Source organism: Pseudoalteromonas byunsanensis, assembly GCF_001854475.1.
Classification (GTDB): Bacteria; Pseudomonadota; Gammaproteobacteria; order Enterobacterales; family Alteromonadaceae; genus Pseudoalteromonas; species Pseudoalteromonas byunsanensis.
The window spans coordinates 317,119-374,789 of sequence record NZ_MNAN01000031.1 but is presented as its reverse complement, the minus strand read 5'-3'; the positions used below and the strand labels follow the sequence as shown (position 1 = coordinate 374,789).

Genomic DNA, 57,671 nt, shown 5'->3' with positions numbered 1-57,671 from the left:
GTGCTAAGCAATATTTTGAAAGTGGTGAACTGGCAGTCGTGTCAGAAACCATATTTGCAACAGCTTCAAAAGGCAGCGATACAGAGTACTCATCAGTTGATATTAAGTCACTGACTTCGGGTTCTGAGTTGGCTGATGTTGCATTGGGATTGGCGTTATTGATTGCCAATAAAGCTAAGTTACCAGTCGCACAACTAGACATTGAACAATCGATTATCCATACCGGCTTGGACTCCATTACGCTTAATAGCTTCGTGGCAACGGTCAAGAATGTGTTTGGTGTCACCTTATCACTTGGTGAATTGCTGCAATCGAGTTCACTACTGGACATTGCACAAAACATTATTGAGCAAAGACAGACAGGGCCAAGTTCGTCATTGCCAGCGGTCAATTTGAATACTTACTCTCAACAAGATGCATTTGATCTTAGTGCAAACCAAATGCAGATGTGGTTATTACATCAAAAAGCGCCTACTAGCGCGGCGTACAATGTACCTATGTGTTTACAGGGCAAATTTGATACGGCGCAACTTAAGCGTGCTCTTAAGCAGATGCTCCAAGCAAATCCTATTTTGCGCACCCATATCTTGTTTAATACACAACAAGACAAGTGGCAGCAGCGCATTATGCCTATGCCAGAAGTCGCGTTGATTGAGCATGATGAAGAGCTAGTGTCAGTAGAACTTGCACGTAGCATTATTCTTAACGCGGCACAGCAACCTTTTGATTTAGAAAATAAACCTTGCTATCGCTTTGAGCTATTCAAGCTTGTTGATGGCAGCCAGTGTCTATTGTTGACCTTCCACCATATGGTGGTTGATTTGACCTCAATGTTGGGGTTAACCAACAGCTTGTTGGCTGAGTTAAATTCTCAGGATGTGACGCCATTAAACACAGGCGCAAACTACCAAGATTTCATCGCATGGCAGTGTGCACATGGTGAATCAGAAAAAGGTCAGAACGGGGCCCGTTATTGGCAAGAAAAACTCGCGGCTGATTTACCTGCATTACAATGGCCGATGCGTAACAGTCAGCCGGAAGTGACACCAGGGCAAGGTACATCGTTTGAATTTGCCAGCGACTTTACCTCGGCTGAACTCAACTTAGCATGCAAGCAGTTGGGGTGCACACAGAACAGCTTCATCTTTAGCGCCTATCAGTTGTTTTTGACTAAGTTATGTCATGAACGCCAATTTGCAGTAGGTATTTTGAATACGGGTCGTGTTGCCCCCGAGTTCATTGATAGCACAGGTTACTTTGTTGAACCTCAGGTATTTTTAGCCGATGTGGGCTTGAATACTTCATTTCCTGAGTTGGTTGCACACACGCAGCAACAGTTATTTACCATGATCGAACATGCGGGCAGCTCGCTACAAAGCATGTTGGCGCAAGAAAGCAAGCATGAACAATCGCTACAAACCTTGTTTACCTTCTATCCTCACCAAGAGCATGCCATTGCACCGTTTAATGCAGCTATGGAGCCTCGTGCTATTAGTGGCTGTGAAGCTTATCAACATATTCCTTTGCCTTCTCTAGGGGCGCAGTTCGATTTATCACTGATAGCAGCCGATGATGGTGAACAATTACAGTTCAGATTTGAATATCACACAGAGTTATTCAGTGAGCAGCATATTGCAAAGTTTGCTGAGTTCTTCAGCCATGTGATGCAATCTTTAGTGAAGCAACCACAGTTGCGTTCAGAGCAACTCGCACTGCAACCGGCGCAAAGCCATGATCATGCGTCTTTACAAGCCAGCTTCACAAGCAAGGAGTTTTCAGCACAGGGCCATGTTCATGAGCTGATAGCACAGCAAGCACAGCGTAACCCAGATGCTATTGCGTGTCGTTTTCAAAATGAATCATTGAGCTATAGCCAGCTTGAGGGAAAAGCCAATGGTTTAGCTAAGCTACTGATTGAAAAAACCGACCACCAGGCCCCCGTGGGCATTTATGCCGAGCGCTCTTTAGAGTTGGTGGTCGCCATAGTGGCTTGTTTAAAAGCGGGCTGCCCTTACGTACCAATCGACCCTACTCAGCCAGACGAACGTGTCGCGACAATCATAGAAACAGCTGCAATTGAGTTAGTGTTAACTAATCAGCCACAATTGCCCTGCGATGTTCAATCTATCTCACTGAGTATATCAGCGATGGAAGCGATTGATGGCCAAGCTGTGCCAGTGCGTCCAATTGCCCAAAACGACCTAGCCTACATCATCTTTACATCAGGTTCGACGGGGACGCCTAAAGGGGTGATGAACAATCACAGTGCAATTCGTAACCGTGTGCTTTGGATGCAAGATGAGTATCAGGTTACGCAAGATGATGTGATATTACAAAAAACCCCGTATACCTTTGATGTATCGGTTTGGGAGTTCTTATTGCCGCTGATAAGCGGTGCAACCTTGGTGTTGGCAAAACCACAAGGACACAAAGACAGTGATTACCTTAGCGATTTAATCGCGGCTGAAAACGTGACTTTGCTGCACTTTGTGCCTTCTATGTTAGAAGTGTATTTGGGAAATCCAAATACGCAGTTGGCGAGTGTTCGCGATGTGTTTTGTAGTGGTGAAGCTTTGTCAGTAGATTTGCAGAACCGCTTCTTCGCGCGCTTCGCTCACAGTCGACTACACAATCTATATGGCCCTACAGAAGCTGCGATTGATGTGACCTTCTGGCAATGCGACCCACACTCACACAGTGCCTTTGTGCCAATTGGTCGTGCCATAGATAATATTCAACTTTATGTATTGGACGCCGAATTACAGCCTGTGCCTGTGGGTTGTTTGGGTGAGCTTTATATTGCTGGAATTGGCTTAGCGAATGGTTATGTTAACCAACCTGAACTGACGGCGACAACATTTATAGATAATCCTTTCTCGGCACAAGCTGGTGCCAAGATGTACCGTACAGGTGACTTGGTACGCTACGATCACAACGGCGTTATTGAATACATTGGACGTACTGACTCACAGGTTAAAGTGCGTGGTTTTAGAATCGAGTTAGGCGACATTGATGCGCATCTTTTGGCTATTGAGCAAGTGCTTGAAGCCGCTACCATCGTGGTGGGGGAAGGCTCTGATAAGCACCTAGCTTCTTATGTGGTACTTAATAGCGAGCTAGATAGTGATGACATTAAGGGCCTGCTAAGGAGCACATTGCCACAATACATGGTGCCTACATACATCACTGTTATGGATGCCATGCCAATCAATGCCAATGGTAAGTTAGATAGAAAGGCATTACCTGCACCACAACTAACATTGAATGAAAGCGCCTATGTTGCGCCAGCGTCTGAAAATGAGCAATTACTGGCAAACATCTGGGCACAAGTGTTGAACCTTGATGTCAAGGTGATCAGTCGTACGCACAACTTCTTCGATTTAGGTGGCCACTCATTAGCTGCTGCGAAGGTTGCAACTCTGGCCAAGCTAACGATGCGTAATGTGTTCGATGCGCCGGTCTTAGCACAGCAAGTGCAGTATCTAGATAATCAGGTTGAGGATGCTCAAGCGCCCATCTCAAAAATTGAGAGAGATAGCGAGCGTTTTCCTCTGTCGCCTGCACAGTCACGCCTTTGGTTCTTAAATCAATTCCAGAACTTAGGTGGCGCATACAACATTCCTACAGTGTTGCAACTAACAGGTCAGTTAGATGTGAATGCCTTGCTGAACAGTATTGAACAGGTGGTAGCGCGACACGAAATACTTCGTACTTGTTATGCAAGTGAAGACAATGTGCCTTATCAATATGTTGTAAAGGATGCTGAGCTTGAGGTCGAGCAACTAGATTGGAGTGACATGAGTGATGTACAGCGTGATGAAGCCAGAGCACAGTTTATGGCGACGCATGCACAAAGTACCTTCGATTTAGCATGTGACTTACCTATTCGAGCAGCATTAGTTAAAGAGCAAGCGGATTGTTTTACCCTGTATCTTTGCTTGCATCACATTGCCGCGGATGGTGTATCTCTAGCTCTGTTACTAGAGCAAATAAGTGCACACTACACGCAGCAAGGTATTGATTTAGAAACACCACAGCTACAGTATTTAGACTACTGCCAATGGCAAGCCCAGCGCTTATCAGACAGCGATTTTACCACTCAACACCTGGAGTTTTGGACCAAGCAACTACAAGGTTTGAAACCACTGCTACCATTGCCAACTGATCACCCAAGACCAGCTCATCAAACGACTGCGGGCGAGTGTGTTGCATTACATTTAGATGCCAAGATGGTGGCGCAGCTACAGCGCATTGCTACACAACACAATGCTAGCCTATATATGGTGCTCCTGAGTGCGTACAAGCTTTTACTGTCAATTTACAGTACTGAGCAAGACATTGCTGTTGGTACGCCGGTACTAGGTCGCAGTCATGCACAACTTGATGATGTATTTGGTTTTTTTGCTAATACTGTGGTGCTGCGCAATGAGATTGATAGCTCAGCTACGTTTGAGCAGTTGCTTGCGCAAGTCAAAGAAACCACTTTGGCAGCCTTTGAGCATCAGGATTTACCGTTGGATATGCTCATTGAAGCACTACAAATACCGCGCAGCTCCAGCTATAGCCCCCTATTCCAAGTCATGTTTAGTTTAGAAAAACAGCAAGACGTTGCAGGGTTATTTGGGCAACAGCTAAATGTAGGCCGTATTTCTCGATTGCATCAAGTCGCCAAGTTTGATTTGTCTATGATGTTAGAGCAGCACGATGCAGGCGTGTCGGGTTACTTAGAGTTCAATACCGACTTGTTTGATAAGCACACTATCGTGCAATTTGCCAAGCATTTTACAACCTTGCTAAGCGCTATCACAACCAGCAATGAACTCAATAACGTCGCTCTGAAAGAGTTGAGCTATTTAGAGCGCCCGGAGCTTGAGTTGCTAGCGCAGATGAGCGAAGGGCCTGCGGCGGTATTCACCAGTGTCACAGAGCAATTTGATCAACAGGTCGCTAGTCATGCAGATAAGGTGGCTGTGTCATGTGGTGATACCTGCCTGACTTATCAACAACTGGCAGAGCGTGCCAATCAAGTGGCAAATGTACTGATAGAAAAGAATATCAGCGGTGCGATAGGGGTGAGTCTTAAGCCAAGTTGTGAAGCTGTTGTGGCTTTGCTTGCAGTGCTAAAGGCGGGCGCACACTATGTGCCATTAGACAGTCAGCTACCAGCACAGCGAATGGAGCACATCGTCAATGAAAGTGCGATGTCACACGTACTGGTGGATGATGCAACTGAGCACGCATTTACACAGTGCAATGTGATCAATGTGCATCAAGTGTCACCACAGGCACCAGTTGAGCTTAAGTGTAACAACACAGCTGATGACCTTGCTTATTTGATGTTTACTTCGGGTTCAACCGGTACGCCAAAAGGGATCACCATCCGTCATGGCAGCATCACACGCCTAGTCAAAGGCGCAAGTTATGTGACCTTAAATGAGCATACGGTCATGCTTCAAGCTGCTTCACTGTCTTTTGATGCGGCAACATTTGAAATTTGGGGTGCATTACTCAACGGAGGACGCTTAGTCATCCATAACGATGAAGTGGTTTCAACCGAGTCGTTACAGGCACTGGCAGAGGTGAACACTGCTTGGTTAACGGCTTCGCTTTTCCATCAGTTAGTTGATGAAAATCCTCATTGCCTGGCTGCACTGACGCAGTTGTTAGTAGGTGGAGATGTGGTATCTGCGGAGCATGTTGCTAAAGCTTATACCTGCAATCCAAACATCCAAATCATTAATGGTTATGGTCCAACTGAGTCAACAACATTTGCCGCTACACATCGCATTAATGCTGAAGCGATTGCTTGCTCACGAGGCAGTATTGCCATTGGTAAGCCGATTAATGGTACACAGCTGTACGTATTGGACGCCCACCAGCGCCCAGTGCCATTCAATGTTGCAGGTGAGCTGTACATCGGTGGTTTAGGTTTGGCCACGGGGTATATCAACCAACCACAATTAAATGCAGCGCAATTTGTTGAATGTGCACCACTTGGTGCCGAGGTGAAACGTTTGTATCGCTCAGGTGATTTAGTACGCCGTTTACCAAGTGGTGACATCGAGTTTATTGGCCGTGCCGATGAACAGGTGAAGTTACGTGGCTTCCGTATTGAGTTAGCTGAAATTGATGCTGTATTAGCCACTCAGGAGGGTGTTGATAACTGTGTCACTTTGCTGCTGGACGATATGCTCATCAGCTATGTGGTCGCTAAAGAGCACGGTGTTGAAACATTACGCGAACAACTGCAGCAAGTGCTACCAAGCTATATGGTACCGACTTTTATCATTGAGCTTGATAGCTTGCCATTGACCCATAACGGTAAGTTAGACCGCAGAGCACTGCCTGATTACAGAACGTTTATTCAGGATATGAGTGATGATGCGCCAGTGACCGAGCAAGAATCAGCCCTAGCCGCTTTGTGGGCACAGTTGCTGCCGCTAGGTGAGCAAGCGATAGGCCGCAACAGTGATTTCTTTGCCTTGGGCGGACACTCACTACTTGCAGCGAAACTGGTTGCCAAGTGTAGCAAAGTGCTGAACATGCAACTGAGTGTGCGAGACATATTTGACAACCCAACACTGGCTAGCATGGCAACTAAGTTGCAGCCATTAAATGTGGTAACGCCACTGCGCAAAGCTGATAGAAGTCAGTCTCACGATTTATCTTATGCGCAATCTCGCTTGTGGTTCTTATCTGCAATCGATAACGCCGCGGGCGCATACAATGTGCCGCTGACAATTAAACTCAGTGCCGATACCCAAGATGTGGATGTCTCGCGGTTACGTCAAGCAGTGCAAAAATTGGTTGCCCGTCATGAAGTGCTACGTACTCAGTACCGTGCTGAACATGGTGTACCAAAGCAGGTTGTCATGACAATCGAAGCGGCACTTGGACAGTTAGATATTCCGCTTTACCAAACGCAAATGCTTACTCAAAACGTTGAGCAATTTATTCAGACGTTTAATGGGGAGCTGTTTGACTTAGAAAGCGAGCTTCCGATTAGAGCCGCTATCATTCAAGAATCGAACGAAACGGTTTATCTAGCACTGTGTATTCATCACATCGCCACTGACGGAAGCTCTATGGCGTTGATTGGCCAGGAATTAGCAGAGCTATATCAAAAAGATAAATCTGAACTGGCTTATCAATACTTAGATTACAGCCAGTGGCAGCAAGCAACTTTAGAGCAAGGGCAGGCACAACAGCAATTAGCCTACTGGGAAGAGCAGCTTGCACACTTACCACCACGACTTGAGCTGCCTGCGGATTATGCACGTCCTGCTGAGCAATCTTATCAAGGCGCATGTTTAGAAGTCTCACTACCAGAGCAAGTGAGTGCATCATTAGAGCGAGTTGCCCAAACGCATGGCTGTAGTATGTATATGGTGATGTTGGCTGCATACCAGCTACTACTAGCGAAATATGCGGGTGAGGAGGATATCGCTGTCGGTACACCCATTGCAAACCGTCCACTTGCTGAGTTGGAGTCAATGGTGGGCTTCTTCGCAAACACCCTAGTGCTTCGTAACCAAGTCGGCGTTACTCAGACACTACCTCAGTTGCTTGACGCTACACGTAAAACTACGCTGTCGGCATACGCTAATCAAGACCTACCATTTGAATACTTGGTAGAGAAGTTACAGCCACAAAGAAGCTTAAGTTACAGCCCGTTGTTCCAAGTCATGTTTAGCTTAGCGCATGATGATCAAGGCTCACTACCATTTGCAGGACTTCGTGCTGATAAGCAGCAATACGCACATCAGGTGTCAAAGTTTGACCTGTCATTCATGTTGTCAAATAACAGTGGCGCTATTAGCGGTTACATTGAATATAGCACTGACCTGTATCGCGCCAGCACCATTGCTAGAATGTGGCGTCATTATGTGTGCATCTTAGAGCAGTTAGAGGTTGCATGTAATAGACAGCACACTGTGGGCAGCATCGTATTGGATTACCCCCATGAGTTGGATAGTCAATATGCGCAGCTCAATGAATTGGTGAGCGATAAAACATGCTCTGCTGCAACATTGGCTGAGTTATTTGCACAGCAATGTAAAGAAACACCTAACAAGGTGGCCGTGCAAAGTGGTGCAGAGCACTTGACCTACGCTGACTTAGCTTTGCAGGTCAATGTGGTTGCAAATCGTATTCTTGCCACTGGGGTTGAAGGGAATTGCCCTGTAGCGGTGTATTTACCTCGTAGTATTGACCTGTTAGTCACCTTGCTCGCCATTCAGCAAGCAGGCGCATTCTATGTACCATTAGACCCGAATTATCCGCCGCAACGAGTGGCTGATATTCTGGCCGATGCTCAGCCTGCACTGATTGTGACCCAGCATAACTTAGCGCAGCAGTTAGCGCATGTAGATACGAAGACACTGCACATAGATGAAGCCATGTATGTTGCCGACTTTACCGCTCGCACTGAGTTACCAGCACCCGCGGATACCGCCTATGCCATCTATACCTCGGGTTCAACGGGTAAGCCAAAGGGAATCGCGATTAGTCATCACAATGTGGCAGCGTTAATTGACTGGGCAACTCAACAGTACGACGCACAGCAGCTTAGCCAAGTACTGGCGGCAACCTCAATTTGTTTCGACCTATCGGTATTTGAAATGTTCGTACCGCTGTGTGTGGGTGGTTGCGTACACATCGTAGACGATGCGCTGGCGCTGGCTAATGGCCAAGACTATAGCGGTCTGAGCCTAATCAATACCGTGCCTTCGGCCATGACTGCGTTATTGAGCTTAAATAAACTACCATCGTCGGTTACCACCATTAACTTGGCGGGTGAACCTTTGGCAAGAGAGTTGGTGGATGCGTTGTATGAGCGTGCGCATGTGGAGCGAGTATACAACCTCTATGGTCCGTCAGAAGACACCACTTACAGTACCTATGCGTTAGTGCCAAAACACCAACAGGGCAAGCCTACCATTGGTCGTCCAATTAAAGGTACTCAGGCTTATGTGATGGACAGCGACTACAACCGTTTACCAATCGGTGTGACGGGGGAGCTATACCTTGCGGGCGATGGGGTAACTCAAGGTTACCTAAACAACCCTGCGCAAACACAAGCTGCGTATTTAGAAATTGATGGCACTCGGATGTACAAAACAGGCGATAAGGTACGTCTGTTAGATAGCTATGAACTGGATTATCTCGGGCGAATAGACCATCAAGTAAAACTTCGCGGTTTTAGAATTGAATTGGCAGAAATAGAGCATGTTACCCACGGCATAGATGCGGTGAAACAGTGTGTGGTGGTGGTAAACCAACATCAAGCACAGCAACCCCAGCTGGTGGCTTTTGTGACACTACACGATTCAACACTCGAAGCTACACAGGTGAGTGAACGCATTGCAACCCACATCGCAACACGCTTACCGGATTACATGCAACCTGCGCATATCGCAATTTTAAGCGAGTTGCCTATGTTGCCTAACGGCAAAATAGCTCGCGGACAGCTTGCCCAGCTGCAGGTAGATATTGCGAGTAAAAGTTCAGGCCAACGTCCAACTACTCCGTCAGGACTGCTGTTGGCTGCTCTATGGGCAGAGCTGATAGGCAGCGAAGACGTCTGTCTGTCGGACCACTTTTTTGAACTAGGCGGTCATTCTTTGCTTGCTGCGCAGTTGGTCAGCAGAGTTGAAGAGCAGTTTGCCGTACAACTAACCATAAAAGATGTTTTTCAACATCCAACATTACAAGCACAAATCGATCTTATCGCACTCCTCAAGGCCTCTATGGATGTTCATTCACAAGCATGTTTAGACGACGAGGTGGAACAACAGGAAGGTAGTATATGAGTATTAATCAGCTATTAAACGAGCTTTCGCAGCGCGGTATCAAGCTGTGGGTTGAAGGCGACAAACTGCGATTCAAGGGCCCATCGGAAGGTCTTGATGCAGAACTAAAAGAAAAATTGGTTGCGTTCAAACCTGAACTAATGAGTTTGTTGTCTAGACAAGCGCAATCAACACTATCAGAGAGTAACAATGAGTTAGTCATCGACAAAAGTGCACTATCGTTTACGCAGCAACGATTATTGTTCATGAATGACATGTTAGGTGCATCGGCATCTTATAACTTGCCAAGTGCTTATCGTCTAGAGGGTCAAATCGATGCTGCGCGACTCAAGCAAGCATGGCAGCAACTAACACAGCGCCATGAGGCACTGCGCACAGCGTTTATCAAACAAGATGGACAATATAAAGCACAGGTGCAAGATAGCATTGAAGCGCGCTTTATCGTCGAAGATTGTACCCAAGATGGGGGGCGTATTGAGCAAGTTAAACAGCAAGTAGTAAACCATGTGTTTGACTTGTCAGACGCTCCTTTGGCTATCATGACTTTGATCCACACAGGGCCAACTAGCCACATTTTGCTACTTAACATGCATCACATTGTGACCGATGGTTGGTCAAATGGTGTGTTATGGCGCGAGTTTTGGCAGCTATATCATGCTCAAGAAGGACTGGGCGCTGATCCCGTTCCTGCAAGCTATGCAGATTTTGTTGCTTGGCAAATGGATTGGCTACAAAGCCCACAGTTTGAGCAGCAACAGCAATTCTGGTTGCAGTATTTGCAAGATGCGAATACGTCGTTGGATTTACCGCTGGATTTTGCTCGTCCTGCAACCCCTGACTACTGCGGTAAAGTGGTGCCGTTTGAACTCAGCGCTGATACTGCTGATAAATTGGCGCGTTTTAATCAGCGTCATGGTTCATCGGCATTTATTACCTTGCTTTCATCGCTGTTTTTGTTGCTTGGTAAATATACAGGGCAAAAGGACATTTGCATTGGCACCTCGGTTGCAAACCGTAAAAAGACCGATTGGGAGTCAGTGATTGGCTTTTTCTCAAACGTGATTGTACTTAGAGGTCAGCTAGAAAATGAGCTAAGCCTGGCGCAGCTCACGGTTGCCGTTCGAGATAGCGTGCTCAATGCATTTGAACATCAGGATTTTCCGTTTGAGAAAATTGTAGAGAAGTTACATCCAGAGAGAAGCTTAAGTACCAACCCGCTATTTCAGGTGATGTTTAACTATGAGCAAGAAGAGGCGGGCGATAGCGCATCATCTCACGAATTAGCTGTTACGGGTGAGGCGCTGACACAAGAAGTTTCTAAGTTTGACCTGACGGTGACCGTTAAGCGTCAGGGTGACAAGTTATACGGTGGTATAGAGTACGCAACTGCACTATTCAAACACGATACCGTTGAGCGGTTGGCGCAACTGTATAGCCAAGTATTGTCACAGTTATTAGACAACGACACGCAGCGTTATGCCGATTTAAGTCCGCTTAGTGAAGATGCACAGCAGCACATTTTGTCAGATTTTAATGGCCCAGAGCTAGCATTTGACCGCCATACAACGATTGAACGTGTGATCACCGCAAAAGCACAGCAAATGGGTGACACTGTAGCACTACAAGATCACCTACAGACGCTCAGTTACAACGAGCTAATGCAGCGTGTGTCGGTGATGACACAAAGCCTGTTGTCTCATGGTGTTGACAAAGGACAGTTTGTCGGAATTGCACTGGATAGAAGTGTTTCTATGGTGGTTGCAATGCTTGCAGTGATGCGTTGTGGCGCGGCATACATACCAATTGACGTGAATTTCCCAGCCAATCGTAAACAGCAGATCTGTGATGATGCACAACCTGCCTGTGTGATCACGGCGCATAAAGACGAGGCTGACGTGTATTGGTCATGTCCAACATTAGCGCTTAGTGAGGTGGATTGGCATGCTGGCATAACATACAACGACGCGGCTTTACCTGAGGTAGACGGCGAAAGTCTTGCTTACATGATTTATACCTCGGGTTCGACGGGCAAGCCAAAAGGGGTCATGGTAAGCCATGCTAACGCCATCAACCTTTTCAGTGGCCTAGATAATTCATTGGCTAAGACCTTTGACAAAGTAGAAGGCCAACCAATTTTCCGTGCGTTAACCAGTATTTCATTTGATATATCGGTACTAGAGCTGTTTTGGACACTAGCAAATGGCTTTAAGGTCATCATAGAGCAAGACCATTTCACATCTTTAGCGCAGCAAAGCACGGCTAAACGTAAGACCACACAAGTGAATCAGGCGGCCAAAGCACTTGATTTCAGTATGTTCTACTTCGCCTCAGATCAAACTACGGAGCAAGGCAAATATCGTCTCTTAACTGAAGGGGCCAAGTTCGCTGATGACAGTGGTATGAGTGCGGTGTGGATCCCCGAGCGTCATTTCCATGAGTTTGGTGGACAGTTTGCGAATCCATCAGTTGCTGCTGCGGCTGTTAGTATGATCACCAACAATATCGAGATCCGCTCTGGTAGTTGCGTGTTACCGCTGCATGACCCAATTCGCGTTGCCGAAGAGTGGTCTATGGTTGATAACCTATCTAATGGTCGTGCTGCGATGGCTGTCGCATCGGGCTGGCACTTCAATGACTTTGTACTTCAGCCTGATAACTTTGCCGAGCGCCATCAAATCTTAAAAGATAGCATTGCAACCGTTAAACACCTTTGGCAGGGCGGAGAGATCACTCGTATCAATGGTAAAGGTACGGAATCAAAAGTAAAAATCCACCCGCAACCTATCCGTAAAGAACTGCCGATGTGGATCACCGCAGCAGCAAATCCAGAGACTTTCCGTTATGCCGGAGAGATAGGCGCTAACGTGCTAACGCACTTCTTGGGGCAAAGCCGCGAAGAATTAGCAGAAAAAATCGCCATCTATCGTCAAGCTCGTGAGCAGCATGGTTTTGATCCCAATGCCGGTAAGGTGACGCTGATGCTACATACCTTCTTATCGGATGATCATGACGCGGCCATGAAAGCCATCGAGACACCGTTTAAGAATTACCTAAGAACGTCATTGAACCTATTACTGCCGGTGGCGGAAAAAACCGGCTTGGATACCAAAGAAGATTTAGAGGCGGTAGTTGAAGCAGGATTCCAGCGTTATGCCAAGCACAGTGCCCTATTTGGCTCACCAGAGTCGAAGTTGGAGATGCTTAATGAGCTGGGCAACATTGGGGTCAATGAAATTGGTTGTCTTATCGACTTTGGTGTTAATGAAGATGAAGTCATCGACAGCTTCACTCACATTAAAGGCTTGATGAACATGCTGCGCAATAGCAGCAGTGATGCCGTTGCATTGGCGAGTGACAATGCCACCCATATTCAATGTACGCCTTCGTATGCTCAGCTGTTACTTGAATCAGAAGCAACCCGCGCAAGTTTGTCTAACATTCAGGGCTTTCTTGTTGGGGGAGAAGCGTTGACGGCAGACCTTGCACAGCAAATCCAGCAAGCGATCCCAGGCAAGCTTTTCAACATGTACGGACCGACAGAAACGACAGTTTGGTCAGCCGTCAGTGAAGTACAGGGTAAGGATGTGAGTATCGGCTTACCCATTGCTAACACGCAAATGTACGTGCTTGATAAGGAACTCAAGCCTGTGCCATTTGGCGTAGCTGGTGATTTATATATTGCCGGAGATGGGGTTACTAAAGGTTACTGGCGTCGTCCTGAGTTGACACAAGAGCAGTTTGTTTTTAACCCGTTCTCAGCCGCTGGTAAGCATGATTTGTATCGTACTGGTGATGTGGTACGCCGTAACCCCAATGGTACGTTGACCTTTGTTGGCCGAGCGGATAATCAGGTAAAAGTGCGCGGTTATCGTATCGAATTGGATGAGATAACGAAGCTGCTCAGTGAGCGCGCGGATGTTGCACAGGCTTTTGTTCGTGTACATCGTGCGCAAGGTCAAGAAGCCAAAATCTTAGCGTATGTACTACCGCAACTTGGCCAAACGGTAAATCGTGAAGTGCTAATGGGCGCACTCAGTACCAGTCTACCTGATTACATGGTGCCATCAGCATTGTTTGTCCTAGAGCAACTTCCTTACACCCCTAATGGCAAGGTGGATATTAAAGCCTTACCAACACAAATACAGACATCACCAGCGAAGTTGGTGCCCATTGCAAATGACACCGAATTCAAGGTGGCTGAGATTTGGAAAGCGCTGCTCAATCTAGAGCAAATAAGCACCAAAGAAAGCTTCTTTGAGTTGGGCGGCCACTCTTTGTTGCTTGGCAAAATGCAGCAGCAAATCAAAGCCGTCTTTGATGTCACGATAGAACTTGTTGATTTGTTTAAGTACCCAAGCATTTCAGCGTTGGCAGAGCGGATTTCAACAGAAAAAGGTGCAAGCCAACAACACTCGAAGCGGAGCGGTCGCAAGGTTAACCGTTCATCTATTAATCATTTCAGAAATAACATGAGACAGAGAAATCAACGTGGAAAATAACAACAATATAGCACCAAACCAAATCGCGATCGTTGGCATGGCAGGTCGATTCCCTTCTGCAACGAGCGTAGATGAATATTGGCAGAACTTAGTCGCAGGTAAGCAGTCATCAACGGAATTAACCGACGAGGAATTACGTAATTCAGGTGTACCAGAGGAGCTGATCGCAGATCCAAATTTTGTGAAGAAGTCATATATCGTCGATGCAGTCGACCAGTTTGACGCAAACTTCTTTGGCTTTACCGCCCGTGATGCGCAGATCACCGATCCGCAACAGCGCATGTTACTTGAGTGTAGTTACGAAGCGTTGGAGCACGCAGGCTACAGTAACGAGAAGTACGAAGGTTTAGTTGGCGTGTATGCGGGTGTTGGCCCAATGGCTTACTACATTCGTAATTTACTACCAAACAAAACACTACTGGACTCTGTGGGCACACTGCGTATGTCTATCGGAAATGAGAAAAGCTTTGCGGCAACAATGGTGTCGTACAAGCTTAATCTCAGAGGGCCAAGTATCAACGTAGATACCGCTTGTTCGACATCGCTGGTGGCAATTCACCAAGCGTGTCAGAGCTTGTTGTCATATGAGTGTGATATGGCTCTGGCTGGTGGTGTGTGTTTGGATACACCGCAAAAAATCGGTATGCATTACACCGAAGGCAGCATTATCTCTCCTGATGGTCGTTGTAAACCATTTGATGAAGATGCTAAGGGCACAGTAAAAGGTAATGGTGCCGGCTTACTGGTCCTGAAGCGATTAGAAGACGCGCTTGAAGATGGCGATACGGTTTATGCCGTTGTTAAAGGTTCAGCCGTTAACAACGATGGGGCATTCAAAGTTGGTTATACCGCTTCAAGTGTCGAAGGTCAGGTAGATGTAATCAGTGAAGCGCTTGCGCGTGCCGATATCGACCCAAGCAGTATGCGCTTTGTAGAAGCGCACGGAACAGGCACCATTTTGGGTGACCCCATCGAAGTGAAGGCGCTTAGCGAGGTTTACAGTAACTACACAGATACCAAGCAGTTTTGCGCTATCGGTTCTGTGAAAGCGAATGTTGGGCACCTAGATATTGCAGCGGGTGTTGCTGGGGTGATTAAGTCATCTATGGCTATTCACACCAAAACGCTACCGATGAATATTAACTTCACAGCACCGAACCCAAATATCGACTTTGCGAACAGTCCATTTTTTGTTAACACCGATAACCTATCACTGCAAAGCGACTCAGAAATCGTTGCAGCGGTAAGCTCATTCGGTATTGGCGGCTCTAACGCGCATCTTATTTTAGGTGAAGCGCCACAACTGGTAAGTGACGAAGCGAATCGTCCACAGCAGTTAATCGTAGCTTCTGCAAAAAATGCCACTTCACTAGATATGCAATTAAGCAAGATTGCTGAGCACTTAGCACACACACCGGATGTGAATCTGGCGGATTTTGCCTACACCTTACAAGTGGGTCGTAATGAGTACGAACACCGCGCGATTGTAGTAGGTAGCAGTGCAGAACAAGTCGCAGAGGCGATTTCACAAGGCTCAAGTCAGGTCATCACGGCACGCAATGAATGTGAAGATGCCAATGTCTACTTCATGTTCCCAGGTCAGGGCGCTCAGCACGTTGGTATGGCTAAATCACTGTACGAACAGGAAGCCTTGTTTAAGTCGGTAGTTGATGAGTGTGCAGGCTTATTTGAACAGCATTTAGGGTTTGATATTAGAAGTTATCTGTTTAGTGAGGATAACGATGCTAACTTGACATCAACCCTGCTATCACAAACAGCGCTATTCACCATTGAATATGCGATGGCGAAATTATGGCAAGCCAATGGCATTGAAGCGACAGCTACAATTGGTCATAGCTTGGGTGAATATGTAGCGGCATGTTTAGCGGGGGTATTTAGCCTAGAAGATGCGGTGAAGCTAGTCGCGGCACGTGCTTCTTTGATGAACAAAGTGGCACCAGGGTCGATGCTGATGATCCAGCAAGGCGAAGAGCAGGTTAGCGCTTACTTAAACGAGCAGATTTGCCTAGCGGCCGTCAATGGTGATGCTATCTCGGTGCTTTCAGGTGAAACCGATGCAATCAGTGCGTTACAGGCGCGATTGCAAGCACAGAATGTGGATTGTCGAATTCTACATACCTCACATGCATTTCACTCACACATGCTTGACCCAATCCTTGGTGAATTTAAAGACGTACTGGATGGTATTACCTTCAACGCACCAGTTAAGCCATTTATTTCAAATGTGACAGGCGATTGGATTGAAGTGTCGCAAGCGACATCGCCTAACTACTGGGTGAAGCACTTGCGTGGCACCGTCCAGTTTGCCAAGGGTCTGAATACCTTGTTACAAGACCCTAAAGCGGTATTGTTGGAAGTGGGTCCAGGTCAGGTGCTATCAACACTGGCTAAACGCAGCTTTAAAGTTAAAAACAGTATCGCCAGCGCACGTCATGCAAAAGATCAACGTTGCGATGTAGATACTTGGTTACGCGCATTCGGTGCTCTATGGCAGGCGGGTGTCGCTGTAGATTGGTCGTTGTTACATCAAGGTACTTTCCGTTGCAGAGTTGCCGCCCCTACTTATCAATTTGATAGGCAAAGTTATTGGATTGGCAATGATGCGCAAGCAACAGAAAATGTTGAAAATGTTGTATCGGCAGCGCCACAGCTTGCACAACCAAATAACACTGATGGTGGGATTGATACGGCTGTTGCGCGCATTTGGCAAGATGCTTTCGGCATCGACAAGGTTGATTTAAGCGAGAATTTCTTCCAGTTGGGCGGTGATTCTTTGCTGGCAACCCAGCTACTTTCTCGCATACGCCAAGAACTAGATGTACAAGTTACGCTCAGTGAACTATTTGAATCAACTGATTTAGCTGACTTTATTGCGATGGTACAAGGCCATGCAGGTGAAGACGAAGAAAGCAAAGCAAGCAACTTGAAGATCTCAGCGGTCGAACCTGACTTAGAGAATCGTTACAAGCCATTCCCACTTACTGATATCCAGCAAGCATATTGGGTTGGACGCAGCAGCGCGGTTGAGTTGGGTGATGTATCAACCACCATCTATTTAGAAGTTGAAATTAAAGCTGGCGAAGTCGCTAAGTTTGAGCACTCATGGAACCGATTAATTGAACAACATGAGATGCTCAGAGCTATTTTCTTAGACAGTGGCGAGCAACAGATTTTACCAGCGGTACCACACTATGAGTTTGACATCATTGACGTGTCTAACTGTGATGAAGAGTCTGCGCAAGCACAAGCTATGGCATTGCGTGAGAAAATGTCACATCAGGTTTTACCGTGTGACACTTGGCCGCTATTCGATATTAAAGCGATTCAGTACAGTGAAAAATCATTCCGCCTATGTATCAACATTGATGTACTTATTGTCGATGCATGGAGCATGAACATGATCATTGAGCAGTGGCTGCAACTGTACCACAAGCCTGACACACAATTACAAAGCCTAGACTTCTCGTTCCGTGACTATGTTGTTGCAGAGCATTCGCTAAGAGAAACAGAAGCCTATTACCGTAGCGAACAGTACTGGTTTGACCGCATCGACTCACTACCGAATGCACCTAAACTGCCAATGGTGACGTCACCTACGTCGGTCAAAGACGCCAAGTTCGAGCGTTTTAACTACGATATGGAAGCCACCCGTTGGCAGCGTTTGAAGCAGAAGGCGCTTGCAAATGGGGTAACGCCAAACAGTGTATTGATCAGCGCGTTCTCAGAAGTACTCTCTATGTGGTCTGAAAGTAGTCACTTTGCATTGTGTTTAACCAACTACAATAGACATCCATTCCACGCTCAAGTTGATGATATTACAGGTGATTTCACGTCATTGACCATCCTTGAGATAGACAACCAGCTAGAAACGCCGTTTATCGAGCGCATTGGTGCAACACAAACTCGTTTATGGAAAGACCTAGATAACCGTTTAGTGAGCGCAGTGCATGTGTTACGTGAGATGAGTAAACGTCGCAATGAGCGGGTGATGTTGCCTGTGGTATTCACCAGTACCTTGGGCGGTCGAGCGCTTGAACATGAACAGACTCAGGAAGATTTTGCACAGGAAGGTTATGGCCTGAGTCAGTCATCGCAAGTATGGCTGGATCACCAAGTACTTGAATGGCAAGGCATGTTGCGATTCAACTGGGACAGCGTGGCCTCGTTATTCCCACAAGGCATGATTAAGAGCATGTTTGATACTTACTGTGCGTTCTTAGAGCAGTTGGTTGATAACGATGATATCTGGAATGCCGTGACACCTATTCGTCAGGCAGAAATTGCTCCACCGATGGAGTGTAAGCAGTTTGAGGATCATATCTTACATCACGGTTTACAGCGATTAGCAAAAACCCATGGTGAGTCGTTCGCAATCGCTTCGGCTGGAGAGGAACTCAACTACGCACAGCTAGACAATGTGGCCGATCACATCGCTAGCCGAGTCCATGAGCTGGGTGTAGAAAAAGAAGAACTGGTTGCTGTCATTATGCCTAAAGGCTGGCAGCAAGTTGCTGCAACTCATGGGATTTTAAGAGCGGGTGGAGCGTACCTGCCAATTGATGCAGAGTGGCCAGAACAAAGACAACAAGACCTGATAGAGACCACCAAAGCGAAGGTCGTGATCACATTACCAGAGTATGAGCAGCACTTTAGTGAATGGCCTGTGTCGGTGATTGGCGTTGACTCACAGTGGCAGCACAGCAAACCTGCGCAGTTAGTGAGTGCGAATGTACAACCTGAAGATTTAGCTTATGTGATTTTCACATCAGGTTCTACAGGTAAACCAAAGGGTGTAATGATTGATCACCGTGGTGCCATGAACACCATTTCAGACATCAACGAGCGTTTCAATGTGAGCGCTAAAGACCGCATTTTTGGTTTGTCGGCTTTGAGCTTTGACCTGTCAGTATACGATAATTTTGCCCCTTACTTTGTCGGAGCAGGATTGGTTATCCCTGCGGGTGAGCAAATTAAAGACCCAAGTGGTTGGAATAGCTTGTTGGCGCAGTACGAAGTGAGCGTATGGAACACCGTACCGGCACTATTCCAAATTCTGGCTGAGTATCAAGAGCACGCAGGTGTGAACTTCCCAGCCTTACGTTTGGCGATGCTCAGTGGTGACTGGATCCCACTGAATCTGCCGACGGATGCCCGACAAAAGCTTAATAACACGCTAGAGGTTATTAGCTTAGGCGGTGCAACCGAGTGTTCTATCTGGTCAGTATTTTACCCGATTGATGAAGTGAAGCCGCAGTGGAAGAGTATTCCTTACGGTGTGGGCTTAACCAATCAACGTCTGTATGTGCTCAACAAGCAACTAGACGAATGTCCGGTTGGCGTGACGGGGGATATTTATATTGCGGGTGTAGGTCTTGCGCTTGGTTACTACAAAGATGAAGAAAAAACCAATGCTCACTTCATCGTTCATCCAACCACAGGTGAAAGGCTTTATCGAACAGGTGACTGTGGCAAATACTTCACCGATGGCTGTATTGAGTTCTTAGGCCGTAACGACAATCAGGTGAAAGTAAACGGCTATCGTATCGAGTTGGGTGAAATAGAATCTGCGATTCGTGACTGTGGCTTGTTTGAAGATGTCGTGGTCGTGGCACAAGGTAGCAACAAACCGGGCGCACACACCAATACGCGTCTTATCGCTTACTTATTGACGAACTCAGACAGTGCTTCGTCAGGGGGCAACGCAGAAGCACAACTGGTATCGCAGCTGGCTGACAAAATCCCAAGTTACATGATCCCAAATGCTTACGTCACACTGGACAAACTACCGCTCACGGCGAACGGCAAGGTGGATAGAAAAGCGTTAGTGAGTCAGGAAATTAAGGTGACTTATACCCGCGAAAAGATAGTCGCAAAGAATGACACTGAGCGCCGTATTGCAGGTATTTGGGCAAGTGTTCTTGGCTTTGATGACTTCAGTACCGACGACAACTTCTTCGAAATTGGTGGTGATTCAGTGTCGATTTTAAAAGTACACCAGCAGTTGGTTAAGGAATTCGGTTCAGGTCTGACGGTGGTAGAAATGTTTAAACATCCCAAGATTGTCGCCTTAGCGCAATTTATCGACACCCTTGCACCAGTAGCACGTTCTAAAGATGACCTAAAAGCAAAGGCAAATAGACAAAAAGCCGCCCTCGGCAAAAAGCGCAGCGCGTCAAAAAGGAGAGTGAACTCATGAGTCAATACAAATTAAATACAACTCAAAATGATGAACAAGCATTGCCTGAAGAGGTGGCGGTAGCGGTTATTGGTATGGCAGGGCAGTTTCCTGGCGCCGAGAATGTGGGCGAGTTTTGGGACAATCTGTCAAAAGGGGTTGAGTCTATTGCCCGTTTATCGGACGAAGATTTACGCCGATGTGGGATAAGTGACGAACTGCTGAATAATAAGTCGTATGTTAAAGCGGGGGCTTATTTAAAAAATTCAGACATGTTCGACCCTGAGTTTTTTGATATGACACCCAAAGAAGCAGAGATCACCGACCCACAGCATCGTGTATTACTTGAGTGTGCTCATGATGCAATGAGTGATGCCGGTTATGTTGCAGAGCAATATGACGGTGCTGTTTCTGTGTATGCCGGGATTGGTGTAGACACGTATTTGTTGGGCAACATCATGCCCAACCCACAAATTCTCAACGACATGGGCATGTATCAGTTAGTACTGGGCAACGACAAGTGCTACGCGGTATCACGTATTTCTTACAAGTTGAACTTGACGGGGGCTTCTTTGTTGGTCGATACCTCTTGTTCAACTAGTTTGGTATCTATCGTGATGGCGTATAAGAGCTTACTGAGCTACGACTGCGATATGGCGCTAGCGGGTGGTGCAAAAGTAAATGCTTCCGAGGTTGGATACTTGTATGAGCCGGGTAGCGTGAACTCACCAGATGGTCATTGCCGTGCATTCGATGCTCAAGCATCAGGTACAGTGTTTGGTAACGGCGTAGGTCTGTTATTGATGAAACGCCTTGAAGATGCCATTGAAGATAAAGACAACATCATAGGCATTATTCGTGGTGGTGCAATCAACAACGATGGCTCTGATAAAGTAGGCTTCACGGCCCCAAGCGTTGCTAAACAGCGTGATGTGATTGAACAGGCATTAGAATTTTCAGAAGTGCCTGCACAGTCTATCTCTTATGTTGAAGCACATGGTACCGGTACTCGTTTAGGTGACCCAGTTGAGATTGGTGCACTAAACGAAGCCTTTGCCGATTGCCCAGCACAAAGTTGTTACATAGGCTCTGTCAAAACTAATGTGGGCCACTTGGAAACCGCAGCAGGGGTGACTGGCGTCATTAAAACACTGTTATCAATGAAAAATGACACACTACCTGCCACATTGAATTATGAAACGCCGAACCCTGCTATCAACATAGAGCAAACGCCATTTAAAGTTGTGGCTCAGAACACACCGTGGGCACGTACAGACAGCCCTAGACGCGCTTGTGTTAGTTCATTTGGCATTGGTGGAACCAACGCCCACATAATTTTGGAAGAGTCACCAGAGCGTGAGTATCCAACAGAGCCTGGCAGTGAATTGTTATTGTTATCAGCTAAATGTGCTAAAGCGCTGAAGCAATCACAGCACAACCTCAGTGCTGCGCTGCCACAAGTTAAATCGCTACAAGATGCGGCTTATACCTTAGCGGTTGGGCGCAAGGCGTATGCTCATCGCAGCTATGCAGCGGTGAATGATAAAGGTGCGGTGACGTTCGCACCTGCCAATGAGCTGACAAAATCGGTCAGTAAAGTGGCTTGGGTGGTACCTGGACAGGGCACCCAGTATGTCGGTATGTCACGCGATTTACACCAGCGTTTTGATGTGTTTAGAAGCACGTTTGAGCAATGTTGTGAGTTAATCGTACGCCAAGGTGGTCAAGATATTCGCAACCTACTGCTGGGTGAGACCGCTGAACCGTCAATGCAAGAGCTGATCATGCAAACCGATTACGCTCAGCCTGCCATCTTTGTACATGCTTACGCCATGGCAAAACAGCTACAGGCGATGGGTGTTGAACCAGAGCTTATGCTAGGTCATAGCTTAGGTGAGTATGTAGTGGCTTGTTTAGCAGGTGTAATGAGCCTTGAAGATGCCATCAAACTGGTACTCACGCGAGCACAGCTGATGAACAAAGTAACGCGTGGCGCAATGCTGTCAATTAGTGCTTCATTGGATGTGGTTCAAAGTGTACTTGCTCAGGTAAGTAGCCATGAGATTGATATTTGCGCCATCAATAGTTCGAAATCTGTTGTGGTGGGTGGCACATACGAAGCCATTGATAGTCTGTCAACGCTGTTACAAGACAAGCAGATAGATAACCGTAAGTTGGTAACATCTCATGCGTTTCACAGTCATATGCTTGAGCCGGTGCTTGGCGAGTTTGAAGCGGCGGTTCGTGGTATTACCTTCCACGCTCCACAGATGGGTTATGTGTCTAGTTTGAATGGCCAATTGGTTAATGCTCAGATGGTATGTGAGCCTCAGTACTGGGTGCAGCACTTACGCCACACGGTCCAGTTTGGTAACGCGGTTGATACTTTGATCAGCGAAGGTGTGGATTGTGTGTTTGACCTAGGTCCTTCAAATACTGCAGCTATGCTAGTGCGAGACAACGTAACCAGTGCTTGTTCTATTGTCCACTGCGCGCCAAATGTAAAACAAAAAACAGCAGGTGATTTAGTCCTGCTAGAAGCCATTGGTAAGTATTGGAGCTTAGGGGGCAACATTGATTGGCAAGACTTTTACGCCAATCGCGATTGCTACCGCACCTCTTTACCAGGTTACCCATACCAAAAGCGTCGTTGCTGGATTGACCCCATTTTCAGCGAAGCGGCACCTCAGGTCGCACAGCAGCAGACACCTGTACAAACAGAGCCAGCCAAAGAGCCAGACGTTAGCGATGAACAAGGCGCACCACGCAATGCGACCGAAGCCATGATTGTAAAAATCTGGCAGCAATTACTTGGGGTGGAGTCTATCGCTATCACCGATAACTTTTTCGACTTAGGTGGACAGTCACTACTGGCCTCTCGAGTGATCAGTTGTATCTATGAAGAGACTGGTCTAGAGGTCGATGTGAGCGCCATATTTGAATCACCAACCGTAGAGGCATTGGCCTCAGTAATCGTTGAGCAACAACTCAGCTCAACAGACAGCGAAGAACTAGAACGTTTGTTACTTGAACTAGAAGAGTAAACACCATGACTACAGCAAATTTAAAAGCTCGGTTGGCGAAGCTATCACCCGAGCAGCGGGAGCTTTTGCTTAAAAAGCTCCAAAATAGCAAAAAAACGACTAAAAAAGAAACAGTTGCACCGGTTACACGGGAGTTCGGTTTATCCAATGCACAGCAAAGAATGTGGTTATTTGAGCAGTTAAACCACGGCGATAATGCATACAATATTGTGTCAGCATTACGCTTTGTAGGAGACTTTAACCCAGACGCATTTCGTTGGTCTATCCAGCAGTTAGTCAACCGTAATGAAATGTTCAGAACCTACTACAAAGAGGGGGATACCCCACTACAAGTGGTAGAACCTGAGTATCAAGTAGAAGTGAACATGTTAGCCCCACTGGCGCTGGATTTTGTTAAAGATGCAGAGCAGGTAGAAGCATTTGTTGCCAAACAAAGTGATGTTGCCTTTGCGCTAGACAAGCTGCCATTGTTCAGTGTGGACTGTGTGCCTCTAGCTGATGGGTCACACATCATCATGTTTGTGATCCACCACATCCTAGCGGACGGTTGGTCACTGGGTTTGATTGAGGAGCAATTAAACGAGAACTATTTTGCCTACTTGGGCGGGCAGCGCGACGATGTTAAGGCCAATGAATGTCAATTTAGAGATTTTGTTGCTTGGGAAAAGGATTGGCTAGAGAGCAGTAGCGCCGATCAGCAGCGTCTTTACTGGAAAAAACAGCTACATGGTGCACCAGAGCATTTACCAATGCCAACAACTGTACCGCGCAGTTCACAGTTAACACTGAACTCTCAGTCACACCTGTTCCAATTGAGCGAGCAGCAAATTGAGGGCTTAAAACAGCTCGCCAACGAGCATCAAGCCAGTTTCTTTATGGTATTGGTTGCCACCTTTAAATTGGCACTGAGCTACTTCAGTGGTGTTGAAGATTTAACCGTGGGGACACCGGTGGCTAACCGTAAACGCGCGCAGTTTGATGGCGTTATCGGCATGATGTCAAATACCGTGGCATTGCGTAGTCAGCCTAAACGTAGCTGCACGTTTGTCGAGTATTTAGACCAAGTTAAAGCAATGTCTTTACAGGCATTTGCGAACCAAAACGTACCATTTGAAGAAGTAGTTGATAGTTTGCAGCTAGAGCGTAGCGCGCACTACTCGCCGCTATTCCAAGTGTTGTTTGCATTACATGCATCGGATAAAGAAGAGCTGCAACTGGATGATATTCAAGTGGAGCCAGTCCACCTTGCTCGTAAGACCATTGAATTTGATATGATTTTTGAGTTCTTCACCAGCAATTTCAATGATCATCAGGTGGTATTTTCTTATAAAGAAGACTTATTTTCAGCATCGATGATTGAAGCCTTAACGGCGACTTTTAACGCTATCGTTGATTATGTGACAACCAGTGCGGTATCAGACTTACCGTTGGCAGAGTTATTCACCCCCCTAAATCAGGCTGCAGGTGTAGTTGCCCCAGTCGCAAATTATGAAGTCACTACAGAGCAGGTGACAGCGTGCATCAGCGCACAGACAGACAACAAAGCGTTGCAACAGCAATGGCAGTCTTTAGATACAAAATTGAACTGGCAGCAGTCGGTCAATTTTATGCAGCAATATTTACCGCTAACAGCACAAGATACGGTGCTATTAGAAGCGCAGCTAAGCCCAGAATTATCATTACTGGTTAGCCTTTGGGCATCAGTGACAGGGGCACAATGTCACTTTATTAACAGCCTTGATGAGATACGCGAAAACGCTACTGTGTTAGTTGCCAATCCTGCAGCGGCACAATCACTGAGTCACATGCGCACAACACAGGCGTTGCGTGCTGTGCTGGTCAATGGAGCGCAACCTGATTTTGATCTCACTGCCTTGGCAGTACCCGCTTACTTTATTTGGTCAATGCCACATTGTTTACCTAGTGTGATAGCAAGTTCAGCAACGAATGATAAAGAGGTTGCTTACACTGGAGAAGTCAGCATTGTGAATAGTCTGGGTGAGGTGTTACCTGAGGGCGCAGTGGGTGAACTCAAGGTGGAGCAGCACTTAACAGGAATTGCGGCTTGTATTGAAAATGGCGAGATCTGTTTATTGCACTACATAGGCAACCGCCATAGTCAGTTACAGGCTTGGCACAATGGTCGCTGGGTTGAGTGCGCAGCTATAAGAGCACACCTACTTGCTCAGCAAGGTGTGCAAGATGCACTGGTTTATAACCGCAAAGATAGTGCGGGTATTTATCGTTTAGTGGCTTACATTGTTACCAATCGTCCATTATCGGGTGAGCGCTTATACGGTGAGTTAAGCGAGGCGCTGCCAGCACATCAAATTCCTCATGCACTTGCTTTTGTGTCGCAATTACCACGTAACACCCAAGGTGCAATTAACTTTACTAAGTTGGAAGAAATCGCGCTATTTGACCGTGAAAAATTGATTGGTGTGGAAGGTTATCTTGAAAATAACTTACGCACTCCTGAGCCTATTTCACTACAACAACTTGCGCGTCAGCAGCAAGACAGCGAGGCATCACAGAGCAATGACACGCCTGCGACAAGCTTAGGAGAGACGCTTGATTTTGACGCTCTACCGAACAACTTAGCGCAGCTTTTGTGTAATGCAGCACAAACCGAGCATGGTGTTACCTTTGTGCTCAATGAGCAAGGCGAGACGTTACGCATTGGCTATGCTGAATTATTAGAACAAGCCAAACGAGTGGCAAATGGTTTGCACTGTGCGGGTCTCAAAGCAGGGGATCGTGTGGTGTTGCAGCTTGCTAATAACGCCGATATCGTGCGTGCGTTTTGGGGATGTTTAGTCGCAGGGATGGTACCTATGCCGGTGGCGTGCCCTGACAACTATGATGCCGAAGATAAAGACTTTGAGAAAATCACCAGCAGTGTCAAAGATTTAAATATCAAGGCGGCTATTTGCGAACACACTAACCAGAGCGAACTGACAGAGCAAACAACACTTGAGCATGCCTTGTTATTAGAAGAGTTACTGGTTCAGCAGCCGGGCGAAGTGCATGGCGCAGACGCGGATGCGGTGACGTTATTATTATTGACCTCAGGTAGTACAGGTAAACCTAAAGCGGTACAGCAAACACATCGTGCTTTGATCAGCCGCTCGGCAGCCATGGCGAAAGTGGGGCAATTTGACCAAAACACCACGAGCTTCAACTGGATGCCACTTGATCACGTGGGCGGTATCGTGATGTATCACCTACTTGATGTTTACTTGGGCTCTAACCAATATCACTGTGCCACCGATGTGATTTTGAAACAGCCACTATTATGGCTTGACTGCCTAAGTCAGTTTAAGGTGAACAACACTTGGGCTCCTAACTTCGCATATGCACTACTTAACGAGCACATCGACCCAGAGGTTGATTATGGCTGGGACTTGAGTGCCTTGCATTTTGTACTCAATGGCGGTGAAGCGGTTGTTGAAAAAACAGCGAAGCGTTTCTTAGAAAATCTAGCCCCTTATCAGTTAAGTTCAAAGGCCATGCACCCAGCATGGGGCATGTCTGAAACCTGTTCAGGGGTTGCGGTAAATACCGACTTTGATCCGTTAAACAGCCCTGGCAATACACCTTATGTCACAGTAGGCGCAGCGGTGCCTGGCGTGCAAATGCGTATTGTTGATGGTGACGATACGGTACTTAAAGAATCTCAAGTCGGGCAGCTGCAAATCAAGGGTGCGCCTGTGACGATGGGGTATCTGAATAACGAAGAAGCCAACGGTGAAGCTTTCACAGATGATGGTTGGTTTATCACCGGAGATCTCGCGGTGATCAACCAAGGTCAAATGGCCATCACCGGTCGAGCCAAAGATCTGATCATTATCAATGGTAACAACTACCAAGGTCAGGAAATTGAACAAGTTGTTGAGTCGGTTGAAGGCGTATTGGTTGCGCATACAGCTGCATGTGCAGTGAGAAAGTCGGCAGATGATACGGATAAAGTGGCGATTTTCTTTACCACTGACAAGGTAGAAGAGGCTGAGCTTAGCGAGCTTAAGGCACGTATTCAGCAGGCTTGTTTACGCAAGTTGCAAGTGGCTTGTCAGTACTTTATTCCACTAGAGGCTGATGAATTCCCACGTACGTCAATTGGTAAAATTCAACGTAATAAACTGGCGAGTGCTTTTGCAGCGGGTGAGTTTGATCAGCGCATCATTGAGTTTGATATAGCGCAAGATGAGCAGTATCTACCAGCTTGGTTCTACCGTCCACACTGGCAACGCGCACAACGCGGAGCAGAACATCCTTGCAAGTTGGATACGTTAGTTATCGGTGCTGACAACTCACTGGCTCAGCAGCTGAGTGCAGAGATTTTAGACACATCAAATGTACAGTGTATTACGGAACTATCTCAGTTAGAGCAAGCGCTAGACTTGGGCGATACGTGGCGCGTTATTTACCATGCACACAGCACAGAGTCACTCGGTGACGTGCTGAACATTGTACAGCAAGCGCAGCACAAGCTAGCGAGATTAGATGTGATCACACAGCAGGCATTTAGTGTTGCTGGTGAAACAGTTAATACTCAACTAGGTGGTCTACACGGATTCTTGGCAACGTTACGCCAAGAGTATCCTGCACTTGCTTGCACACACATTGATGTTACAGAGACTTCGGCTCATTTAATTAACGAACTGCGAGCGGCTACACCAAGCTCTACGGTTGCTTTACGTGACAGTGCGCGTTACGAGTACAAGCTCGCTCAGGTTGATAAGTTCAATCATACACAACTATCAGAACCGTTTAGCTCAGACACCTTCACCTTAATCACAGGTGGTATGGGTGGCATAGCTCAAGTGATCACGCAGGCCATGACACAAAATGGCTCGGCAGATGTGTTATTGGTTGGGCGTAGTGAGCTCAATGAAGCGCAGCAGCTAAAGCTAGCTAGCTTAGAGAGTTCGGGCTGCAAAGTGGCTTATCAACGCTTAGATATTACAGACAGCGCAGCGCTAAAGCAGGTGATCAGCGACTATGAGCAACGCTGGAATAAGCCAATTGGTAGTGTGCTACATCTTGCTGGTCAATTGCGTACAGCGATGATTGCCGATGAAGATATCACAGCATTACAGGCGTCATTACAGGCAAAAGTACACGGTGCGATGGCCATAGGTGAAGCGTTGGCGGGGCGTCAGGATGTCAGACAAATCCACTTTGGCTCAGTGAATGGCTATTTTGGTGGTACACAATATGCGGCGTACGCGGTGGCAAACAGTCAGTTAGAAGCAATCTGTCACTCACTTAAAGCGCAAGGCTATCCTGCACAGTGCTTACATTGGAGTATGTGGCAGCAATTAGGTATGAGCGCTGAGCATGTAAACAATGAACAAACACGTGCTAAAGGTTATTACGTTCTGACTCCAGAGCAAGGGGTAGCAGCTCTGCGCTTAGCGTTAGCGACCGATCACAGCGCTTTACTTATCGGTATCGACCAAAGTAATTTATTTATCAGTCAGTATGTTGCGCAAGCGACCCATGCAACACAGGTTATTGCCTCAACCGCAGAAACTTTAAGTTTATTACCAAAAACCGATGATTTTGGACAGCGTATAGAAACACGCGTCACGGATGCGAATGAGGATGACAGTGCTCAAGCTTGTTATGTAGCGGGTCGTGATGAACCCAAAACAGTGCTGACACACTTAGCCCAGATTTTCTGTGATTTATTGTCGTTATCTCGCGTGCGTTATGACGATAACTTCTTTGCCATCGGTGGCGATTCAATCATTGCCATTCAGGTGGTGGCCCGTGCCAAAGGCGTAGGGATCGCAATCGAGCCTCGCCAATTATTCGAAACTCAATCTTTGACAGAGCTCAGTGCTAAAGCGGGTATTGAAGAGGTCACCGTTGATATTGATGAGTTCATCACTGGTGAAATTAAAACCGCGGCGATTGGGCGTTGGTTCCACTCTTTAGCGTTGAGTGATCCACATCACATGAACCTCTCTACTATGTTGAAGTTTAAGCAAAAGCCTGATTTAGCGCGTTTGCAAAAAGCAGTTAGAGCGCTCATGAAGCACCACGATTTACTACGTGCACGCTTTGATGTGAATCAGCCTGAACTACGTTGTGAAGTGAATGCTAACTATGACATTGAATTAGAGCGTATCACCCTCGAACAAGACGACACTGTGCCATTTGCAGAGCGTTTAGAGCGTGTTGCAACGGGACTGCAGAGCTCATTGAATATGGATGAAGGGGCGCTTGTTCGAGCCATTTATCTGGAAGACCCAGGTACGGGTAACGACCGCTTATTGCTGGTTGTGCACCACTTACTGATCGATGGTGTATCTTGGCGCATTTTGGTGGAAGACTTGATGTTTTACTATCAAGCTCCTGAGCAAAAAGCTCTCAAAACAGCAAGTTACAATACATGGATCAACGCATGGGAAGAGTACCTAGACAGTAATGATTGTGCCGAAGAAGCTCGTTGGTATCTAGAGCAGCATCAGCAGGGTGACGGGAATGATGAATTGGCGTTTGTAGATAATCGTTTTGAAAATACGCGCCAAGAAGAGCAATCCATCGAATTTAAGTTGGATAAATCGCTATCAGAAAAATTAGTTCGCCAACTACCAGCTAAGTGTAACTTGTCTATCAACGAGGTGTTGTTAACGAGTCTGCTGCTGGCATATGAGCAATGGGCCGACCAACCTAGCATGTATCTGATGATGGAAGGTCATGGTCGTGAGAATCTACCAGCAAACACACCGGATGTAAGCCGCACTGTGGGTTGGTTCACTTCACTATACCCTGTGCGTTTAAGTGGCGCGGCGTCAGGTGAATTGAGCGATACCTTCAGGCAGGTAAAACGCCATATGGCGGCTATTCCGAATCAGGGCGTGAGCTTTAACTGGCTGCGTTACCACACTGCGGATAATGCGCTGCGTAATATGCCTGTACCACACATGAGCTTTAACTACTTAGGCACATTTGATGTGGCAGATGAGCGCGACATCAGTTTTGCGCCTGAATCTTCAGGGGTACAAACTTCGCATAGACAGCAACGTTTGTACGAAATTGATTTTCTTGGTGCGATGCTGGATAAGCAAATCAACTTCTCCATCATCTTTAATCAGACCCGTATTAAGCGCGACAAAATTCAAGCATTGGTTGAGCTGTGGCAAAGCAAGATGGTATTTATCGCCGAGCAAGTTGAGGCTTTACCGCGCTTTAGCTCAGAGGCTCAAACTCAGCTGCAGTATTTTGCCAATGATGCCCATCATGCCAGTACACAGCGTATGTTGGCAGGCCTCGCGGACAATGACATCCATACGGCAATGCCAGCGACTTCTACACAAGTTGGATTGATGTATGAGAGCTTGGTCAGTGACACACAAGGGATGTATGTATCGCAGTTGGTAAACCAGCTACGTGGGGAGCTCAATGAAGCAGCTTTCAAGGCAGCCTGGCAAGCGATTGTGGAAAGACACAGCATTTATCGCACTGCATTTCATGTAAACGATGAGGGTGTGTTTGTTCAAGCGGTTAAAGAGTACGTGCAAGTACCTTGGCAATCTCACGATTGGACGCATTTGGACTCACAGCAGCAAGAGACGAAGTTTAATGCTTTAGTAGCGCAAGATGCCCAAACCAACTTTGACATTGCACAAGCGCCACTGATGCGTATCAACCTAGTGAAACTCTCTGATGATTGCTATCGCATGTTGCTCAGTGAGCACCATGGTATCTCTGATGGTTGGTCACGTGGTGTAGTGCTAAAAGAGCTAGCGCAGTTCTATTTAGCGTATCTAGATGGCAGTGACCTTGCGTTACCTCCAGCACACCCGTTTGCTGACTATGTCGGCTGGTTAAACCGACAAGACAACCAAGCAGCGAAGCAATTCTGGCAGCAAAGTTTAAGCAATGCACCGATGAGTAAGCCATTGGCAGGTCAAAACGAGGCGACTCATGTGGCGAGCATAGACAGATTTTCTTGTCACTTTAGTGCAGAGCTGTCTGAGCAAGTACAGAGCTTTGCTAAACAACACCGCATCACCGTCAATACCATAGCGCAGCTCGCATGGGCACTGACGCTATCTGTGTACAGCGACAGTAAAGATGTGGTGTTTGCAACTACCTTGTCAGGACGTCCTGCAGCTCTTGAGGGAGTGGAAGAAATCGTAGGGCCGTTTATCAACACGGTACCGGTGCGCATCAAACTAGATCAACAACAGAGCATATTGGGGTTATTGCAACAATGTCAGCAGTTACAACTGGGCATTGCTGAAAACGACTTCTTGCCATTGAGCGAAGTGCTCAAACAAGGTGGTTTAAGTTCGGTGAGTGACGTGATCAACAGTCTATTTGTGTATGAAAACTTCCCTCTGACGGCGCCAACCAAGCAGCCTGATAGCAGTCTGTGGGTTGAATGGGTAGATAGTCTGGATAAATCCGAATTTCCACTGTCATTGATGCTCGTACCTGAGCAGCAGCTCGAGTGGGTGGTGTATTACCACACGCCACATTTCGATGCCGCATTTATTAAAACAATGTCTGAAAACTATCAAGCAATTTTAGCGACATTAATGGACAGCAGCGCACAAAAACTCATGGATGTAGCGCTACTTCCAAGCACTGCCTACGCCAAGATACAGCAGCAACTCAAGCAGACCAAGGCGTTATCACAGCAGGCAGAAGATACTTCGATTGAAGTATTAGAATTTTAAAAATGACAAGAATAATAAAGAATTAGGAATAAGAAAATGACATTAACAGTATTAAAACAAGCACAAGCACAGGGCGTATTACTTTACCTAGACAACAACAAACTGAAAGCGCGAGCGGCTAAAGGTGCGATGACGGACGATTTAAAAAAGAGCATCGTAGAGCACAAAGAAGCGTTGGTGGCGCAGATGTCTGCGTTCAGTTTGTTGAATCTCAATGATGAATTGATTGAACAGCAACAGAGTTACTGGCTGAAGCAGTTGGCTGACTCTAGTGAGCAAGCATGGCAGGTACCACTAAGCAAACGTTCTGCCAATACCAAAGATGCGCAGTACAATGAGCATACCGAGGTGCTGGATGCTGGATTATTGGCTCAGTTGGATGCCTTTGCGATAGCACAACAAACGGATCGTTTTGCGGTGTTACATAGTGCGCTATGTGCCCAATTAAATCAGTATTCAGGCGTGAAAGATTGTGTGGTATCGCAGCATCTGCAAGGCGGTATGGGCTACTGTGCGGATAACTTTGATAACAGTGTTGCGCTGCGTATGAAAATGACAGACGATGCGTCATTTAAAGATTATCTAAACCACTATGAACAGCAGCGTATTGCAGCACTGAACAACGCAAGTTTGACCACTGGTTTATTGGCTGAAGCACTACAAAAAGATGAGCACTCTAGTGTGGCAGGTCAACCTCGTATATTTAGTGGTTATTATGAGCAAGCGCGCGCTGAACATGACTATGATCAGGGGTGTGATCTGAGTGTGTCGTTTGTGGCCAAATCGTCTTCACTGGAAGTGACTTGGCGCTACAACGTGGAGTGTGTATCAGACACATTCGTAAAGCGTTTTATAACGAACTTCCAAGCATTGATTGGTCGTGTGTTGAATGCTGATGTGCAACCTCTCAGCGCCTTGTCATTGTTATCTAAATTCGAGTATGAAGAATTACAGTATTTAGCGCAGGGTAGTAGCGATGAGCGACACCTACAATACGGCTCCGTATTAGAGCGCTTTAATACTTGGGTTGAGTCAACGCCTTCGGCAACTGCAGTGACGGATCAAGCGCAGTCATTGAGCTATGCACAACTAGATGACAAAGCCGCTCAGGTTGCATATCACCTGCTTGATAACGGTGTGAAGCCTGGCGATGTGGTAGCCGTGAGCATGGCTCGTTCTGTTGACTTTATGGTCGCGATTTTAGGGGTACTAAAATCAGGTGCAGCTTACTTACCGATTGACCCAAGCTACCCGACCGATCGTGTACAACATATGCTCAATGATAGCCAAGCGCGTATGCTACTCAATCATTCAGATAATGCAATTACAGCTGAATTCTCAGGCACTGTAATGAGCATTGACTCTTTACAAGGCATCAAGGCGCGAGCATTACCACAAAATCGGGCTGATGATTTAGCGTATGTGATTTATACCTCAGGCTCAACGGGGTTACCAAAAGGAGTAGCCTTGTCTCACAGTGGTGCATTGAACTTATTTTTCAACCAATTAGATTGCTTTAAAATGAGTGAGCAAAGTCGAGTATTGCAATTTGCTTCTATCAGTTTTGATGCCGCTACTTGGGAGTGGATGATGGCATTGCTGGCGGGCTCAAGCTTATATATCTGTCCTGAAGGCGCGCGTACCTCTACACAAGATTTGGCCGATTACCTAGTTGATAATGGCATTACTCATGCCACATTACCGCCCTCGTTGTTAACTCATATGGATATTGAGCGTGATTATCAGTTTGATGCGTTGATTGTGGCCGGTGAAGCGATTGAAACGGCACTTGCATGGCGCTGGGCTGACAAATTCCCACTTTACAATGGTTATGGACCGTCTGAAAGTACGGTATGTGCATCGGTTGACCGTATCCGTGCCAACGAAGTGGTCAGCATCGGCAGCGCATTGGCGAACTTAAGTCTGTACGTGGTGGCTCCGAATACACAGCAATTGGTTCCTCGTGGCGCGGCAGGCGAACTACTTATCGCTGGTGCATCATTAGCTAAAGGTTATTTACACAACGAAACATTGACCGCGCGCAGTTTTATAGAAAGCGATTTAGGCAATGGCAAAGTACAGCGTTTGTATCGCACTGGTGATTATGTTCGCCTGTTGGAAAACGGCAAACTGGAGTTTTTAGGCCGTATTGACAATCAAATTCAATTTAACGGTTTCCGTATCGAACTCGGTGAAATCGAACAGGTAATTCAAGCGCAAGCGGGTGTGAAATCAGCCCTAGTGATCCTAGACCCGCACTCACAGCTAAAACGTCTGGTCGCTTATGTGATCAAAGATGGAGATACTCTAGATAGTAATGCTGTGTTGAACGGCGTTAAAGACCATTTACCTGATTATATGGTGCCTTCGGTTATCGTGACGGTTGACAGTTATCCACTGACGCCTAACGGTAAGGTGGACACCTCTAAATTACCTGTTGCAGATTTAAGCGCTGGTAGAGAAAATGCTTACGTTGCCCCAGCAGACGAAGTACAAACCTTATTGTGTGAACAATGGCAACAACTATTGATGGTTGAACAAGTTGGTATTACTGACAGTTTTTTTGAACTGGGTGGAGACTCGATTCTGTCTATTCAAGCGGTGGCTAGAGCGAACCAAAAAGGTATCAACATCACCACCAAGGGGCTGTTAAAGTTACAAACGATTGAGAAGTTGACGGCTGATCTTAGCGAACAAGCACCGCAAGAAGTTAAAGCAACACAAGAAGCGTTGAGTGGTAATGCACCATTGTTGCCAATTCAGCAGTCATATTTAGACAACACGCAAGTTGATCATCATTACTTTAACCAAGCCGTGCTGTTGTCTGTACCCAGTGATCTGAATCAAGCGATGCTGACGCGCATTGTCAACGCCATGATAACTCGACACGATGCGATGCGTTTGGGCTTCAATCAAGATCAACAAGGCCAATGGAGTGCTCAGTACCAAACCTTCAGTGAGCAACAGATTAATGCCTGTGTTGTAGCATTGGATTTGCCAGAAGACTCTGCACAACAGGCTGAATTTATTGAACAAGTCGGTGAGCAATATCAAAGTAACTTTGCGCTAGTAGGCGACCCGTTGATCCGCGCGGTATTACTGAGTTCAAAAGACACGCAGTATGTATTATTTGTTGCACACCACTTAATTATTGATGGCATGTCTTGGCGTGTACTACTACAAGATTTAATGCAAGCTTATGGTCAATTGAACCAAGGCCATGAGATAGCATTAGGCGCAAAAACATCAAGTTATCAACAGTGGACTGAAGCGCTCGCAGATTACCAAGACCCAGCACAAGATATTTGGTCACTATCACAGCCAGTAGACCAGATTGTAAGCGACTTTGATGAAAAGGGTGACAATAGCCAAGCTTCAACACAAATGTGGCACTTCGAACTCAATGAAAAAGATACACAAGCGTTATTAAAAGAGTGTCCAAGCAGCTATAACACAACTATTAATGAATTATTGCTCTCTGCATTGGCGCAGGCATTACACCAGTGGCAAACGCTCGATACCGTCTCTGTGATGTTAGAAAGCCATGGTCGTGAGCCGCTATTTGATGACATTGATACAAGTCAAACGGTAGGTTGGTTTACCAGTATCTATCCGTTGGTTCTTAATTGTGCCGATGCTGAAATGGGTGCGACCATCAAAGACATAAAAGAGCGTTACCGTGCTATTGCAAATAATGGTATTGGTTTTGGTTATTGGGCGCAGCGCAATCCTGAGCTAGCAAGGCAATATAATCCTCAGATTTTGTTTAACTACTTAGGTCAGTTCGATCAGGCGGTTGATAATGAGAGTGGCTTCGCCTTTGCAGAAGGAAATTTAGGTAAAGCTGTGAGTGACAAGCACCAACGCGAATACTTGTTGGGTATTAACTCGCTAGTGAGTGAAGGACGTTTGTCAGTGGCACTGGATTACAGTGAAAACCGCTTTATGGCTGATAACATCAAGTCGTTTAGTAACTTGTTAGAGCAAGCACTAATCGAGCTTGTGGCACACTGCAAGGTTGTAAAACAACAATATACGCCATCGGATTTCCCTTTGGCATCCGTTACTCAAGAAGAGCTTGATGCGTTACAGCAACAGCACGATATTGCAAGACTATATCCTGCGACTTCAATGCAAAAAGGCATGATGTTCCAAAGCTTGGTAAAAAATGATGCCTATTTAACACAGAGTGACTTTGTCTTTACGGGGGAGATTAACCTCACGTACTTCCAACAGGCATGGCAATCAGTGATAGAGCGCTTTGATGTATTTAGAACGCTCTTTGTAGGCTCAGGTGAGTCACTTCATCAGTTGGTGGTCAAGCAAGCGACATTACCTTGGCGTGTTGAAGATTTGCGTGAGTTAGATGAGCCGCAGCAACAACAGCGCTTTAATGAATTTAGAACGCAAGACCGTCAACAGGGTTTTGATTTGGCAAATAGCGCCCCTATGATGCGAGTTGTGGTGTTCAAGCTTGCAGATGACAAGTACCGCTTATTATGGACTCACCACCACATTCTTCTAGATGGATGGAGCTTACCAATAGTGTACGGTGCTGTGGTTGAAAGCTATGAGAGTTTAATGCAAGGCAAGCCGTTAGTAAGTGCTCCAAGTGGTGACTATGAGTCATATATTGGCTGGTTAGGTGAGCGCTCACAAAGTGATGCTCAGCAATATTGGCGTGGACAGTTGGAACACATTGATAACCCAACACCGCTAAATATTGATAAATTACCAACGGATGGAGAAACCGGCCACCATGTTCAGCGCCAGTTATTGTCAAAGGAACAAACAGCTCGTTTAAAAGACTTTGCAGCCAGTGCACAAGTGACCGTTAATACTTTACTGCAGTTCGCGTGGGGTTACTTACTACACCGCTACAGTAATGAAGAACAAGTGGTATTTGGTTCGATAGTATCGGGTCGTCCTGGTGAATTGCTGGACGTAGAGCAAATGGTTGGCTTGTTTATCAATAACATTCCCGTGGTGCTCAACCTTGATAATAAACAATCAATCCGTGCGCAATTACAGGCGATGCATGCTAACTTCCAAGAAGCGAACGAACATTGCTATGTACCACTTAATGAAATTCAGTCTTACAGCGAGGTTGAGGGCGGTTATCAGCTATTTGATAGCATCTTCTCATTTGAAAACTACCCGTTGGATGCAGCGGTAAGCGCGGAGAAAGAAGCAAGTATTGCCGTTGAGTCGGTGGATGCCTTCGAAGAGAATGAATACAAACTGACTATCAATGCAGGCCTTAGCGACACGTTGATCGTTCGTTGTAGTTATTACAAAGATCAGTTTGCACAAAGCACCGTACAGCGCGTACTTGAACACTATATTCAGATCTTATTACAACTGCCGCAGTGTGAGCAGTTGACACAGGTTGAATTATTAACAGAGCAAGAGCAAACACAATTGCTAAGTATGGGTGAACAACGAAACACCTATGAAGTGACGCGTTGTATTCACGAGCAGTTCGAGGCACAAGTAGCACAATATCCTGATGCAGTAGCGGTTGTGTGTGATGATCAGCAATTGACCTACAGTGAACTAAACGAACGTGCTAACCAGATCGCGCATTTCTTAATGACACAAGGTGTCGAAGCAGATGAACTGGTGGGCTTATACACAGAACGTTCATTGGAGATGATTGTGGGGATTTTAGCGATTCTTAAATCTGGTGCGGCCTATGTGCCACTAGACCCCGATTATCCAGACTCTCGTATCGAATACATGCTTGAAGACAGTGACATACGCATTGTTTTGACTCAGTCACATCTACAAGAAACCATCCCGACGGATGAACAGTTGTTGGTGTTGGTTGATGAACCTGAGCGTTATGAAGGTTTCCGTAAAGATAACATCAGCACAGCAGATGCGAATGTGTCGCTACAGAACTTGGCCTATGTGATTTATACCTCGGGTTCAACAGGCAAGCCCAAAGGCGTACTGGTAGAGCATCGTAATGTATTGCGTTTGTTTAGCTCATCAGATGAACATTTTGACTTTAAGCAAACGGATGTTTGGAGCTTATTTCACTCGATTTCATTCGACTTCTCGGTTTGGGAGATTTGGGGCGCACTATTTTATGGCGCGAAGCTGGTTGTTGTGCCAAAAGAAGTAGCCAAAGAAACTGAGCGTTTTAGTGCCTTAGTAAACGAACAAAAGGTTACGGTATTAAGCCAGACACCTGCGGCGTTTGAACTGTTTAGCCAACAAGATCAAATAGAGTCACATGATACATTACGTTATGTGGTCTTTGGCGGGGCGGCATTGAACTTTGCCAGCTTGAAACCTTGGATTGCACGTCATGGTGACGATGCACCACAACTTATCAACATGTATGGTATTACCGAAACCACCGTACATGTTACTTACAAGCGCGTAACTCTGGAGCATGTGCTGAGTGAGCAAGGAAGTATGATAGGTTTTCCTTTGTTGGACCTGTCTTCGTATGTACTTGACCAAGAACAGCAATTTGTTGCCATTGGTGTGCCGGGCGAACTATATGTGGGTGGTGATGGTGTCACAAGAGGTTATTTAAATCGTGATGATTTGACCGAGCGTGCCTTTATTGACAACCCATTTACTCCTGGTGAGCGTTTGTATCGTACTGGGGATTTGGTTAAACGCACTGATACTGGCGAGCTAGTTTATCTGGGACGTATTGATGATCAGGTGAAGATCCGTGGCTTTAGAATTGAGCTGGGCGAAATTGAGCATCAGATCCGCGACCATCACTCAGTCAATGAAGTATTGGTTCTAACGCAAGGTGAGCTACACGATAAGCGCTTAGTGGCTTATGTGGTGCTGACTGAGGGGCAAGAGGAACAACAAGCCATTGCTGATTTAAAAGCGAGCATAACGCAAAACTTAGCGCCACACATGGTGCCTGCGGCTTTCGTTGTAATTGATAAAATCCCACTAACCATTAATGGTAAAGTGAATAGAAAAGCACTACCTGCAGCTGATTTCTCGGCATCGGTTGAGGATTACCAAGCGCCAGAAACAGAAGTTGAAGCATCAATGGTTGATATTTGGCAACAGGCATTGAAAGTAGACCGAGTAGGCATTAGCGATAACTTCTTTGCACTCGGTGGGGATTCTATTCGAGCGATTAGTCTGGTGGCAAAAATGAAAGAGTCTGGCTACTCAGTGTCAATTGGTGCACTTTTTGAGAATCCGACAATTAAGCAGCTTGCGTCTGTGGTTGCTCAAGAAGAAGTGCTATCACTGCCGGATGTTCCTGCTTTTTCGATGTTGGAAGAGCCTGAGTATGCCAAACTACGTGAGCAAGCCGATTTCGAGCGTATCGAAGATGCCTATCCCATGACACAATTACAGCAAGGTATGGTGTTCCATAACTTATTGGCAGGCGGTCAGGGCATTTATCATGATGTTATGAGCTTTAAGATTAAGTCGGCATTTGATGCACAGACATTCGCAGCAGCAGTAACTTCATTAGCACAGCGCCATCAAATTCTACGTACTTTGTTTGTGATGGACTCCCGTGCTCCGACTCAGTTGGTGTACAAGCAGCTGGACGTTGAGCCTGAAGTGGTGTCATTAGCTGAAATGACACAGCAGCAGCAGGCTGAGTATTTGACTCAGTGGATCAACGAAGAGAAAAACTCAGCGTTTGATTTTAGCAAACCACTGTGGCGCATATACATTCACCAACTAGATGATGAGTGCTTCCAATACACCATAAGTTTCCATCATGCATTATTTGATGGTTGGAGTATTGCAACGTTAAATACTCAGTTATTTAATGAGTACATTGCACGCAGAGAAGGCACCTATCAAGCAAGTAACGATGTGGCTCTACCTTATAAATATTTGGTGCACCAAGAACAAGCTGCCATGCAATCACAAGAAGTGAGAGATTATTGGCGTAGCAAACTAGAAGATGCAAATCTGCCGTGGTGGGCAGGTAAAACACTGACAGGTAAATCACGTCAGGTACTCGATGTTAGTCCAGAGTCGAGCCAAAAAATTCGTGACTTAGCGAAGCAGTTGGGTGTGCAGGAGAGAAGTATTCTACTGACCACGCATGTAGTGTTATTAGCATTGGTTAATGGTAACAAAGACGTTGTGACCTCGGTTGTAGCGAATTGTCGACCTGAATATGAAGGTGCGGACAAAACACTAGGCTTGTTCTTAAACTCACTACCATTTGTAACGAGCTTAGAAGATCACAGTTGGCAGGATTTAGTTAAGCAAGTGGATGCACAGGTGTCGCAAGATGCCTCTAAACGCACATTACCGCTGAGCGTTATGCAAAAAGATGCAGGATTGGATTTCTCATCATCGCTGTTTAACTATGTTGATTTTCATGTGTATGAAAGCCTTGCAGATGACATCGAGGTAATGGGTGCTCAAGGATCACTTGAACAAAACTATTTGATTAGCGTGACGTACTCAAAAGTAAAACAAGTTGCACAAGATACCTTCAATCTAACGTTGGATATTGATCAGGAAACCTTTGGAGAAGCGATGGCTGAGCGTATGTTGCAATATAGTCAGCGTATCATTGAGAACATTACGCAGACACCAAACAACGCAATCTCATTTACTGAATTAATGAGCCAAGATGAGATGGTACAGCAGTTGGCGCATTGGAATGATACCGCGCGTCAAGATGCTCAAACAGCTACAGTACACCAAGGAATTTTTGCGCAAGCTAGCAAAACCCCTGACGCTATTGCAGTGCAAGCGGGTGAGGCGCAATTGAGCTATCAACAGTTGGTAGACAAAGCAACACGTATGAGTGCGTACTTTGAGTCACAAGGATTACGTAAAGGAGACCGCATTGGCTTGTATATGCCTCGTTGCCCACAGTTAATGGTCACGTTGTTAGCGGTGATGAACTCTGGACTGGTTTATGTGCCAATTGATTTGAAAAATACCCAGCAGCGCGTAGAAAAAATTGTTTCGAGCTCAGAGCTAAAACTGATGGTATCGGTGGCAGAACTGTCGGAGCAAACTGCGAAGTGTGATGTTGATGTGATGTTAGTTGATGATGCACTAAGTACTGACTGGTTAGCAAACGTGATACCACAAGAACACTGTGCGGTATCAGCAAGTGGCAGTGACAGCGTATATGTGATTTATACCTCAGGTTCAACGGGTGAACCAAAAGGAGTTGAAATACACCACCAAGGCTTGATGGATTACTGTCAAACGGGTCTAGATTTGTACTACAACACTGATTTGACTGGTTCATTGGTGGTGACCTCACATGCGTTTGACCTGACAGTGCCTAGTTTGTATTTACCACTATTGGCTGGTGGTACGGTCACCATGACAGCAATGGATGAAGAGATCTCAGGGCTACATCGTGCACTTACCCAGGGCGATAAGCGTCAGTACTTGATGCGTATGACGCCGATGCATGTGAATGCCATGTTGGCTTTGATGGAACCATCTTTTGTTAGCCAAGCGTGTCATGTATTTGTAATTGGTGGAGAAAGTTTTGCACCAAGCGATGCGAAAAAACTACAAAGCTTCTTCCCTCACAGTGTGATTTATAATCACTACGGCCCATCAGAAAGCGTGGTGGGTTGTACTATCGCCAATGTGAGCGAAAAACTCGATAGCGATATTGAAGTATTACCAATTGGTCGTGCGATGCCAAATACGCGTCTGTACGTGTTATCGCCAGAGCAAGAAGTGGTGCCAGTAGGCTGTGTGGGTGAGCTGTATATCGCAGGTAAAGGTGTTGCGAAGGGGTATTTGAACCGCCCTGATCTGACAGCTGAGCGCTTTATCGAAAAGAGTTTTGCCAATGGTATAACCGAGCGCTTGTACAGAACTGGTGACTTAGTTCGTTACGATGAGTTAGGGCAGTTGTACTATATGGGCCGAACTGACCAACAGATAAAAGTACGTGGATATCGTGTGGAACCTGCTGAGATAGAGCAAGTGCTTATGAAGCAGTCGGATATTAACAATGCTTTAGTGACCATGTTAAAAGACGGCAATGGAGAAGCGCAGCTTGTAGCTTATGTTACAACTTACCGTGAAGCCATCATCCACAGCGATTGGTTAATGGAACTAAAAACGCGCCTAGCGCAGTTATTACCTAACTACATGGTGCCGAGTGCGATTGTTCATCTAGATAACATGCCGTTGAGTATTAATGGCAAGATAGATAGAAAAGCACTACCTAAACCTGATGTAATGGGGCAACAAAACTATGTTGAGCCTGATACAGAGACAGAGCAAGCCGTCGCGTCAATATTTGCAGACATCTTGAGTATCGAGCAGGTTGGTCGCCATGATGACTTCTTTGCTCTGGGCGGGCACTCTCTTAATGCCACGCGCTTTGTAGGTATGGTGCGAGAAGTCTTTGCCATTGAGCTACCACTGGTTGAAGTATTCAACCAACGTGATGTGATGCATCTTGCGCAAACTATCGATGAAATAGTGACTCTAAGTCACAACTTAGTTGGGCTTGATGAGCAGTCTGAGTTAGTGGAGATGCAATGGTAAAACGAGATTTACTAACCTAATAGTGAAAATGAGTTAATGTCAAAACCGGCAAGGAAGCTGGTATTCAATCCAAAGGAACAGGATGTCATGTTGCACATCGCAACGCGCTTGTTTGTGACAGCTTGTTCCTTTTATCCTCTAATACAAGGTACGTCTTTTTTTATTTTGATGTACATCACTTTCTGCGCCGAAAAGTTGGCCGTCATCTCATAACTTAAACCCACCAATCAATTAGTTAAAGCAATTTTAGATGATTTAACCTTGCTCTAATAAAAAGTTTTTCCCGCTAAATTTCAAGAATCCACAACATCTTACCTAGTAGAAATGGCAGGTGACAGTTTTCCAAAATATGGAGACACTACATCGACTTATATTCCGTAGTGCCGACGTACTAGGAGAAGGATATGTCGCTGTCGTAAAAGGAGCATAAGCTGGGTAGGCCTTGGTAGGTTGCACTGTTAAAGGTTGCAGGCCCAAAAGGTTGTATCAATCGATTAATTATAAAAATAACAGAGCAACAGGAAATTGTTGGGTATTCAGGGTGATAAAATGCAAGTTGTACATCTAGTTAAAGAGCTCAATCAACACGGTATTTTTCCGTATGTTGAGCATGGAAAACTAAAGACAAAATCAAAAAGTACGCAGATATCTCAAGATTTAATCGCCAAGATCAAGCACCACAAGGATGACTTGATCTCTTTTCTATCTGATGCTCGACATGCCAATGCGGCGGCAAATACGAACGTGATCACCAAGTTGCCGCATGGCCAAGAAACGCGTTTGTCCTATTCTCAGCAGCGACTATGGTTTATCGACCAATTAGAGCAAACTAGCAGTCAATACAATATGACACGCGCAATATATTTGCGCGGTACGCTCCATGTCGAGGCGTTACAGCGTGCTTTAAATGAGGTGGTTGCACGTCATGAGGTGCTACGCACAGTGTACTTTGATGAAGGTGGTGAACCTCGCCAGAAAGTGACTCCGGTACAGCCTTTGAGCATCGGCAATATAGACTTAAGTGCACTGGATGACACATCGCAAGCGGATCAATTACAACAGGTGATGATGCATGAGTTCTCAAAACCGTTTGATTTAGCATCCGATGTAATGCTGCGATTAACGTTAGTTCAGTTGGCTGATGACTACTGTGCACTGCTATTTACAGTGCATCACATCGCCTCAGATGGCTGGTCTATGGGTATTCTAACACGCGAATTTGTGCAGCTTTATCATGCGTATGTAAATGACCAGTCGTCACCTCTACCGCCACTGCCCGTGCAATATAGCGATTATACGCATTGGCAGCGCTCAGAAGTTCAGCAGCAGCGCTTACAATCGCAGTTAGAGTATTGGACCGAGCAGCTAAGTGATATTCCAACCACACATGGTTTGCCTTTAGACAAGCCTCGACCTGCTCAGCAAGAATTTGCAGGCCAAGGATATACACAGTTCATAGATAACTCTTTGTATCAAAAGCTATTGCAATCGTGTCAGCAGCATGATGTCACGCTGTTCATGTTGTTACAGTGTAGTTTTGCTTTATTGCTCGGTCGTTGGAGTTCAGAGTCTAAGGTGGTGATGGGTTGTCCTATAGCTGGACGCACACAGCGAGAAATAGAGCCCTTGATCGGCTTTTTTGTCAACACGCTGGTGTTTAAAACCGATCTTGATGAGAACGTGACGTTTACCGAACTGCTCGCACAAAGTAAAAACACGGCACTACAGGCATTTACTAACCAAGATATGCCTTTTGATATGTTGGTAGAGCAATTGCAACCTGAGCGCAGTATGAGTCATTCACCGATTTTTCAGGTGATGTTTGCTTTGCAAAACAACGACTATGGCGAACTGACGTTACCTGGTTTAGAGGCAAGCGCCATTGAAGGAGAAGTAAAACATACACGTTTTGATCTAGAGTTGTTTGCAGGAGAATTAGGGGATCAGTTTGTGATGCAGTGGAACTTCGCCACTAGTATCTTCGAACCCAAAACCATTCAAGCGCTAGCACAAAGTTTTACGGTGTTATTGGAGAGCATTGTTCAAGCTCCTCAGACTACTATTTTTGAACTACCCATTACGTCTGCGGACGATAAAGCCACATTACAGCAGTGGCGAGCGCAAAACCAAGTGGCGCATAGTGCATTTACACAAGGGGTACACCATTTAATTACTCAGCACGTACAGCACAGTGCGGATGATATTGCGCTCAGTGATGCGGTTAGTCAGGTAACCTATGCCCAGCTGGACAGCTATGCTAATCAATTTGCTCATGCATTAATTGCGCAAGGACTCCAACCGGGTGATTTTGTGGGGATTTCGCAACAACGCAGCGTGGCTATGATAATCAGCGTATTGGCCGTGCTCAAAGCTGGTGGTGCCTACGTCGCGTTGGACCCTAATTATCCGCAAGAGCGCTTAAATTACATTAGCCAAGACAGTGACATCAAAATATTAATTTGTGACGATTTACCACGATGGCAAGCTTTGCAAACACAGCTCACTGTATTGGATGTCAGTGAAGCGGATTATCAGCATTATCCGCACACCGCGCCAAACGTTGACATTAATGGTCAAAACCCCGCCTATGTTATTTATACATCAGGCTCCACGGGCCTGCCAAAAGGGACCGTGTTATCACATCAAGTGCTTGAAAACTTGGTTAATTCACAGTTCGCCCGCTATAAAAATATAGCTCAGAAGCTGCCAACCTTGCAGTACTCAACGTTGAACTTTGATATGGCGATTTACGAGATCATGACGGCACTTTGTAGTGGTAGCCAACTGATTGTGGTCGATGAATCAACACGTCAATCGTTACCGGATCTACTGGAAGTCATAGTGACTCAGCAGATAGGCTGTTTATATTTACCAACCGCTATGTTGGTAAGTTTTTGTGAATATGTGACGGATCAGGCGCTTCATCTTCCGTCTTTGAAAGTACTACAAGTGGCGGGTGAAGCTCTCAAAATTTACCCACAAGTAAGAGCGTTCTTTGCTCAACATCGACACTGTCAGCTTTTGAATCTCTATGGCCCCTCTGAAACACATGTGGTGACGGATTATTTACTCACAGGTGATGTCAAAAATTGGCCTTTATATCCTTCAATTGGTAAGCCAATTCACAACGCCAACGCCTATGTTATGGATAGTAACTTGGCTGAAGTACCGATAGGCTGTATTGGGGAGCTATATGTCAGTGGTCCTTGTTTGGCGGACAAGTACATTAACCGTGATGACTTGACCGAGGAGCGGTTTATCCGTCATCCAGAAAATGCACAGCAGCGGATGTACCGTACTGGCGACTTAGTGCGCTATGTAGACGATGGCAATATCGAGTACTTAGGCCGCGCTGATGAGCAGGTCAAAATAAGAGGGTTCCGTGTTGAACCTCAGGAAATTGAACAGCAATTACTGCAAACCAACTTGCTTAAAGCGGCAGTGGTGACAACGGTAGAGTTGGCTAACGAGCGACATATTGTTGCCTATGTCACGGTATTAGATGCAGCAACCGATGCGGCCATGATCAAAGCTAAACTCAAGGCCAGTTTGCCCGAGTATCTGATCCCTTCTCACATTCAGGTGATGGAAAAATTTGCCTTAACCGCCAATGGTAAAGTGGATAAGCGTGCGCTGCCCGCACCTAATTTAGGTGACGTGATGACAAGCGAATACTTAGCTGCCAATACCCCTAGCGAGCAGGTAATCCAGCGTTTATGGTGCGAACTACTCAATTTAAATGAACAACAAGTTAGCTGCGCAGTGAGCTTTTTCGATCTCGGAGGGCATTCTTTACTGGCGATGCGCCTAAGTAATGCTATGCGCAGGGAGCTAGATGTTGATGTGCCCGTGCGCGTATTGTTTGTGCATGAAACCATTAAAGCTATTGCCAAGTATATTGATGAACTAGATGCACATGGTGGCCTATCCATGATCAAGCCTGTTGGGCGTGATCAACCCCTACCTTTGTCTTTTTCTCAGCAGCGCCTTTGGTTTGTAGATCAGCTAAATGGCAGCAGTACGCAATACAACTTACCTCTTGCATTAGAGTTAAAAGGGGCGTTGGATGTAACGGCGCTACAGCAAAGTTTTTCAGCATTAGTTGCACGCCACGAAGTACTAAGAACGACCTTCGAAATGCACGATGGAGAAGCCATTCAGTGCATTAATGAACCACAAACGGTGACGATAGAGCATCATGATTTGTCTGCTATACCTGACAGTGAACAGCATGACGCGGTGTTCGAGGTGCTGCATAAACAAATAGCAATAGATTTTAATTTAGCGCAGTCTTTGATGATCAGAGTGAGTCTGATCCACCTAAGTGAGCAGCATCACGTATTGCTGGTTGTGATGCACCACATTGCATCCGATGGTTGGTCATTGGGTTTAGTGGCAGATGAGATCACCACTTTCTATCAGCAGTGGCGACAGCAGGGGCAATGTGTGGTAACACCACTGGCCTTACAATATGCCGACTATGCGGCTTGGCAGCGTCAACATTTGTCAGAAGGCGTGATAATTCCGCAACTCAGTTATTGGCAAGAGCAGTTGGCCGATATTCCCCAGGTGCATAGTTTACCGCTGGATCAACCTAGGCCAGTTAAACCCAGTTATCGCGGTGATACCGTCAGCATTGCTTATGACGAAGAGCTCAGCGCAGCAATAAGTAATTTGGCACAGCAACATAATGTAACTCTGTTTATGCTGTTACAAAGCGTGTATGCATTGGTGGTCAGTCGCTGGAGTAATGAGGCCGATATTGTGATTGGTAGTCCGATTGCTGGACGTCATCATCATGAAGTGGAAGACTTGTTAGGATTCTTTGTTAATACCTTGATGTTCAGACACAAAATTGATGGGGAAAGTCGCTTCAGCGATGTGTTACAGCAAGCTCGTTCGACAACATTAAATGCGTTTGCGCATCAAGATGTGCCGTTCGAGATGTTGGTTGAACAGTTACAGCCAGAGCGCAGTATCAGTCATGCACCCCTATGCCAGTTAATGTTTTTGATGCAGAACAATCGTCAGGCGAACTGGGAACTTGAGGGGATAACGGCAAGACCGATTGCAGGTCAGGCGCAGACCATTAAGCATGACTTGAGCTTATCGGTAATGGAAACCGAACAAGGGCTGAGATTGAACTGGAGTTATGCCAAAGACTTGTTTAATCGTCAGACAGTTGAACGCTTGGCAGATAGTTTTACGGCGCTATTAAATGACGTACTTGTCGCGCCGTACAAGCCAGTCAATCAACTGAATATTCTTGGCCAGCAGGCTCATCAGCAACTCATCAAGTGGAATGATACGGCACAAGACTACGCACTAGATATGACGCTTGATGCAATGATAGCTCATACGGCACAGCAAGCGCCCAACGCCATTGCACTTCAGCAAGGTGCATTACAGGTTAGCTATTGGCAATTAGAGCAGATCACAGATCGTATTGCCTGCTACCTTCAACACCAAGGTATAGGTCGAGGCGATCATGTGGGAATCTACACGCCACGACATCCGTTTTTTATCGTTGGTTTACTCGGCGCGTTGAAAGCAGGAGCTGCCTATGTGCCAATTGAAATTAGTAGTACTGCGGAACGGATTGAGACGATCCACGATGATGCGCAGCTAAAATGTATCCTGACTATGGACTCTGTGAGCGCGCACTGTCCACAACAGCATAGTCATTTGCTGTTGTTGGATGATTGTATGCACGAAAACTGGCTTGATACTTTCATTGACTATCAACCCGTTGAGAGTGGCAGTAACGACATTGCTTATGTTTGTTATACCTCAGGGTCAACAGGTAAACCAAAAGGGGTGGAAGTCAGCCATCGTGGTGTTGTGGATTACTGTCAAAACGCGATGCGCAGTTATTACCGTGGCAGCGCCAATCTAGATGGTTCGATGGTGATCACCTCATTGGCATTTGATATCACGGTACCTGCGCTTTATTTACCGCTGTTAAATGGTCATTGTGTCGATTTTTGTCCACAACAAGATGCGTTGCCTGAATTTGCGAAAATGATGGAGAAGCGTCAGTCAAATGCCTTAATTCGCATGACGCCAATGCACGGTGAAGCGTTGCTAAGCTTATTGCCCGAAGATTTTGTCTGTGCCTTATCACATTGTTTCGTAATTGGCGGAGAAGCTTTCCCAATTGAGCTCGCTCAACGCTTGGCCCGTGTTTTTCCAAGCGCTCAAATCTATAACCACTATGGCCCCACAGAAACTGTGGTGGGATGTGCCATGTATGATGTTTCAGCTAATTTATCGAAATTACACAATGCGCTACCCATTGGTAAAGCGATGAGTAATACCGAGTTGTATGTGCTTGATAGCAATCAAGCCATGACACCTGCAGGGGTTGTCGGTGAACTGTATATCGGCGGGGAAGGGGTAGCTAAAGGCTATCTCAATAACCCAGAACTCACCGGGGAAAAGTTTGTTGAACTTAATATCTCTGGTGCCAAATATACTCGCTTCTATCGTACTGGAGATCTTGTGAAATATGATCAACACGGCAACCTTTGGTTTGTTGGTCGTGCCGATAATCAAATCAAACTGAGAGGTTATCGTATCGAGTTAGGCGAAATTGAACAGCAGATCGCGCAAATACCAGAGGTGTCTAAAGCCGTGGTGGTGGCACATGCTGAGGAAGTGGATAAGCAGTTGATTGCCTTTATCAAGCCTACGGCCGGGCAGTTAGATGAAACTTTGATTGGCAGCATTCGTAATCAGCTTAGCGTAACGCTACCTAGCTATATGGTGCCAGAGCACTTTATCAACTTAACAGAGGTGCCATTATCAGCCAACGGCAAGGTCAATCAAAAAGCATTGATGGCTCAAGTACAAGTTACACCGCGAGAAATTATCGAACCACATACGAAGGTACAGCAGCAATTGCAGGCACTGTGGGCAAAGGTACTAAACAAAGCGCCAAGCATACTCAGTATTGATGCAAACTTTTTCAGCAGCGGCGGCCACTCATTGCTTGTGATCAAGCTATTTAGCGAAATTCGTAAGCAGTTTGGTGATGTATTGAGCGTTCATCAGCTCTATCAGCATCCGACCATTGCCAAACAGGCGAGCTATCTAGCGCAAGCGGAGTTGGGGCATGTCAACGAGCAACTGGTTAAGCTTAAAGAAGGAACTCAGGGTCAACTATTTATGATCCACCCAATTGGCGGAGATGTGGCCTGTTATGGTCAGCTTGCGCAGCAGTTAGCATTGGATTTTGATATCTATGCGATGCAGCACCCATGCTACGTCAGTGAGGTGATAAACCAGTTTGATTCATTACATACCTTAGCGCAAAGCTACCTGTCAGAAATCAAGCAAGTACAACAGACAGGCCCATATTACATACTAGGCTGGTCGTTTGGCGGATTAGTGGCCTTAACAATCGCGCAACTTCTTGAATCACAGGCAGAGCAAGTTCGTTACGTTGGCTTGATTGACACGGTTGTGAAGCACAATGAGTCGGGATGGCAGGATTTCTTACAGGCATATCAACAAGCTGGATACAGTGAGCATACGCCTAATCAATATTTACAATATTTGCAATCCCAACCAGAGCTGTGTGCACGATTTGATAAAGCCTATCAGGTGCAATGGCTTGCTAAACAATGGTCAACAGACAATGAATGCCGGGTTGAACGTGTACGCGAAGTGGTACTGCGTAATTTGGTCTCATCACAAAGTGAGGTGGCCTGCCAAGCGGTGACACAACTGCATTATTACGGTGCAACGCAAACCAAAACGACATTCCCAGACAATAACGCGGTATTTGCGGCACTGAGCAAGCAAAACATGCGTGATTATAGTGTTGATGGTGATCATTTCAGCATTATGCAAGCGCCTCAATTAACACCACTTGTGGCACAAATCGCTACCGATGTAGCGCACATACATAACAAGCCAGTTAAGAAGGCACAATAAAATGGAAATAAAACAAACGGCAACCCAAGCTGAGTTGCTTGATGCGCAACCCATGAACGAACCTGTAGATGAACTGAAGCAGTGTCCTGATTTTTTGAGGATCTGGAAGGGCCAAGCTATTTCTGTCTTTGGAAGTCAAATGGTGGCTTTTGCATTCAGTATTTGGGTTTATCAGCAAACTCAGTCGCTACTACAATTTGGCGGCATTATTGTCGCGCAACTTTTACCAACTCTCTTTCTAGCCCCCGTTGCAGGGGTGCTATGTGACCGCTTCTCGCGACGTAATATTATGATGGGATGTCAATTTGCACTGACACTCGCTTCAGCGGTGTTATGTGTGTTGGCATTTAGGAATGAATTAAATGTGACGGCGATCATGATGATGTCGCCGATCATTTCTTCATTTGGCTCGGTGCATCAAATTGCTTACACCGCGTCAATTTCTCAGTTAGTACCTAAAAACTTATATGCGAAAGCTAACGGGTATGTGCAATCAAGTATTCACTTTAGCGCCGTCATTATTCCGCTGATAGCGGTCGGGCTGTTAGAGACGATTGGTATTGCTCTGATTATTTTGGCCAGTATTGCAACTTATCTACTATCAACGATGACTTTGGTGTTTTCAACTTTACCTTATCGAGGAGAGAGTACTCAGGCTGCGACGCAAGAGAAAGCAGCTATCTTCAATCTGCGCTCGGAAGTGTTAGGGGTGTTATTTAAAGATAAGAACGTTTTGATCCTTATAACATTTTTATCGCTAATCTCATTTTTAAATGGTGTGGTAATGGTACTGTTTAGACCGATGATTTTAACCACGATGTCATCTATTGCGTTGGGCTGGATAGTTACCTTAGCGGGTTTTGCAGGCCTTATGGGCGCATTAATGGCAGGAAAACTCGCAGCACGCAATAACCGCATTCAGGTGCTATTTATCGCAACAGTAACTTCTGGAATCACCATGGTGTTATGTGGAGCACTTACCAATGCATGGGGTATTGCGCTTTTAGTGTTTATTTACTCTTTATTTGCACCTATTGGAACTGTGGTGGCACAAACAATTTTACAAACTATCACCGCACCAGAGATACAAGGACGCGTATTTGCGGCGCGCGCCTTCTTTGCCACGGTGGCTATGTTGTTTGCCGTCACGTTAGCCCCTGTGGGCGCAGAGCTATTTTTGGAACCAAGCATGATGCCAGGTGGGATGTTAGCCAATTTACTAGGGGATGTTATTGGTACGGGACCTGGACGAGGAATGGGGCTGGTCTTTGTGTTATGTGGATTAACCATGTTCTCCATTATTGCGATCTTAAGTGTGATGGGCGCCTTTAGACGGCTGCAATCGCAAATGAGCCAACATTTTGAAAACAAATAACAAAAAGCAATTATGAATGATTGAGAATTAAGGAGTCAATTACATGATAGATGAACGAATATTAAAAAATATTCCAGGGTTGGACAAAGGCAAAACGGTTGCTTGCATCGATGCTAAAGACATGGATGCAAAAACATTCACCAAAAAGTTTGTGAATACTAATACGCCAGTACTGATCAAAGGGGGGTTGAAGCATTGGCCAGCCTACGAAAAATGGCCTCAGCCTGGCTATTTGGAAGAGGCAGGTAAAGACAGTGAAGTTAACTACTATCGACACATGAACTTTTCTAGTGACAGTTCAATGAAAGCGAGTGCCAAAAAACATAATTTTGCGCAAGCACTCACTGAAATGCGATCTGGTTTAGATGAAGTGCTATTTGCACCGGTTAGTTTCAAAGCCGAAGGGTTTAAGAAACTACAAAAAGACATGACAGGCTTTTCGTTTATCAAACGTAAACCAAAACCTCTGGCTTACCCAGATGCGCGTATGTTCGTCTACAAAGGTGCAGGTTCAAACTGGCATTTACATGTGCTTGATGAAACGATGATGTGCCAGATCCACGGTAATAAACGTGTTGCTTTATTTTCCTCTGATGACGGCAACTATGAGGAACTGAAAAAGATCTTCTATTCAGATGCTTTACTTAAAGATGAAAACTGTATGGAACATCTTGCGGACAAAATTGAACCCTTTGTGGTTGATGTTGAAGCGGGTGATACCCTATATATTCCACCGAACTGGTGGCATGGGGTACAACCAATCGATCATAAAGTCGGTATGACTATCCCATACTGCTGGCGCTCGCCATATCATAAGATCTCAAACTTAAGATACCCTGCGATACGAGACTTATATAAGGACGCGTTCAAAAGACCGGGACTGCCCATGCTAGTAGTTCCATTCTATGGGCTACTCACTTTGTTTGCGCAGTGCATTTACCGTACGAAATTATTGGTAGGTAGATAATGATGAATCGTTGGTTGCTAATTTTATTGACACTCATTTATCTGTTGTTTGCTGACAACTCATATGCGCAAACAACAACACTTGAAATGAAAGTTAATCAAGTACTGACACAGGAGGGGTTAGTCGGGGCGAGCTGGGCATTAGTTGATGGTGAAAAAAGCTATTTGGGAGCAAGCGGGTTTAGCAACCAGCGAGAACAAACAAAGTTAACAACACAACATAAGACCCATGTGGGGTCAATTACCAAAACGGTAATGGCAGCGGGGGTGTTGGCCTTAGTGTCCGATGGTCAATTGCAGTTGGACACGAAAGTGAGTGAAATATTGCCCACACTCAAATTGGTGAATCCTTGGCAGGATACACACCCTGTGACGGTTGCGCATTTGCTAGATCATACTGCGGGTATTCAGGATGCCAGATTTTGGCACTTGGTTAACACACAAGCCAAAGCAGACTCGCCTTTGGATACTGTTTTTAACAAAGATATGGACTTATTGGAAGTAAAGGTCAGGCCTGGTTCTCAGTTTGCCTACTCTAACATTGGTTACAATTTACTGGCGATGGTTATAGAGGCGGCAACGGGACTACGTTATGAGGAAGCACTCAGGCTACATCTGTTGGAACCTTTAAAAATGCTCGACAGTACCATGACCTTCACAAGCCAAGCAGGCCCCTTCACAGATGAACGACTCACGTATGGTCACTTAGACCACGGTCAGCTATTTGCCGCGGTGCCTAGCTATTTGCGAGCTGCGGGACAATTCACCACAACGGTCTCTGATATGGAAAAGTTTATTCGGTTTTTGCTGGGCAATGGTCTGCAAGATGGCAAGGTCGTGGTGGACGGTGATTTGCTTGCTCAGATGGGACAACCCGCTGAAGTAGTCTCTTATCAGGCTGGTTTACACATCGGGGGCAGCAAAGGCTTATGGCGAAGAGATCGGAACCAAACTTTAGGTTTGTGTCATGGCGGAAATACTGCGGGCTTTAAAGGTATGTTGTGCCTTTATCCAGAGCAAAGTAAAGCGTTCTTCGTGATGGTTAATACTGACAGTGAAACGGCTAATTACGAACGGCTGAATAAGTTGATGGTGGAAGCGCTGCATGTTCAAAGTCCCAAGGCGATTTCACATCAAGCATATGATGCATCCGATTGGTATGGGTGGTATGCCCCGACCATTTATCGTTATGGGAATTTTACTTATCTGGACAAAATATTTAGCACATATGTGCTCAAACCACAGGGTGAAAACTTAGTCTTTAGCAGCATTCAATCCTCGGGTGATGTGTTAAGCCCTCTGGGAGATGGACTGTATGCCGCACAGCAGCGTGTTTCTCCATCGCATGTGTTGATGCGCGACGTTGATGGTACACCGATGATCAGCAATGGTTTTAGTACTTATAAAAGAGTGGATAAGAGCGGTGTAATTGGCTTAGGGGTCAGTTTGGTGCTGGGGTTACTCGGGGCGCTCTATATCTTCTTATATGGTGGTTATTTATTCGTGACGCGCTTGTCCAAGCTAATTCAAGAGCCGATGGCGGTAGCATTTACCATGTACTTGGCCTTTTTGCTCCCCGTCCCGTTTTTTGTCACTCAATCTTTCATTCATATCGGTGATATCAACGCTGCTAGTGTTTTGTTGGCATTGGCGTGTGCTTTCGCGCCTTTCGTTTGTGCTATTGCGGGTGTTCAACATGTACGTCTGAAACGGACAAATACGTTGAATTTATTGGCGTTAGTAGCCTTTTTGCAATGGATGTTGGTTATGGGCTACTGGGGACTCATACCTTTGACGTTGTGGAATATATAGACAAATAGAAACGTAAAAATTCAATAGCGGCTGTACAGGTATACGAAGTATCGAACATTGACAGCTATTGCTCATTATCAAGTTATTTTTAGAGAGAAATAAATGGATATTAAATTAGAACAGAAGAAAAAGCGCAAAATAAAAGCGCAGTGGTTTATTCCTGTCATTGGCTTGGGTTTGTATTTTTTGCTTAAACCTTTGTTCGGTGATGCTTCATATGTGGTGGATACGAAAACACTACGTACGGCAACCGTTAAGCAGGATAAATTTGAGGTGTTAGTACGCAGTAACGGTGAACTGCGACCTAAAGAGTTCCAACGTATCTCTGCTCAGGTAAGCGGTGTGGTTGACAGTGTACTGGTCGATGCCGGTGATACCGTAGAGGCGGGAGAGGTACTGGTGCAACTAAGCAATCCGTTACTGATGCGAGAAATGGAACAAGCTGAGTTGGAGTATCAACAAGCTAAATCTGAGGCGTTTGCTAGCCAGAAGTCGCAAGAATCTGAATTTCTTGCGTTGCAATCAGAAGCGCTTCTAGCTGAGCTTGCTTATCAAAGCAATATGTTAAAGCTGGATGCCGAGCGTGATCTTATCGCGAACCATCCAGGCATTGTGTCGCAAATTGACCATCAACGTACAATTTTTTCTGTAGATGAACAAAAACAAATAATGGGGGTGTTTAAAAAGCGCATCGCTAAGATGGAAGAGATCATGAGTGCAAGACGCGACGCGGATGCAGCGCGGATCTCCAACCTTAAAAATGCCTTAGATCACGCCAAACAACAGGTTGATAGATTACAAGTCAGAGCTCGTACTAAAGGTGTCGTACAGGGCATGGATCTAGAACCAGGGCAAGAGCTTAGTATTGGCACTTTGGTGGCGCGAGTAGCAGATGACACACAGCTAATAGCCGAATTACAAGTTCAAGAGCTGCAAGTACAAAGTGTCAGACAGGGCCAGTCAGTGATGATTGATACGCGTAAGAACCAAATTAGAGGGGAAGTGACCCGTATCCATCCATCAGTCACTAATGGCATGGTACAGGTTGATGTCAAATTACTGGATGAACTTCCGCCTGAAGCGCGTATCGCTTTAAGCATCGAAGGGTCAATCACTACCCTATCTTTTGATAGAGCCACATTCGTACAACGTCCAGCACATGTGCAGCCAAATGCGATAGTGGGAATTTACAAAATCAATAAAGACAGCCAGCAAGCAGAACGCATACAGGTTGAAGTTGGGCAATCATCCGTCAAGTTTATACAGGTACTTGATGGCCTCACAGAGGGAGATGAAATCATTGTGTCTGATACCTCCAGCTATGCAGAACACCAAATGGTGTATCTCAATTAATTAATTTTGCATTTTTTAAAATATATTAGGAGTTGTTATGACCAAGGCAGTGATCGAGCTAAACAATATTTATAAATCATTTCGTACTGATGATGTAGAAACACATGCTTTAACAGACATTAGTTTGACAATTAACGAGGGGGAATTTGTTTCTTTTACAGGCCCTTCTGGCAGTGGTAAGTCAACATTACTCTCAATTTTGGGCTTACTTGATGAGGTATCTTCGGGAACATTTAAAATCTGTGGGATTGATGTTACTCACTTGGATAGAGATCAGCGAGCAGGCGTAAGAAACCAAGAGATTGGCTTTATTTTCCAGTCGTTTAACCTTATCAGTGATTTAACAGTGGAAGAGAATGTGATGTTACCACTGAGCTATCAAAAAGAGGTGTCTCACGCACAAGCTAAACGCATGGCCACTGAGGTACTCAAAAAGGTCAATATGGAGCACCGACTTAACCACTTCCCATCGCAGCTATCAGGCGGACAGCAGCAGAGGGTGGCAATAGCACGTGCGTTGGTTAACAAGCCTTCTTTGATTTTGGCTGATGAACCAACAGGTAACCTGGATTCAACAAACGCGACGGCTGTAATGGAGATTTTGCACCAATTGCACCAAGAAGGTAGCACCATTTGTATGGTAACCCATGACCCTCGTTCATTGGACAATGTGAGTCGTAATGTTGAAATTTTAGATGGCCAAATTCGACTACCAACGGATGTACCTTGTGACAAAGATGCTGATAAGAAACACTCAGAAGGAGCAGAAGTATGTATGTGATCAGGGATCTCTTATATGCACTGCGTCTATTAAAGAAAACCCCTAAATTTACTGCGTTGACGATCATTGTATTGTGTGGCGGCTTAGCGGTTAGCTTATTTACGTTTGCATTCTTATATACGTTTACTTCTAAGCCGTTGCCAATAGAAGATCAGGGGACGTTGTACCGCGCGTCTTTACTGTGGCATAGCGAAAAATTTGGTGAAAGTCGATATTTGGAAGCATACGAAGCGGCTCGCATAAGAGAGCATGCAACGGTATTTTCCGAGCATGGTTTATGGCAAAACAAAACCGTATCGGTGTCACTTGGCAATAACCAACTGATCGTTGAAGCTGCCTCGACAACACCTGATGTTTTTAAGGTTTCACGCACACAACCACTACTTGGCCGTACCTTAGAAGAGTCAGATAGCCAACGCGGTAGCGCCCCTGTTGCGGTAATTAGTTATGCTATTTGGCAAGGGCAGTTTGGGGGCGACCCTGAAGTGATTGGTAAAACATTTTATGTCAGTGGTGAAACCACCGAGGTGGTGGGGGTGATGCCTCAAGGCTATCGTTTTCCGATATCACACCAATTGTGGTTACCTATGTCAGCACAAACGCTCAACCCAGTTATCCTGGATAGAGAAAAAGTAGAGTTCTTTGGTCGACTCAAACCGGGAGTCAGTGTAGAACAAGCACAAGCACAATTTTTTAGCA

Annotated in this window: 13 protein-coding genes (2 of these 13 only partly in view); all 13 read left to right on the top strand. The window is 45.8% G+C overall.

Annotated elements, in window-relative coordinates:
- Positions 1-9,812 carry the 3' portion of a non-ribosomal peptide synthetase gene (locus BIW53_RS11875; RefSeq protein WP_070992211.1) on the top strand. 1,699 nt of this gene lie to the left of the window's left edge, so only the last 9,812 of its 11,511 coding nucleotides appear in the window; the start codon falls outside the window, past its left edge; the stop codon is at positions 9,810-9,812.
- Positions 9,809-14,311, top strand: coding sequence for a MupA/Atu3671 family FMN-dependent luciferase-like monooxygenase (locus BIW53_RS11870; protein ID WP_070992210.1), 4,503 nt, complete (start codon positions 9,809-9,811; stop codon positions 14,309-14,311). The genes BIW53_RS11875 and BIW53_RS11870 overlap by 4 nt, the downstream gene beginning before the upstream one ends.
- Positions 14,301-20,528, top strand: coding sequence for a hybrid non-ribosomal peptide synthetase/type I polyketide synthase (locus BIW53_RS11865; protein ID WP_070992208.1), 6,228 nt, complete (start codon positions 14,301-14,303; stop codon positions 20,526-20,528). Before BIW53_RS11870 ends, BIW53_RS11865 begins: the two co-directional genes overlap by 11 nt.
- Positions 20,525-23,551, top strand: a complete 3,027-nt coding sequence (locus BIW53_RS11860; RefSeq protein ID WP_070992206.1) for a type I polyketide synthase — start codon at positions 20,525-20,527, stop codon at positions 23,549-23,551. The genes BIW53_RS11865 and BIW53_RS11860 overlap by 4 nt, the downstream gene beginning before the upstream one ends.
- A gap of 5 nt (positions 23,552-23,556) precedes the next feature.
- A complete protein-coding gene (locus tag BIW53_RS11855) occupies positions 23,557-32,247 on the top strand; it encodes an SDR family NAD(P)-dependent oxidoreductase (RefSeq protein ID WP_070992205.1) in 8,691 nt (2,896 codons plus the stop codon).
- Positions 32,248-32,283: 36 nt separating this feature from the next.
- Entirely contained in the window at positions 32,284-42,747 is a 10,464-nt protein-coding gene (locus BIW53_RS11850; protein WP_070992203.1) for a non-ribosomal peptide synthetase, read from the top strand.
- 549 nt (positions 42,748-43,296) lie between these two features.
- The gene (locus BIW53_RS11845; protein WP_139158835.1) at positions 43,297-50,685 is read left to right on the top strand and encodes a non-ribosomal peptide synthetase; all 7,389 of its coding nucleotides are present in this window, start codon (positions 43,297-43,299) and stop codon (positions 50,683-50,685) included.
- 1 nt (position 50,686) lies between these two features.
- The gene (locus BIW53_RS11840; RefSeq protein WP_070992199.1) at positions 50,687-52,060 is read left to right on the top strand and encodes an MFS transporter; all 1,374 of its coding nucleotides are present in this window, start codon (positions 50,687-50,689) and stop codon (positions 52,058-52,060) included.
- A 43-nt stretch (positions 52,061-52,103) separates the two neighbouring features.
- Positions 52,104-53,027, top strand: coding sequence for a cupin-like domain-containing protein (locus tag BIW53_RS11835; RefSeq protein ID WP_070992197.1), 924 nt, complete (start codon positions 52,104-52,106; stop codon positions 53,025-53,027).
- Entirely contained in the window at positions 53,027-54,838 is a 1,812-nt protein-coding gene (locus tag BIW53_RS11830) for a serine hydrolase domain-containing protein (protein ID WP_084228142.1), read from the top strand. Before BIW53_RS11835 ends, BIW53_RS11830 begins: the two co-directional genes overlap by 1 nt.
- 102 nt (positions 54,839-54,940) lie before the next feature.
- Entirely contained in the window at positions 54,941-56,191 is a 1,251-nt protein-coding gene (locus tag BIW53_RS11825; protein WP_070992194.1) for an efflux RND transporter periplasmic adaptor subunit, read from the top strand.
- 37 nt (positions 56,192-56,228) lie between these two features.
- Positions 56,229-56,972: an ABC transporter ATP-binding protein gene (locus tag BIW53_RS11820; RefSeq protein WP_070992192.1), complete on the top strand. Its 744-nt coding sequence runs from the start codon at positions 56,229-56,231 to the stop codon at positions 56,970-56,972.
- Positions 56,963-57,671, top strand: partial view of an ABC transporter permease gene (locus tag BIW53_RS11815; protein WP_070992190.1) — the beginning only. The gene runs 1,712 nt beyond the window's last position; 709 of the gene's 2,421 nt are visible here — the first part of the coding sequence; its start codon is at positions 56,963-56,965; its stop codon lies beyond the right edge, outside the window. The genes BIW53_RS11820 and BIW53_RS11815 overlap by 10 nt, the downstream gene beginning before the upstream one ends.

What these genes read in the sequence shown, in the direction of transcription:
- BIW53_RS11870 (WP_070992210.1), top strand. Translation starts at nt 9,809, where the DNA reads ATGAGTATTAATCAGCTATTAAACGAGCTTTCGCAGCGCGGTATCAAG.
- BIW53_RS11860 (WP_070992206.1), top strand. Translation starts at nt 20,525, where the DNA reads ATGAGTCAATACAAATTAAATACAACTCAAAATGATGAACAAGCATTG.
- BIW53_RS11855 (WP_070992205.1), top strand. Translation starts at nt 23,557, where the DNA reads ATGACTACAGCAAATTTAAAAGCTCGGTTGGCGAAGCTATCACCCGAG.
- BIW53_RS11850 (WP_070992203.1), top strand. Translation starts at nt 32,284, where the DNA reads ATGACATTAACAGTATTAAAACAAGCACAAGCACAGGGCGTATTACTT.
- BIW53_RS11845 (WP_139158835.1), top strand. Translation starts at nt 43,297, where the DNA reads ATGCAAGTTGTACATCTAGTTAAAGAGCTCAATCAACACGGTATTTTT.
- BIW53_RS11840 (WP_070992199.1), top strand. Translation starts at nt 50,687, where the DNA reads ATGGAAATAAAACAAACGGCAACCCAAGCTGAGTTGCTTGATGCGCAA.
- BIW53_RS11835 (WP_070992197.1), top strand. Translation starts at nt 52,104, where the DNA reads ATGATAGATGAACGAATATTAAAAAATATTCCAGGGTTGGACAAAGGC.
- BIW53_RS11830 (WP_084228142.1), top strand. Translation starts at nt 53,027, where the DNA reads ATGATGAATCGTTGGTTGCTAATTTTATTGACACTCATTTATCTGTTG.
- BIW53_RS11825 (WP_070992194.1), top strand. Translation starts at nt 54,941, where the DNA reads ATGGATATTAAATTAGAACAGAAGAAAAAGCGCAAAATAAAAGCGCAG.
- BIW53_RS11820 (WP_070992192.1), top strand. Translation starts at nt 56,229, where the DNA reads ATGACCAAGGCAGTGATCGAGCTAAACAATATTTATAAATCATTTCGT.